The sequence below is a fragment of the Frankia alni ACN14a genome, assembly GCF_000058485.1.
GTDB classification, from domain to species: Bacteria; Actinomycetota; Actinomycetes; order Frankiales; family Frankiaceae; genus Frankia; species Frankia alni.
Window position 1 is genome coordinate 2,991,715 of sequence record NC_008278.1, and the last position, 54,263, is coordinate 3,045,977.

A 54,263-nucleotide genomic window follows, 5' to 3' on the forward strand; every position below is an offset into this window, starting at 1 on the left:
GCGGAAGGACGTACACCATGGCCACCACCTACATCGTCTTTGAGCTGGACACCGACGGCTGGGTCAAGGTCGGCGAGCGGGCCCGCAAGGAGGCCGCCGAGAAGCTGTACGCCCAGGCCCTGACCTCCGACCACCTTCCCGCCGCGGTCCGCCTGGCCACTGGCACCGGCAAGGTCCTGCAGGAGCGGGCCATCGAGAACGCGGCGGACCTGAGCGACGCCCAGTGCATCGAGCTGGCCCGGATGGCCGGCGACCACGACCTGGTCGCCGAGCTGGAGGAGCAGGCCCGCCTGGAGGCGGAGAAGGCCCAGGCCCAGCAGCGCAAGCCCAGCACCCGGGCCAAGGGCACCGGGGAGCCGCGGTCGCAGGCAACCTTCGTCCCGCAGGACGGCCCGTGCAAGGGGATCAAGTGCTACCCGGGCGGGTTCTACATCCTGGCCCAGCGGGTGCTGCTCACCCCGCAGGGGGACTCGGAATGGCAGTTGGTCGGGTGGACGAACGACAAGAAGGTGGCGCACCGGATGCTGCAGAGGGCCGCTCAGGTCGTGGGCATCCGCCGTGTGCTGGACCAGTCGTTTACGCAGTCCGGTAGCGGGATCGAGATTTTCCGAGCCACCTTCGCGGACGGGGAGCGCACGGTGGTCCTGGACACCAGCGTGAAGGCGGTCAGGGAGAGCCGGAAGGCATCGCAGGACGCCTGATCTGTAGTTCCAAGACGGGGGTGTCGGTTTGCGCCGACACCCCCGATCGTATAGAGTTGCCAATGTCAGCAAAGAACGGTCGCGAAAGGACCTGAAGATGGCACACGAATTTGAGACCGGATTCTTCTACCGTGAGCCGGCCTGGCACGGACTGGGTAACGTGCTCACCGAGCGGCCGAAGACCTGGGATGAGGCCCGACAGGCCGGTGGCTTCGCCTGGGACCCGATCCTGGTGCCGTCCTTCGGATACCGCGGTGTCCACGTCCCGACCGGCAAGACGGTGTGGGAGCCGGGCCCGGACGTCGACGGAGAGATCACGCGGAGCCCCGACTACCTGCGGTGCATCCGGTCCGACACTGGCCTGGAGCTGTCCCACCCGCGGGATACCTGGACGCTCATCGACCATGCAGAGATGGGCGAGATCGTGGAGGCCTTCCTCGGCATGGAAAACGTCCAGTATGAGACCGGCGGTGTCCTGGAGAAAGGCCGTGCGGTCTGGGCCCTGATCAAGCTTGACGAGCCCATCGCGCTGCCCGGCGACAACAGCCTCACGCTGCCGTACTTCCTGCTCCGGAACAGGCACGACGGGAACGGCTCCTGCTCGGTGTCCCACACCCCGGTACGCGTGGTATGCGCGAACACCTGGAAGGTCTCAGAAATGACCGATGAGGCCAACGGGACAGTGTTCTCCTTCCGTCACAACGAGAAGTGGCGGGACCGCCTGGAGGAAGCTAAGCAGGCGATCAAGGGCGTGCGGAAGCAGTTCACCCTCTACCAGGAGATCGCCGAGAGGCTGCTGGATATGACTGTCACTGAGAAGCAGCAACAGATGTTCGTGAACGACTTCATCCCCACCCCGACCGGCGCAACCAGCGACCGGCAGATGCGCAACATCGAAAGGACGCGCGCCGAGGTCCGGAACATCCTGGCCTCCCCGACCACGGCACCAGTCGCACACACCGCCTACGGCCTGGTACAGGCCGCCAGCGAGTGGGATGAGCACGTCCGCCGCTCCAACACGCCGGAAAGCCGCTTCGCGCGGTCCGTCGTCAGGACCAACGAGAGCCGGCAGCGGGCCATCCGGATCGCCGAGTACGTGGCCGCCGCGTAGCGCGCGGCGGTTCCCCGTGGGGTCGGTCGTCGTCGGACGGCCGGCCCCACGGCCGTCCTTGAGCTAGACGGTTCCTGCTCCCGTCGGGTGGCCGGGCGGGGAGGCCGCCCGGGTGTGGTCATCGCTTGCCCACGCCTCCAATATTCGTATAATATAACCAATGTCAACAAAGAACATCGAGAGGAGCTGCAATGCCGAACAAGCCCATCCACGTCGCCCTCGCCGCCGACATCCCGATCACCCTGGGCGAGATCGCCCCGGTCGTCCTGCCGACCGGACAGACCATCGCCGTCCGCATCCTTGCCCGGACCGGCGGGTCCACGCGGGACGTCGCTGGGGAGCCCTCGGTCTGGGGGAGCCTGCTTGACGCCGAGGAGGATGTGATTCTCTTCAAGATCCACCCGTACGGCTGGGCGCCGCGCGCCGTGGAGGACCTGCTGCCGGCGGTTCGTGCGGTGCGCCAGGGGGGTCTTGCCTTCGCCGTGGTGGATGCGAATCGGCTGCGCTGTCTGGACACGTTGGACCCCGCACAGGTCACGGTTGTCCGGCGCACCCTGCAGCGTTTCGGCTTCGCTGTCGCCGAGGTCCAGGGGGTGGACGGAACCTTCACGTTCCACCTGGAGGCGTAGTCGCGGCGTCCGCCGGCCGGTACCCCATGTAAGGGGGCCGGCCGGCGGACGGTTGGGGTAGGGGACGGTCCCGCGTCGGTTGAGGTTTGTCCGCTCACCATAAAACGTGTAGAGTAACCAATGTCAACGAAGAACACGAAGGGAGCGGTCATGTACGACGCAATCTTTCAGGACACCCACGTCGCGCTCACGAAGGAGGCGCCCAGCGGGATCATGCGGGTCGCCGAGGTGGTGGTGCCCGATGGGCCGACCATCGCCATCAACATCGGGGACCCCGTCATCCAGCCGAAGGACAGCCGGGGGACCTTCCCGTTCTGGGGATACCTCCTCGACGCCGAGGGCTTCGACATGCACTTCATCGTCCACCCGCGTGGCTGGACGCCCAATGACGTGAGGCATCTCAACGAGGGTGTGGAAGCCCTTCGTTGCCGGGACCTGTCCATCTCGGTGTTGGACGCGCACACGCTACGCGTCCAGGAGATACCGGCCGGCTACGGGGTCGGGGACATCCAGGCGGCCCTGTGGCCCCACGGCCTTGTGGTCGCTGAGGTGGCCGAGCTGACGTGGTTCACCGTGATCCGTTTGGAAGGGTAGCCGCACGGTCCGATGGCCGGTACCCGGGATGGGTGCCGGCCATCGGCATATCCGAGGCGGCAGCATCGGCCTACCGGTTTGCCTCGTTCGTAAATGTTGTATAGACTTGCCAATGTCAACAAAGAACGAGGAAGGGGAACCATGAACCTCAAAAAGATCATTAAGTCGGCCGGTGACCCCCGCTGCCCGGTGTGCTTTGCGCAGGCACCGCGCGGCCGCGCGGGACGCTTCCGCCCCCACCAGATCCACGGGGAGACCTGCGGCGGCCAGGGATTCACCCCCCGCCGGTTGGCGGCGATGGAGCGAGTCCTGACGCCGGAGGCGGCGTCTTGGAACACGGCCCGCAGGGTCCGGAAGGTCGTCACCCGCCGGACGTTCGTGATCGGCTACAACGTCCGGCAGGACTGGATCGCCTGGCACCCGTCCCGCCCGGAGTGGGCGGTGGTGGTCCGAGAGAACCACAAGCTGTGCGCCGCTGCGCATCTGCCCGACATCGAGGCGGCGAAGGCGCTGGCGAACGCCTGGGCTGGCCGCGCCGACGGTAGCTGAGGGTTGGCCTGCCCCGCGGAAGCGGGGCAGGCGCTCCCCGCCGCACGGTGGGGGGCGTTGCCTCCCGGCTCATATCGTGTATACTTACCAATGTCAGCAAAGAATGGAGGGGAGGCGCCATGACCATCGACACCGAGCAGATCGCACGCACCCTGGAAGAGAACGGCTTCACGGTGAGCACCACCCCTGACGCGCTTCACATCCACGACGTCGGGCTGGTGGAAAGCGACAGGACTGTGATCCACGAAGTGGTCGCCGAGGCTGGCCGCCAGATCGCCTCCGAGCAGCTGGCCGGGGACTGCCTGATCGTCACGCTCGCGTAGGCACCCGGCGTCGCTGGCCCGCGCATCCCCCTGGCGCGCGGGCCAGCCGCCGGCAAGGGCGATCAAGGTACGGGGTGCGGATTATGAGCGGTCGTTCCGCTCATAATCCGCGTTGATCTTCAGGTGGTGATCAGGTGGAGGTGGACGGGGGTCCCACCGTCGAGTGCGCGGGCGAGCGCGACGCTGTGAAGGATGTCCTGGGCCAGCTGCTCGGCCTGCTCGGCGGGCAGGTGCACGGTGCGCTGGCCCTGGGCGTCGCGCACTTCCAGGTCGACGCCGTCCCCTGCGGCATAGGGAGTGATGGGGCAGTCCATGCGGCCTCCAGGGCGGGTATCCTGCGGGCGACCGGCCGTGTGCTCCTCGGCCGGTCATGGAAAGGGCTGAGGTGCCGGCGGGTTACGCCTCCACCTGTCGTGGAGTCCGCCGGCACCTCGTGATCATTTTAGATGATCTGGTTGACGTCCTTCAATCCCGCCAGCTCCCGCAGGTCCTCAGCAACGGGCTTCCCGGTGTACGGCGTCAGGGCGTCGAGGGCCTGAATCAGCTGTGCGAAGGCGACGGGGTCGGCGGCGCGGTACTCCCGCAGCGGCATGTCTTTGCCGCCATTCGCCGCCTGCAGGCGGCCCTGGGCCGCCTTGGCCTGCTGCAGCCAGGCCTCGAAGGTCTTCACGATCGCGAACAGGCGTTCCTCTCGGGGCTCAGAAGGCGTTTACCTATGGGCTCATGCGGCGGGGGTGACCCCGCCCCCGGCAGTGCCGGGGGCGGGACGGGGTGCTAGCCGGCGCGCCTCTCCTTCCGGTGCGCGCGCTCCAGGCGGCCGCACTCCGCGGCGGCGTGCCGCAGGGCCTGTACCGCGGCGGTGATCTTCGGGTCGCGGGCGTTCATCGCCAGCTTGCGGGCCTGGGTGCGGGCCTGCTCGGGGGTGAGGTAGCGGATCCGGCCGCGGTAGGCGACCAGTACCTCCCAGCGGGGGAAGGGGGCCAGCTTGTCGGCCTTGATGATCAGGTCGTCTGGCAACCGCGGGGTCTCAGGGGTTTCCATGGCGCTCCTTGGTGAGATGGGAAAGGGCTGGTCAGCAGGGGTTACGCTCCCCGTTGACATTGGTAACTATATACGAACTAGCACGGGTGGGCAACGGACCCCGATCGGTTCGGACGGCCTGGAAGGCTCCGCGGACAGCAGTTCCGCCGTGGCGGTGTCGAGTTCGGCGCGCGCTTCCTCCACCCGCCGTTGCGCACGATCCAGCTCGGTGGTGCTTCTCTCTACGTGGGCACGCAAGTCCTCCAGATGCGTTGACCACCTGGCCACGGCGGCGAGGTAGTCGAGCAGCCCGGGGTGGTCCGCGAAGAAGCTGCGGGTGTCGGTGCGGACCTGGTTCACCACGGCGTTGACCGTCGTCGGCGGGATGCGGCGCCGGCCTTGCCATCGCTGGACCCGAGAGTCGTAGGTTGCCTGCCACGCGTGTTCGGGATCGAAGTACAGGCGGTACTGCAGGTGGATCCCGTTCAGGGTCACAGTGAGGGCGGGGGTGAGCGTCGGGGACGCCGTCACCTCGACCTCCCCGTCGGCGGTGACGCGGAACATCGCATCGCCGAACCGGGTCGGGATGGCCCTGTACTCCACGGTCACTGGTCGGCCTCGGGACTCGTGGGCCGCTGCTCGGGCCCGGGCAGCGGCCGGTCCACGCGGGCCTCATAGGCGCCCCGAGCCGTGTCGACGGCACGCTGCAGCGCACTGTCCAGGTCGGCAAGGAGCTCCAGGGGGTCTCTTACCCGTCGCTGGATCGCTGCCCGCAGGGCCTGCCGTTCCCACAGCAGCTCCAGCACGTGGGTATCGCGGAAGTAGAACTCGGCGGCGTCCCGCAGGGTTCGGATGACTTCGTTGGTCGCCTCGGGTGACGCGTGCTGGTCGCTGTCCCACGGGCGGATGCGACAGTGGCGGACCCTCCACCCGCGGTGTTCGTTGTCCAGTGTCGCCTCGAACTGGAGGCGTTGGCCGTCCACGTTCACGATCAGATCCGGGGTGAGCGTGGGTGACACCGTCAGCTTGACGGTCGCCCCGGGGGAGGCAGTCAGGGGCACCTCACCCCATGGGGTGGGCAGCAGGAGGACGTAGTCAGGGATCATCAAGGCTCCGCGTGAGATCACAAGGGCCGTGCCTGGCACGGCCATGCGCGGGCTGCGCGCGATCGGCAGGACGAGGTTGGCAGGCGGTTTCCGGGTACAGCTCCGGGTCACCGTGAGAGAGGCCGGCGCGGCGGCGTTGGCGTCGCGGGACACCGGCCCGCCGCACGCGACGGGGCGGCGGGCCGATCGCTCCGGTAGGGGTGACCTACTTCCCCTACCGGGTGTGTCACCGCTTGCGGAATCGGCGTCCCGAGAGCAAGCCTCCAGCTCTCGGGCGCCCGCGTTCGATTTGAATCCAGATGGCGTCGGTCACCTCGAAGGTGGCCTCGATAATGGACAGCGCCTCGGTGATCGTGCCGGCGGGGTTGAGGGTGGTCTGACCGGCGGTGAGCTCACGGTGCACCGTGGCCAGCCGGGGCTCCAGCTCGGCCAGGGCAACGGCCTGCACGGTCCGGATGTCGGGCGCGAACCCGCGCAGTAGGCGCCGCCAGCGCGTGGTCAGGGCCTGGTCCACCGGGCGGGCCGTGATCGGTCCAGTGAGACCCAGTCCGGTCGGGGGCGCGGTCACCCCTGCATCGGAGGCAGCCTCTAGCAAGGCGGTGAGTGGGTGGCGGATAGTCACCGGCTCGTCGGGCCACGCGACATCGGCCCAGTTCCCGGCGTTGTCCTGGACGAGTGCTGTGACCACCCCGCGGGCGTCGGGGTGCTTTGACAGGTAGACGGTGCTACCGAGGCTGATGGTCATGGCGTCCTCTCGCACATGTTCTTTGTTGACGTTGCTAAGTTTACACGTTCATTCACCTCTAGGCATGCGGTAGCCTCACGGCGACGGGTTGCTTGAGGGGTGAAAAAAGTTTTACTATTGACAATGTCAACAAAGAATCCGAGGGGAGCGCACGATGCCCGACACGACCACCCTGGAAGAGCTGACCCCCCGACAGCACACAGCCGCCCTGAAGATCGCGGCCGACGCTGTGCGCGAGACGCCGACGGCGCCCACCCGCTTCCACGCCACGACCGTGACCAGCCTGGTGCACCGCGGCCTGGCGGAGTACAGCCGCACCGGGCAGGTCCTGCCGACCCAGCAGTTGCTGGACCTGATCGCAGCCAGTTTCGCGCAGCAGCTCACCGTTGCTCGCCTGGCCCCAGCCCGCCGAGCCGCGGACGACGCGTGCACGCCGGTGAGTGTGGGGGTCGTCGCCGATCCTGGCGCGCTGGAGGTCCTCCATGCCGAGGCAGCCGTCTGGCAGCAGGTCCACGGCCGCGACGTGTTCGGACCGTACGTGACCGTCCTGCCGGCCACCTGGTACATGCAGGCCAAGGACTAGCCACCGCCGTCGGGGTGCCCAACGCGCAGGTGGGCACCCCGACAGCCACGCTGAGGCCCCCGGGCGGTCTACCGGGCCGGGCCCCTCTGGCCGTTCGGGGCTTCAGGGTCGACGTGGTCGACGACCAGGTCGGCAAGCTGGCGCACGACCTCATCGAACGCGCCGTCCTCCAACCCGAGCGTGACGTCGATCTTGTCGGACCAGCGGGCCGGGAACCGGTGGCTGAGCATCCACGCGCCGGCGCGCCAATCTCCGGCCGCCGCGGCGGTCTGAATCTGGCCGGCCCATCGCACCTCGGCGGTGGCCTCCGCTCGCGCGGTGTCCTGGGCCAAGGTGGCCCACTTCGTCGCGCGTCCGGCAGCCAGGTCCTCCCGGCCGCGCTGTAGCCACCGGCGCAGGGTGGCGTCCCCGACACCGGCCAGCGCGGCAGCGGTGGCGTGGAACAGTCCCGCCCGCAGCGCGTCGCAGATCGTTTTCTGCCGGTCGGGGGTAAGGGTGTCCCGTCGCGCCATCGCGTCCCTGTCTGTGGTCGGAGGCCCGTCACCCCATCATGCGGGCAGCCGGCGGCCGCGCGGGGGTGTAGCAGCAGATGGCGCCACCTCTACCGCTTGCCTCACCCCTCTAATTGAGTAGGGTAACCACTGTCAACAGAGAACGGAAAGGAGATCGAATGTCTCTACATCCCGCGCATGACCTGCCCTTGCGCGACTTCCTGGTCCTGGTGTCGCACCAGACCGTTGTCTTCCACCCCTGGGCGGAGGAGGGGGTCGCCGCCGGCCGGTGGGAGGTGGATCGGCGGCGGGTCGACCCCGGCCTGCCGCGGAGGGCACACCGCACCGGGTTGGTGTGGGCACCGCCCGGCGCTAGGCCGCTGGATCCGCGGCGGGTGACGCTCACCCCCACCGGCTTGGCGGTACTCCACAGCGCGCTGCCGATGGCCGCGTGATGGCCACCATCACCATCACCCACACCCGGGAAGAAGGCACCCTGGTAGACGGCTCGGTGAAGGGGGACGGCACCTACGAAATCCTGGTGGCGAACGGGTTCCGCTGGTTCCGCTCCCTGGACTGCTGCAGCATCGTCTACTCCCGCGGTCGAGCCGCGAAGATGCACATCATCCAGCCGGCGGCGCAGGCGCTGCGTGCCGCCGGGCATACCGTCATCATCACGATCGACGAGACGCCGCCGGACTTCGCCGCTGCCGAGCGGGGACGGACTCTCGACGCTCAGGACCGCGCCCAGCGGTACGACGGGTACGCGCGGTCCGCCACCAGCCGTGCCGACAGCCGGGAGGCCGCCGCCGACCGGGTGCTGGGGGGCATCCCACCCGGCCAGCCGATGCTCGTTGACCACTACAGCTACGCGGCGGACAAGCGGCGCCGTGAACGCGCGTGGTCTAACCAGGACAGGGCCGCGGAAGAACGGGACAAGGCCCAGTACTGGCAGGCCCGGCAGCGGGCAGCGGAACGGTGGCCGACGAGCCGCACCAACCTGGACGCGATGCTGCGACGGGTCCAGTGGATCGAGGCCGACATGCGCCGGACCCGTCGGCGGCTGGCGGAGAACGAGATCAGGAGGCCTTTCGGTCCCATCCGCCAGACCCTTGCCTGGTGGGTGGCAGCCCGCCACGGGGACCTTGAGCAGTGGGCCGGGGAGCTGGACTACCTGCGGGAGCAGATCGCCCTCAAGGAACAGGCCGGGGAGAAGGCCTGGGGGCCGGGGGACTTCAAGGTCGGTGACCTGGTGGTCTACCGAGGTGAAGCCCTGCCCGTGCGCAGGGTGAACCAAAAGACGCTGACCGTCACTCGCTCCCTCGCCAATCGGGAGACCACGGGAACCATCCCCTACGACGGTGGCATCACCGGCCGCCGCCCCGCCTCCCCAGCCGACGACGACACGAACGAGGCATCATGACCGACCAGATCGCCGACGGCGCGCAGGGGATACGGCAGCGGCTCGAAAACGCACGCCAGTACGGCGCGCTCGCCCTGGACTACCTGGCCTCCCTGGAGACACAGGGGGAGCAGGAAGCGGGGTTCCTGAGCGTCGAGCTGCACGCGGCGATCTCCAAGATGATCCTGGGGGCCGGCGACGCGCGGCGGATCCTGCTCGGTGTGCCGCAGGACCGTCCACTGACGGACCCGCCGCGGCCTCGGGTGGTTGATCCGCGTGACGTGGAGCGGCTCACTCCCCTGGCCTGTGCCGCGCTGGCAGCCACCGACGGTTCGATGCGCGACGCGGCGCAGGCAGCCGTGGCGGCGGTGCTGGGGGAGTACGGGAGGCTGCTGGAGCAGCGGTCCGCGGCCGACGTGCTGTTCGGCGATGCGGACCTTGATCGTGCCGTCGAGGCCGCGCGTGCCAGCCGTGCCGCGACTGCCGACGACCAGGACGATCACCAGCGGGAACGGGCAGCGATCCAGGCGGCCATCGAGTCCCTGCTCGGGCAGCTGCGGGCCGCAGGGATGGTGATGCCCGCCCGCGCCAAGCCCACCTATGTGGTGATCTGCGACGGGGGTCCGGACGTGGGCTGGCTGGCCCTGACGGCGGCCAGCCATGTGGAGGCGCTGCAACTTGGACGTGACAGCCCCCTGTCGGTCGTGATGGTCGCGGTGGTGACCGCTCGCGGACCGCAGTCACCCTTCATGCGCCGAGCCTTCCCCCTGTCCCCGGAATCGGAGGGCGAGTTCGGCACGGCCGCGATCGCAACCGCCATCCGGTATGCCGTCGCCGGGCGCGGCATTGCGCTCGACGAGGAGACCGGGAAGGCGGCCGCGGTGGCCGCCGCGCACGTCACGGTGCCCGCCCTGCTGGCCGAGTGCCTGCGGCGCGGACCGGCGCCCGAGACACCGGAGAACGACCAATGACTGGCGGCGCACCCGACACCCCTCTCACGCATGACGAGCTTCGTGCTCTGATCGGCCACGCCGTGATGTATCAGGGCAGCCTGCAAGACGAGCACGGTGTGTGGATGCTGGACGGCCGCTGCGTGTGCAGGCGGTGCGTTTACCGCCTGGGCAAGGATTCTCGCTGGGGCCTCAGGGATATGTTCGGCGGTCTGCGCTGCGTCCGGGCTCAGTCGCTTGCCCGGGTACCGGAAGGGAAGCCGATCAGGATCGAAGTGCGCGCGCTGGTCTCTGCACGACTGGCACGGCAGGAGCGGGAACGCCGGTTGCCGCCCCCCAATCTCAAGAACCTCGGGCCGCCCCCAACCCCAGGTAGCATCGGTTCTCCGGATCGGTGATGAACGAGGTGGGCCCGCCAACGATGTCAGCGGGCCCACCGTCATGTCGAGCGACCGAGGGCTGCCCTGTAGGGCTGTGACCAGCGTGGATGGCAGGATGGGGGACCGGCCATCCACGCAGGAGTTCTAGGCCGGGACCAGCAGAAACCGCACTCCGGCGGCTTCCATCCCACGGATCTCCTGGAGGGCCCGTTCCACCAGCCGGGTTTCGGAGGGGGTAGGAGTGCAGGGGTCTTCCAGCTTCGTGCGCAGCGTCCAGAAGGCCGTCAGGGGCATCCGGATCCGGGTCGGGAGAGCGGCCAGGTGCGACAGGCAGAACAGGGCGGTGTAGGACGGCCCGTTCACGCCCTCGACGTGCACGCCGCTGGAGCAGGCCGGTACCCGGCATACCGCATTCTCCATAGATCAACGGTACCACCGGCCTGCAGGGTCACGATGTCGGCCGCCCTTTGAGGAGGCCTCGAACCTCGCTTTCCCGATAGCGTCGGTGCCCGCCTAGAGTGCGGATCGAGGTCAGCTTCCCAGCCTTCGCCCAGCGCGTCACGGTCTTCGGGTCCACCCGGAACATCGTGGCCACCTCTGCCGGGGTGAGCAGAGGCTCGGACTCCTGCGCCGCCTTGCTCCCGCCCATCGCCATGCGTCCGGCCCTCCTCCGTGTACGGACTTACCTATCGGTCACCGTACACGGAGATAAGGGGTACATACAGCTATCAGCCCAGGTCAGGTGCGGTCAGGCATGCCTGACAATGGTGCTGCTGGACGATGTGATCGCGCGCCGGTCGAGGTGGCGTGTGGGCTGCTCGAACAGCGCGGTAAATAGGGTGAGCCACCCGGCTCGGGGGGTGCCGGGTGGCTCACGTCTACTATACACCGGTAATGCGTGATTTCCGCGATGTGGTCCAGGTCTTATCCCGTGCTCATCGGGCCGGGGCTACGCACATCAGCTTGGTTCGTGCACCTTGTCCTTGGCACACCGATCGCACAGCGCATCTCCGTAGCAGTTCTTCCACATGGTCATGCCGGTCCGGATGCGACAACAGTAGTGGCAGTAGCTGCCGATGGTCTCGCTGGCTTCGTACTCGAGCGAGCCGATCACTTGGGTGACCAGGAGCAGAGGGTTTGCCGCGAAAGCCTGCCCGGCAGGAGTGATCGTCCAACCCGGGTACTGGAAAACGAGGAGCCCCGCATCGTCGAGCAGCTCGACCGCCCCGTTGCGCAGATGGTCCCGCAGCCCGGACTCGGCGATCCGGTGCGACTCACCCGGGCGCGCGGCGTACCAGCGGAGCAGCTCCACCTCGGTCGGGTGTGCCCGGTAGGGGCCGGTCATGCCCGTCGCCGCCGGCCATCTCCGGCAGTCGGCGGGAGGCTGATCGACGCCTGCGGGGAGGCAAGGTGTTCCGCTGCAGCCGCTTTGAGCTGGACCAGGACGGCACCCGCGGGAGTGAGCCGGTAGCGGCGCCGGCCGCGGGACGGGCTCACCTCGACCTGCACGGCGCCGAGGGCGGCGGCGTTCTGCACCTCAGCCGCCACCGGTCCTCGCTGCCGTCCGGTCCTGGGTGTCAGCTGGTCCAGCGTCCACCAGCCGTCCGTGGTGCAGTCGGCGACCCGCTGGAGCCGGACCAACGGGACGGCCAACCAGGCGGGGAACATCACGATATCCTGGTGTGCAGCAGGAGGCTCACGGGCGGGGGAGACGTCCGCATCCCGGGCTCGGCGAACGGAAAGACCGCGCGCCGTGGTTCGTCGATGATTTCCACGCATCCGCTCAGCAGGACGGGTCCGGCCGCCTTCCACAGACAACCGCCGGCCTGGAACAAGCGGACTTGCTCAGACAGCGGCAGTGCGTTGCCGATGCATTCGGCGGCGGCCCGCGCTGCCCCGTCCCTGCGGCCGAATTCCTGCCACATGCGGCCGGTGGAAACGCGTCCGCAGCCGACGCAGATGTACCGCCAGTCCATCGGGTCGCGGCCGAACAGCGCACGGCCCGTATTCCGCCAGACCTTTCCTGTCAGCTTCTGCATTGCTCCCTGCTTTTCGTGCAGTCATGTGGGGGGCCTGCCATCTCCCGGGTGTGATGCCGATCAGCTCTTGCTGATGGGCCGGGAGATGGCAGGCGGTCAACGGACGGTCAGGAGCTGCCCGGGACTGCCAGGGAACTGGTGGCGTGCAGCACCCCCCATTCCCGGAACATGCTCATCACCGTGACCTCGGCCCGGTTGAGGCTCATGGCCAGCAGGGACAGGTCGCTGCCGCGCAGGCTGAGGACCCGGCCGGCGTAGTCCCCGCGCCATTGCTGGACGGTCTGCACCCATCGCTTCAACAGGACCTGGTCGGGACTCTCGCCCTCCAGGGAGTTGACGGCAGGGAGATCCAGCACCAGGTGCCCGGCCCGCTCGACGCGAGGACGCCCCTCGTCGGACAGCAGCGCGCGGACGGGCACGTCGTAGAAGCCGGCCAGTTCGGCCAGCACCGCCATGCTGATGTTCCGGTCGCCGCGTTCGTAGCTGCCGACCGCGGCGGTGCGCCACCGCCCGTTCGAGCGCACCTCGACTGCCTGCAAGGATTGGCCTGCCTGCTGCCGTACTCGACGCAGGCGCTGCCCGACCTGAACCGCGTAGGTTGCGGTGTTCTCCACCAGACCTCCCACCGTGTAGCTACCCCATTACCTGCCTTACCTACCCTAGGGGGTAATGAATCAGGCGTAAAGGGGTAGATGTGGTTGATTGCAGGCGGGGGGTAGCTGCTCGGCGTAGGCGCGAATGCGGCCCAGGTCGTAGCCGAATTCCTCGTACACCGGCGCTACCAGCAGCTGCATGAGGTACCTCGGAGTACGGCCTGTCCACCGCCGCCCTGTGGTGGCTACCTGGGCACGCTGCCGGCCGGCCAAGAGCCGCCCGTACAGATCCGGCCCCAATGCCGCCGTGATCTGCTCCACGCGTCTCGCGGATCCGGACGGTACTGGGGGGCAGTGCGGTGGAGGGGTGGGACGGGGACGCGGCCGGCGGGCACGGGGCGGGGGCAGGTCGGCCAGGATCGCCCGCAGCAGCCCGACCGGGCTGGCCACCGGGGCCCCCTGCGCTACCCGTGTCGTGCGATCGGCCACCAGGCGAGCGAGCTCGCCGGGGGTGTAGCCGTCGCCGAGCAGCCCGACGACCAGGGGCCGGGCGGCCAGGGCCGTGCGCGCGCCGCCGCGCACCAGGCCCGCGAGCTGATCCACCAGACCCGCGACGTCTGTCGAAGGCGGGGTGACCCCTCCACCTCCGACTACCCCTACCGGTAGACCAGGAAGCTGCGGCTGTTCGCCGGGGAAGGGGTGAGGGTTTCTGGGGGGCATAGAAAGGTGCACCGGCTGATCACCCGACGCCGGTGTCGGGTGATCAGCCGTTTTACCGGACATCGGTGCCGTCTGGTCGGGCGCGGGCCGGCCGATCTGCGGTGCCGGCCGATCGGCCGGGCAGACCGCGCGAGGCCGGCGCGGGGGGTTCGCCGGCGACGGGGCCGCGTCCGGCTCTGGGGGCATGGTCGCTTCCCACTCGGCAAACGGCGAAGGGCGCCGGCGAGGGGCGTGGGGGCGGGTGCAGCGGATCAGGCCCGCGCTCTCGGCCTCCCGCAGATAGCGGCCCACCTGCCGTGCCTCCAGATGACAGTCGCGGGCCAGCTGGTCGTTTCCCGGGTCCGCGCCGTGGCCGGCCGTGAAGGAGCGCCACCGCATGTACCAGGCCAGACGCAGTACGACCGCGATACCAGTGGCCGTGGACATACTGGCGCACACGGCGGATTCCCAGCGTGGTCGGCTATGCCACGGCCCGCGAGCGGAGTTCAACCCTGGATCGTGATTGCCGTCTCGCCCCACGATGGCCGCGGGGCAGCTTTGTATGCTAATGTTGACCTGCCTTCTTTCTCGGCCTAGGCCGAGTCGCTTCCCGGTGTATGAAGGCATCGCGCGTCCAGCTCCACACTGGTGCGTGCCGCGTTACCCGGGCCCGGTTGCCTCAAGGTGTTCCACCACCTCGACGCAACCGGGCCCTAATCGTCTTTCGACATTCACACATCCTTCGCGTTGTCCCAGGAATGAGCCAGCAGACCCAACCTTTCGGCGTCGATGAGATGGGCTCCCACCCAGTCGTGGTGGGCTCGACACAGCAGCACGATGTTGCGTTCGTCGGTGATTGATCCGCCACGTGCGCGGGTCAGCCTCTCGTGGCCGTCCACGGCCCGTCCCCCGCACATGACGTGAGGGACCAGGTGCATGGCCTGGCACCACGGCATCTCACCGGCCATCTCGGCCAGCACCTGGCGCCGCTGTCGGTTCTGCGCCGAGCGCCGCGCCGAGACCGGCCGCAGCGGGGCGCGGCGCGCGGCGCCGGCCCGGCCCGATGGTTGGCCGGCACGCAGCGGGGCGCGCCGTCGAGGCGGCGTGCCCCGCTTCACCGCCCGCTCCAACCCCAGCGGTAGGCGAGCCGGCAGCGCCGCCCGGATCACCACCGCCCACTCATGCGCAGCGGACGCCCGCTGCGCATCCACTGCCTCCCAGCGCGCGTTGTGGGCGGCAACCCGAGCGGCCACGCGACGTGCCCGAGCGCGGGACGGCGGCACCTCAATGATCTCCCCGGTGGCAAGGTTCACCTGGGTGGAGGCGCCGTCCGGGACCGTCGCAGGGTTGAACACCCGCCGGCCCGGAAGCCGACGCCTGCGCGCGTACGGGCCGGGCGGTTCCAGCTCCGCCGGAAGTTCTCGCATCTACCCCTCCCCATGGTCTCGCGTGATGTCAGGTGCCCCGAGGCAGGCCGCGGGTGGCCGGACCCGTCCGCCGTAGCCCCCGCCCCTGGGGGTGGCGGTGCCCGCCTCGGGGCGTCCGGGCAGCCGGCCCTCTTCCGGCCGCCCGGAGCCCAGCGGCTACCCCGTCGGGGTGGCTGTCACCGTGTCCTCGTGTACGGCTCCCGCGGCTCGCGCGCCGCTGCCGGGCCAGAGCCAGCCGCCGGTCGGAAGCGGTGCCCCCTGGCGGCCCAAGGCCCGATGCCGCTGGCGGGCGATCAGTATCTGGGTCCACAACTGGCGTCGGCCGCCCCACCAGCCCAGCGCGAACACTGCGACCGCCGCCGGAATCCCGACCGTGAGCGCAGCAGCCAGCTCAGACATCAGCTATCGCTCTCTCCGCCAGCAGCAGGGTGATCTCCTCGTCGGACAGGCCGATCGCCTGCAGCCCGGGGATCACCTTGTCGTCCGAAACGGGGAGGGCCAGCAGCTCCACGACGATCCGCGGCCGGTCGACCCGCATCGCGGTCAGCGACGTGGCCACCTGGATCGGTGCACATCGCTGGGCCGGGGTCAGCCCACCGGCCACTCCGAACCGGCTGTAGTAAGACCTCCCACGCTCAAAGACCAGAGTGGACAGCAGACAATCTCGCGTGACGGGGCAGTCAGCGCAGATCGCCTGCGCGACTTTCATCTGCCGGACGCTGTCGCCGTAGAACTGATCCGCCGCCTTCTTCGCGCACGCGGCCTGCATCCGCCAACCGGCGCGCTCCGCCACGACCGGAGGTATCCGGTGGACGGCGGTACCGGCCCCACCCGCGCTCACGTGCCACCCTCCTCGAACAAGGTGTCGCTGCTCACGGGCTTCGCCGCCCGCTGCGCTGACCCACCGGGGGATTCGGCTTCACGGCAGTCGGCCCCGTGGCGCGTGTAGCGAGGGCCGGACACGTCTGGGCCGGGGTTGACTATGGCGACGACCCGCTGGTCAGTGGTTCGGACCAGCGCCACGTTCCCGGCCTGGTTCGGCTTCCAGTTCAGCGGCATTCGTTTACCCGCGGCGGTGGTCACCCACCGTAGACGAGCCTGACAGCGTCGGCACCGGCGCTGACTCCGCTGCGATCTCTCGCCCTGGCCGCTCATGATCTTCCGCCTGGGCGCGGTGATCCGTGTGCGGTCGGGATGGCCATCCGCCCTACCGCGGTGGCCAGCAGGTCGACGAGCGGTGGACGTTCTCCGCAGCGGACCGCGGAGTCCGCGCGGACGGGCACGGTCGCCGACCCCTGCTGTGGGGAGGGCGCTGCCGTCTGCTGCTGGCTTTCGACTCCCGCCGCGAAGCTGAGGGCTATCAGCCCGGTCACCCCGATCAGGATCAGCAGGGTCGGGCGGCGACGCTGGCCTTGGGCGGGCCGCTGGCGATGGCGGTGCCGGGGGCGGCTCACCAGGCCACCGTCCATCCGGGCGGCAGGTCGACGGGCGGCACGGGTTTCTGCCCGCCTCGGACGATGCCCTCGGGCCCGGTGACGGCGATCGGCCAGGTCCGCGCGACCATCGCGAGCACAACCACCGGGGTGCCGTCCTCGAAGACGGCGATACGACACGCCCCGATCAGCCTCGTGGTCGAACGCGACACGGGGGTCCGCGGCGTGATGCGTCTGATCGTCCGCCAGGTGCGGGCCGTGGGATCCCACAGACGGTCGTCGGGCTCCAGGGCAGCGCCCGCGACGAAGGTGATGCTGCCGGCCGTGCCGGTCATCGTCCTGCCAGATTTCTTGCTACGGTCATGACATCTCCCAAGGGTGCGTTGCCGCGCACCCGGTTGAGCTGGTCTGCTGGTTCTGGCCGGCCGGTGTTTACCGGCCGGCCAGTTTTGCTCTGCCGAAACCTACCCCTTTAGCTACCCCTACCGGTACCCCTTGCCCCTCTACGGTCGAACTACCGCAGGGGTAGTGGTGTCGAGGGTCGTCGGTGCGCTACCGGCGAGCAGGGGCGAACGTGCGTAGCCGGTCGGCTGCCAGTTCCTGGAGGGAAACGGGTGGCCCACCTCCGGCGGGAGTGACCAGGCTGTTCATCCACCCGGCACGCCGGGCATGATCCACCGCGAGCCGGGCCTGCCCCCACCCTCGGGCGGCACAGATCGCCTCGGCGCACTCCTGCGCCGAGGCCCACCGCCGGCCGGTCGCTTCGGCCGAGCCAGCCACCACCGCCCGCCGCTGCCGTGCCGCCGCCTCGACTCCAGGGGGCAAAGGCCGGTCCTCGGCCAGTTCCAAGCGGGGGACCGCGATAACCGCAGCCTCTTCCTGGCCCAGCTCCACCGTCGTCAGCTCCACGGCCAGCACGGCCGGGGTGTGCCCTCCTTGCACGGCCGTGTGGCGGATGCGCCACGCCACCGTGGCCAGATGCCGGGCCCCGTACCGGCCGGTGCAGGTCAGCATCCATGAGCCAGGTAGACCCTCCACCAGCACCGTCACCCGGCTGTAGAGGGCACAGGCCGTTGGGCGGGGCTGGTGGGCGCCAACCTGGCGGACCGCCTCGTCGTCCGGGCAGGCACAGGTCGATCCCGAGCTCTGGGTCACCCCATCGCAGGACCGCACGGGATGCCCGCGTCGCCACAGCTGCCAGATCTGGGTGATGGCTTCCCCCGGGGGTAGCACGACCGGGACCCAGCGCGCCGCGGTGTCCACCCGCCACCGGGGGCTGCGCGCACCGAGCGGGGTCCATCGCTCGAGCGACGCCCCGGGCCGCAGCCCCAACGTGGCGGCCACCGTCTGCGCGATCTGGCGTGACTGCGTCGAGAACCGCAGTGTCTCCAGCGGGACCGCCCGCGCATGCCCGTCCTCGGGGATCGCTTCCCCGACGTGGATGGCGCCGGCCCGGCGGTATGCCTGTTGCAGACGGAAGGTCTCAGTGATGTCCCTGGTCACGCTGCGGCCTCCGCTGCCGGGGCGTTCCACCGTTCCCGCTCGGCCACGCTCATGTGCTGCTCCAACTTCTCCAAGGTGACCTTCCCGATCCCGGTGATGTCGGAGGCCTCCAGCCAGTGCCGCCCCTTCATCGCGAGCTCCGTCACCGTCGCCACCCCTTCGGCAAGCAGGGCGGCGACCACCGCCTTCCGAATACGGGGGATCTCCGTCAGGTAGATGTGTCCCTCGGGGTGGAGCCGCCCTCCGATGGCCTTCGCGGTGTGCTGGCGGTCCCACCGGTACGACTGCATCCGGCGGGCGAACTCCGTCAGGTGCGCGGGGTCGCGCGGGACCAGCCGCATGTCGTAGCTGCGGTCTCCCCGCAGGTGGAGCAGCGCCAGCGTGTCGACCCGCGGCATGGGGATCTTGCTGCCAAGGTGGTCCAGCCAGATTTCCCGCGCCGACTCGTAGACCGTCAGCTGCACGGCGTGATCGGGCCACAGACTGTTTCCGGTCTTGATGTCGACCAGGATCAGCCCGTAGACCGGATGCCAGATCATCAGGTCCGCGGTCCCCGCCCACCCGGCCTCCGGGTCCGCAACCACTGCTTCGGCGAAGACGGCCACCGGTGCCCACTCGGCCCAGAAGGCGTTGAAGGCATCCACGTAGCCGGCGGCGTTCTCCTCGACGTCGACGCGGCCCCGCTCCAGGACGATGGCCTGGGCGGCACGGTGCACGGCCTTTCCCCGCTCGGCCGCCGCGTCGCGCTGCCGATCGGGCTCCGCAGCCAACATGGCCACCACACGGTCACGGGCCTGCTCGTCGACCGTGGCACGCTGCCGTTCCCCAGCGGCGATCACTGCGGCAAGCACCGTCACCGCGCGGTCGATCGCCTGCACTCGCCGGCGAGCCGGCAACTGCTGGATCAGCACATAGTCGGCCAGGAACTGCATGTAGGCGGCGGGCACGGCCCGGCCAGCGGGGTGGAGCATGTCCTCGATCTGCTCGGCGTGGTCGGTCGCGCAGCGGGCCACGGTGGAGGCGATCCACCGCTTCACCGCGAAGCCCGCTCCGATCACCCCCAGCACCTCGGTGACGGCCAGATAGGTCCGGCCTGTGGCCGGGTCGGTGTAGGTGCCGTTCACCCTCTCCACGGGGTGGCCGAAGACCAAGGGTGGCGGCGGTTCGGCTGTCACCGTTCGTGCACCGGAGTTGTCCGTGTTACTGTCCATCTATCACCCCTTGTTGTTCTGTGGGGTTGGTGCCATGCCGGGCACCAACCCCACCCCTAAAGACCGGTAGACCTCTGCCGATCAAGCAGCCCGTGACTGATCAAGGCTGTCCGGTGCTCCTCGGTCAGCCGCCGGGTGCCGGCCTCCAGATGGCCGTAGTGCTGCTGGGTCACCCCCAGCAGTTCGGCCACCCCCGCCTGGGAGTAGCCCAGCGCCGCACGCCTGGTGCTCAGCGTTTCGCTGTCGTTTGCCTGTGCGTACGGACCCGGCTGCGTGGACATGCGCGGCCGGCCGGGCCGGCCCGCTGATCGCTGCCCCTCCACAGTGCGCTGCATCTACCTTCACCCCTACCCCTTTCGACTAGGGGTAGGTTACACCGTTTATTGGGGTAGGGGGTAGTTGGGTAACTAGCCGCCTGGTGGCCCGCCAGGCAACCCCCGCGCATGTAGCCAGGCAGATCCACAACCCTCGGCCACCTGACGGAGTTACACGGTTTATTCCGGTAGCCTGCCGCTATGAAGGACGAGGTCACCGGTGGTAAGGACGGTCAGGGGCAGCCACTGTACGAGTGGTCCCGCTATATGCAGAAGGTCCGAGATGAGCGGTACGACGGCAACGCCTCGGCGATGTCGCGCGCGCTGAAGGAGCGTCTTCCCGGCCATCCAGTCGGTCAGCAGCGGATTTCCGCATGGATCAAGGGCGCGCAGATGCCGGGCCTCGGGCGGCGGCAGGAGATCGTTGCCGCACTGGGCGACCCCTGGCACGATCGCTTGGCCGACGGCATCGCTGCGAACCGCCCTCGGGGTAGGCAGGCGGTGGCGGCGCCACCCCCCGCTTCGTCTCCTACCGTTCCCGATGAGGTACCCGCAGTTAACTTGGACGTTGGGGGAGAGTTGCCGACGGTAACGAGACGGCCAGGGTTTTCCCCTACGGAATCGCGCCCCCGACACTCCGGTCCCACGAGATTCGTGCAGATCGACGGGCCGGACGGAATCAAGGTCCTGGTGCCCGATGGCCTGGTCGGCGGGGACCCGGAGCGTCTCGGCGAGCTCATCCAGGCGGCTGTGACAGCCGTCCTAGCGACAGTCACCGTCAAGTAACAACGTGTAACAACATCCGGGCACTGAACAACCATCCGCATTACAGGATCAATGCTTGGCAGCTAGAAACGTGGTCATCCACAACGTTGGGGGGACCACATGGTCTACGTAACGTCGTCTCCGAAGCTGCCGGCACCCGGAGTCGCCGCGGTCAGCCCGGCCGGCCAGCGCGTGGTGATCCTCCGCGAGGGGGAAGTTGTCACACCAGCGTTCGCCGCGTACCTGGAGGATCTGCTGCGCTCCACCTGCACAGCCGGCCTGCCCAGCCAACCTGGGCGCCCACCAGCCCACCGACTACGCCTGCCCATGAGATGCCTGGGCAGGCCCTTGGTGGTGATACTGCTCGCCGTCATCACCGCGGCCCACCTGGCACTGACGGCCACAAACCCGGCACGGCTGCTACCGGACGCCGCGGACGGCCTCCACCGCTCCGGTGCGCGCGCCGCGGTCACCATCACTGCGCCGCCCACGACGTAAGCGAGAGGCGGCAGCCTCGCTCACCCCCTCCCGCGGGAGCGGAGGTGAGCGGACCGCTACCCCATGGCCGGCGTCAGGCGGCCTCAGCCGCCTTCCGCCGGATCCACGCCGCGAACGACTCCGGGGTGCACGCGAGGCGCCTGCCATCGATCTTGACCATCGGCGGCGGTTCCGCGCTGGTCAACCCCTGCCGCCACCGGTGAAGCCACTGATGCATCGCATCGGGGCTCTTGCCCAATTGTGCCCCAACGTCCTCGATGTAGAGCAACGCCCTGGGTTGTACCGTTTGAGGGGTAGCGACCCCTACCTCACCCTGCATGCGCCTCACCCGCCCTATCCATCCACCCCGTAACCCGTCATAGGGGTAGATGTTCCCAGGGGAGGGCGGTAGTGGGGTAGAGGGTCGTCATCCATAACCTCAGGGACGGACCATGCGACCCCTCTTCATCAGCCCACTCCCATCACCGGACACCCCGCCGCAGTGCCCCGCTCCCCGCGACACCGGGCGCGCGCGGCACGTCGAAGCCGATTCCGTACCGCCCGGCGGAGATCGCCGCGACCGTCGATCCGTCCTCGGCGGACGGGTCACGATCGAGGACCGGTGGTCGACGACCAGTAGCGATCCGGCTGGTGGCACGCGAAAGATCAAAAGTGGGCGCCACGGCCAGGGGCTGCGTTGGCGTGTCGTCCGCCGGGATCCCAGCGGCCAACGCCGTAGCAGCTCCTTCGCGGACCACACGGACGCATGGATCTTTGCGCACCAGGCCCTGATGGAGGTTGGCACGTCGGCGGGGGACCGATGACGATCGAGGACCGCTGGTACAAGATCGAGGTGGAGCCTGGCACCGGCAAGAGGACGAAGGTCAAGACTGAACGGTATGGCCACGGCAAGCGTTGGCGCGTCCCCTACCTCGATCCGAGAGGCCAGCGTCGCAGCAAGTCGTTCGCACTCCAGGGAGAGGCGAAAGACTTCGAGAAGCACAACATCGTCGATCTTGCCCGTGGCATGTGGGTGGATCCCGCAGGGCCGAAAACTCTCTACAAGACTGCCGCGGACAACTGGCTGGCAAGTCGGGACGATCTTTCGCCCGGGTCGATGACCGCCTACGCATACCGGCTGCGGCGGGTCATTCTCCCGCGGTGGGGGGACCTCAGCCTGGCCCAGATCACCACCCCGGCGATCCGTGAATGGCTGACTGAACTGGCCAAGCAGTACATGCCGTCCTCAATCACCCACCTCTATATCGTTTTCAAATCGATCCTCGCGCAGGCCGTCGCCGACAAGCTCATACCTGTATCGCCCTGCAGCACGATCAAGCGTGGCGGCCTGGTCATGGCAGCCATAGCCATGCCGATGCCCGTACTGGCCGCACAGGCGCTTGTCGACGCGGCCCCCGAACCGGTACGCCTCATGGTCGGCCTGGGCGTTTGGGCCGGCACCCGGCAGGGCGAAGCCTTGGGGCTCACTGCGGATCGGGTCGATCTTCTACACCGGAGATTGCGGGTCGAGCGGCAGCGACGTGATCGTCTTGGATCTCCACCTGCTCTCGCCCCAACCAAGAGCAAACCCAGCGACAGAACACTACCGATATCGAACCAACTTGTGGATCTTTGTGACTGGCACCTATCAACCTTTCCGCCGGCGCCCATGGAAGTCGTGGTGTTCCGAGAAAGGGGCCGCGAAGCGCAAGGAAAACCTGAGATCGTCCGCCCTATCTTCGTGCATCATCACAAGGATGGCGATCGCCTAATGAGCGGCGGAATATGGTCCGACCAATGGCAGCTCACCTACCGCAAGGCGATCGAGAACCTGCGGGCCGCCGGCGAACCGGAGGCGGATATCGCGGCCGACTACCTGGCGGTAGATCATAAATATCATGATCTTCGCCACCTGTTCGCCAGCTCCCTTATCGCTGGAGGAGCCAACGTGCCCGATGTACAAAAAGCGCTCGGGCACGCCACACCCACCATCACGATGCAGACCTATGTCCACCTCTGGCCACGATCAGATGATCGTGTCCTCAACGCGCTTCACTCTGTGTGGTCGCCGACGGAGAACTCGGCGCCGGCGGTCGCGCAGATGTCCACGCTCCGAACGTCGCGCCGGTGACGATCACGCCCAGCGGACGCCCAGGCCCGGCAGGGGCCTGGCTTCTGCAGAGCCCCTCCATGTTGCGCGTCGGCGTGTCTCGGGAGCCAGACCGGCATGTTTGTCCAGGTGGCGGTATCGAGTGCCTGCTGTGATCAGCCTCGGGCGAGGTGGCGGCTGATCACCAGGCGCTGGATCTGGTTGGTTCCTTCGAAGATTTGCATAATTTTGGCTTCGCGCATGTAGCGCTCGACGGGGTAGTCCTTGGTGTAGCCGGCGCCACCGAAGACCTGGACGGCGTCCTCGGTGACCTTCATGACGGCGTCGGTGGCGACGAGCTTGGCGATGCTCGCGGCCTTGCCGGCGGGCAGGCCGGCGTCGCGGCGGCGCGCCGCGGCCAGGGTCGTCGCCCGGGCCGACTCGACGGCGGCGGCCATGTCGGCGAGCAGGAAGCCGAGGCCCTGGTGGTCGATGATCGCCTTGCCGAACGCCTGGCGCTCCTTGGCGTAGGCGACCGCGTCGTCGAGGGCGCGCTGCGCCAGGCCGACCGCGGCGGCGGCGATGCCGAGCCGGCCGGCGTCCAGGGCCGCCAGGGCGATCCGCAGGCCGTTGCCCTCCGTGCCGATCAGGCGGTCGGCGGGCACGGGCGCGGCGTCGAAGCCGATCTGGGTCGTGGGCGAGGCGGTCAGGCCCATCTTGCGCTCGGGCGGGTGGACGTCCATGCCGGCGGTGCCGGCGTCGACGAGGAAGCAGGAGATGCCGCCGGAGCGGTCCTCCGACGTACGGGCGAACACGGTGTAGAAGTCGGCGGCGCCGCCGTGCGTCACCCAGGCCTTCGTCCCGGACAGCCGGTAGCCGCCGTCGGGGTCGGGGCGGGCGGCCGTCGTCATCGCGGCCGGGTCGGAGCCGGCGTGCGGCTCGGACAGGCAGTAGGCGCCGAGGAGCGTGCCCGACAGCAGCCGGGGCAGCAGGGCGGCGCGCTGGTCGTCGGTGCCGTGGTAGGCCAGCGGGAAGCAGCTCAGGCTGTGCACGCTCACCCCGACGGCGACCGACGCCGAGCGGTAGGCGATCTCCTCCAGGGCCTGTAGGTAGACCTCGTAGGGCTGGCCGCCGCCGCCGAACTCCTCCGGGTAGGGCAGCGCGAGCAGGCCGGCCTCGCCCAGGATCGCGAAGACCTCGCGGGGGAAACGGGCCTTCGCCTCGTCGTCGACGACGCGGGGCTCGATCTCCTTCTCGCCGATGGTGCGGACGAGATCGATCAGCTCGCCGGCCTCGGGGGAGGGAAGTAGGCGGTCGGCCGGCATGGCGTGCCTCCAGGGATGTCACCGAGGAACCGGGGCGTCGCCGACGCGTGCCGTGCGACGGAGCCTACAGTACCGCACGGGGTACCCGGGTACTGTTCAGAGCTGAGGTAGATTGATCGATCATGACGGTGAACTGGGACGTCGACACCTGGTCGGCCGCGGCGGCCGGCGGACCGAGGACCAGTCGTCAGTCGGACCTGTTCGACGCCCTCGTCGAGATCTTCCTGGCGGAGGGGTTCGCCCGGTTCACCCTCGCGGACCTCGCCGGCCGGCTGCGCTGCTCGAAGTCGACGCTCTACACCCTCGCCCACAGCAAGGAGCAGCTCGCGGTCGCCGTCGTCGTGCACTTCTTCCGCAGCGCCGCCGAGCGGATCGACGACAGCCTGCGCAGCGCGCCCGACCCGGCCGACCGGCTGCGTCGCTACCTCGACGGGGTCGCCGCCGAGCTGCGCCCCGCCTCCGCGGCCTTCCGCGCCGACCTCGCCGCGTTCCCGCCCGCCCGCGCCATCTACGAGCGCAACACCAGCATCGCCGCGGCGAAACTGCGCACCCTGGTCGCCGAGGGAGTGGCCGTCGGCGTCTTCCGGGAGGTCGACGCGCGGTTCGTCGGACAGGTCGCCACGCTCGCGATGGTCGGTATCCAGCAGGGCACCATCGAACGCCAGACGGGCCTCGCCGACGCCGACGCCTACGCCCAGCTCGCCGGCCTGCTGCTGCACGGCCTGGCCCGCCGCGACGGCGACGCGACAGCCGGATAGCAGCTCCGCCCGGCGCCGGCGCCCGGCGCCCGGGGTTCGGGGCGGGTGTGTGGGAGAGCCGCGACCGTGGTTCTTCTGTACGGTTCGGCGTCCGATTTATCCACACGGAGCAGGCAACACACGCGGCTCCGTTTCCGCGCACGCTATTCGCGGGGCGCGGTGCCGGGGACCCGGTCTGCCTTCGGACGCCAGGCCGACCGGCCCCCGCCCGCGGACCGCGGTCGCGGGGGAGGATCCGGTCGGCTCCGGGCTCCGGGCTCCGGGTTGCGGGTGGGCGGGCGCGGTCAGCTCGCCCGGTCCCCCTTGGCCAGGTGGTTCCAGGTGGTGGGGCCGACCTCGCCGTCGACGAGAGCGTGGACCGCCCCCTGGTAGTGCCGCACCCAGGCGGCGGTGCGCGGCCCGAACTCGCCGTCGAGCGCCAGCTTCGGCTGGTAGTGGGGGTCGAGCGTGTGGGAGGCGTCCTGCACGGCGTGGACGGCCTGGCCGCGCGAACCGGAGCGCACCGGCACGATCAGCACCGGCCAGGTGCGCTGGCCGACCTGCCCGTCGGGCGTCAGCCCGTGCCGGGTCTGGAATTCGCGCACGGCGGTCACGGTCCGCGGGCCGTAGGCGCCGTCAACCGGGACGCGCAGGTCGTGCGCGCCGAGAAGGTACTGCACGAGCTGCACGGTGAGTCCGGCGTCACCGGACTTCTGAAGGGGCCAGGAAAGTGCCATGAGGAGGTCTCCCGTATCGCGTGAGTGCAGGCGGATGGGGGGTTTGGAACACTTACGAGACTGCGCTCGAAACCCGATTTCCGCCGCATTTCGTCGTGCTCGCGACACGCGGGAATTAGTCCGTACTTCTCCTTTCTCGCGGCCGTTCCGGACGCGCGGAATGGAGCAACATTGTCGTTCGCTCGGCAACGATTTCTCGCCGGCCGGCTGGAGCCGCCGGCCGGCTGAAGACGCCCGGCTGAGGCCGTGGGGTGGGGCGGTTCAGGTGGGTTCGTAGGCGGTCAGCGGCGGAGCGGGATAGGGGTCGAAGCCCGGGCGCCAGCCGGCGGCGAGTTTCCGCGTGGCGATGCCGTCGGGCGCCCAGATATGGCAGGTCCCGGTGAGGGCCGCGGCCTGCCGTCCGCTCACCACAGGACCCGAGCCCCCGGCCCGATCCGCCGTCTGTGCCTCCGGCGGTTGGGCAACCGTCGTCTGCGCGTCCGTCGTCTGCGCGTCCGCCGTCTGGGTGTCCGCCGTTTGGGCTTCCGTCGATGCGGGCGCGTCCGGGGGCTCGGCGCCGGGGGTGAGACCGCGGCGGCGGGCGTCGGAGGCGCTCAGCGTCGCCTGGATGATGGCGGGGCCGGCGGCGCGGGCAAGCTCGTGCAGATGGGAGCAGCCGTGGACGCCGGACACGGTCTCCCGCAGCGCGCGGGTGAACCCGCGGCGCACCGACAGCCCGACGAGGCGGTCGAAGCTCGGCCTGATCAGCGGGCACTCGGTGTGCGGGAAGGCGTTCATCCCCGACTCGACGGCGACGATCGTCAGGTCCGCCGCCCGCACGTGCAGGGCGAGCTGCATGTCGTGCAGCAGCACCCGGGCCGGGTCCGGATGCCAGGGCCGGGTGTCGCGCAGCCTCGCCCGGGCGATCAGCAGGTCGTCGGCCTGGTGGACCTCGATCTCGATCGTCCTGCGGTGCACCGGCGGCACGGCTGCTGGCATCGCGACTCCCCTCGTGCTCGCCCGGCGGCCGGCGGGCGGCCCCGGGCTGGTCCGGCGGTCGGACCGGAGCCCGCTCACGGTGACCGCGGCCCGCCGGTCCTTCGCGGCCTACCCGGCGGCGGCCGGGGTGGCGCCGCGGGGGCCGTGCGGGGACAGGTCGGCGAGCTGGGCCCGCACCCAGGCTGTCACGTCGCCGGCCGTGGGGTCGGCGGTCAGCGACGTGAACAGCACCGGGCGGGGGCCGCGGGCCGCCGCCGCGTCGCGGGCCATGACGCCGAGATCCGCGCCGACGAGAGGCGCGAGGTCCGTCTTGTTGATGACCAGCAGGTCGCTGAGGGTGACCCCGGGACCGCCCTTGCGCGGCACCTTGTCGCCGCCGGCCACGTCGACGACGAAGATCTGCCGGTCGATCAGTCCGTAACTGAACGTGGCGGTGAGGTTGTCGCCGCCGGACTCGACGAGGACGAGGTCGAGGGGGCCGGTGTCGGCCTCCAGATCCTCGACCGTGTCCAGGTTGGCGGTGATGTCGTCGCGGATCGCCGTGTGCGGGCAGCAGCCCGTCTCCACCGCACGGATGCGCTGTGGGTCCAACACCCCGGCGCGGCGCAGGAAGTCGGCGTCCTCGGTCGTGTAGATGTCGTTGGTGACGACGCCGAGACGCAGGCTCGGCGCCAGCGAGCGGCACAGCGCGGCGACGAGCGCGGTCTTGCCGCTGCCCACCGGGCCGCCGACGCCGATGCGCGGCGCCCGCCCGAGCGGCACCGGCCCGCCGCCACCGCCGTGCGCGTGCGGGGGCTGCAGTTCGTCATGACCGAGATGCATCGTCGAAGGTCTCCCGGGTGCGTGCGTGCGTGTGGCGGGGCGGGGCGGTGGGCGTGGCTTCAGGCGGCGCGCTGCGTCGGCTGTACCACGCCGAGCTGGGCCTGGTCGAGGAAGGCGCCGGGCATCGCCGCGAGGTCCGGGCGGGACGGGGCGGCCCCCGAGCGGACCAGCAGGTCCCCGAGGGCGGCGATCATCACCCCGTTGTCGGTGCAGCGCTTGCGGGCCGGGATCCGCAGCCGCAGGCCGGCCGCCTCGCACCGCTGCGCCGCCAGGGCCCGCAGCCGGCTGTTCGCCGCGACCCCGCCGACGATGAGCAGGTCGCCGATCTCGTGGTCGCGGCAGGCGCGGATCGCCTTGGCGGTGAGCACGTCGACCACCGCCTCCTGGAACGACGCGATCACGTCCCCGGCGGGGACGGTGGAGTCGGGGTGCGCCTCCACCCAGCGGGCGACGGCGGTCTTCAGCCCGGAGAAGGAGAAGGTGTACGGCGAGTCGGTGCGGCCGGTCAGGGGGCGGGGGAACGCCAGCGCCGCCGGGTCGTTGCCGACCGCCTCGCGGTCGACCGCCGGACCGCCCGGGTAGGGCAGGCCGAGCACCCGGGCGACCTTGTCGAAGCATTCGCCGGCGGCGTCGTCGAGGGTGTCGCCGAGGTGGACGATCGGATCCCGGGCCAGGTCACCGACGCGCAGCAGCGACGTGTGCCCGCCGGAGACGATCAGTGCGATGAGCGGGTCGGGCAACGGCTCGCCGTCGACGAGATCCGCGGCGAGATGGCCGGCGAGGTGGTGCACCCCATAAAACGGCACGTCGAGGGCGGTGGCGTAGGCCTTCGCCGCGGACACCCCGACGTGCAGCGCCGTGGCGAGGCCGGGGCCCGCGGTGACCGCGACGGCACCGATGTCGGCCGCGGTCAGCCCGGCCGACGCCAGCGCCGCGCGCACGCACGGGACCAGCGCCTGCACGTGGGCCCGCGCCGCGATCTCCGGCACCACGCCGCCGTAGCGGGCGTGCTGGTCCATGCTCGTCGACAGCGCGTCGCCGAGCAGGACGCCGTCGCGGACGAGCGCGACCCCGGTCTCGTCACAGGACGTCTCGATGCCCATCACCACCGGGCTGGGCTGCACCGGCATCGTTCGTGGCCTCCCTCGGACGGCGGACCGCCACCGTCCCTACCAGCGCTGTCTCCTACGAGGGACGAACTACGCCCTCGGGTGAGCCTACGCCGGCCCCGGGATCGCGAGTCGGCCCAGGTCAGCGTGGGTGGTCCGGCGGATCGGCCGCGGCGGCGCAGGGCCGGCACAGGCCGGTCAGCGCGGCATGGTCGGGTTGGAGCCGGAACCCGATCTGACGGGCGAGCCGATCGGCGACGCCGTCGAGCAGGTCGGCGGGCACATCGCTGATCTGGCCGCAGCGGCGGCAGCGCACGTGCAGGTGGCCGCTGCCGGTCAGCGACGAGGCGAGGTGGTAGACGGCGGGCCCGTGGTCGGGATGGACGTGGGTGACCAGGCCGAGCTCGCCGAGGGTCTCCAGCGCCCGGTAGACGGTGGTGCGGTGCAACCCCGGGACGATCTCGTCGGCGCGGGTGAGGACGTCGTCGACGGAGAGGTGTTCGCTGGTTCCGGCGAGGACACGCAGCACCGCCCGGCGGGCCGGGGTGACCCGCTCGCCGAGCGCGCGCAGCTCGGCGATCCCGGCCGCGGCGAGATCGTCCCGCCGCCCGGGGAGCGCATCGTGACCGGCGGCGGCCGTCGCCGCAGCGGCTCCGACGGGCCGGCGGTCCTCCACGACGTCCACCTCCGGACAACGATCGGCCGGCTGGCGGTGCTCCCGGGCGATGACCCGCAGACTGTACCGATCATCCCCGCCCGTTCCAGATCCGGTCGCCCCGCGGCCCGGCGGCCATTGTTGCGGGCAGGTGACCGACGTCTGACCGGCGTCCGGCGGCGGGCTCCCGGTGGTGGGCCGGCTTGTGACACAGTGTCCGCCATGGCCGTGCTCCCCATCCGGACCGTCGGTGACCCCGTGCTGCGCACCCCGACGGCCCTCGTGACGACGTTCGACGCCGCCCTGGCGCGGCTCGTCCACGACATGATCGACACCATGTACGACGCGCCCGGCGTGGGGTTGGCCGCCCCGCAGATCGGCGTCGGCCTGCGGGTGTTCGTGTTCGACGTCGGCTACGACCCGCGTGACGTCACGGTGCCCCGCGTGCCCCGCGTCGTGGTCAATCCGGTGCTGGAGCTGGCCGCCGACGGCGAGCAGCAGGAGGGCCAGGAGGGCTGTCTGTCCGTGCCGGGCCTGCACTTCTCGACGACGCGGGCGCTGCGGGCGAGCGTTCGCGGAGTGGACGTCACGGGCGCGGCCGTGGAGTACGCCGGCGAGGGCCTGCTGGCCCGCTGCTTCCAGCACGAGGTCGACCATCTCGACGGCACCCTGTACCTCGACCGGCTGACCGGTGAGGAGCGCCGCGCGGCCGTGCAGGCGTTGCGCGAGCCGCCGCCGAGCCCGGAGCAGGTGCGCGCGGCCGGCGAGGAGCTGCGCGCCCTGCGCCGCGCGGACCAGTGACGTGTGCGGCCGCCTGACATGTACGGCCGCCTGACGTGTGTGGCCCTCTGACATGTGTGGCCGGTGACGCGGGTGGCCGGTGAGGGCGTGATGATGTCGGCGGGGGCCGGATCGGTGGAGTGAGGAGTGGCAGCGGTGACGGAGATCTCTGGCGGGCCGTACAAACGGCCGTTCCGGTTCAACATCCAGTGTTCCTCACCCGAGCAGGTCGACGCCCGGTCGTGGGCGAATCTCGCCCGGCAGGTCGAGGATCTGGGGTACACGACGCTGACCGTCTCCGACCACCTCGACGAGCAGGTCGCCCCGATCGCGGCGCTGATGGCGGCGGCGGACGCCACAACCACGTTGCGCATCGGCGCGATGGTGTTCAGCAACGACTACCGGCATCCGGTCGTCCTCGCGAAGGAGGCGGCCACCCTCGACGCGCTGTCCGGGGGCCGGTTCGAACTCGGCCTCGGCGCCGGGTGGATGACCTCGGACTATGAGCGCGCCGGCCTGCCGCTGGACCCGCCGGGGGTGCGGATCAGCCGTCTCGCCGAGTCCCTCGCGGTCATCAAGGGCATGTTCGCCGACGGTCCGCTGACCTTCCACGGCGCGCACTACCAGGTCGCGGGGCTCAGCGGCACGCCGAAGCCGGTGCAGCGCCCCCACCCGCCGATCGTCATCGGCGGTGGCGGGCGGCGGCTGCTGTCCCTGGCCGCGCGGGAGGCCGACATCATCGGGCTGAACATGAACATGGCCGGCGGGGTCATCGACGCCTCCCTCGGCCCGAACGCGACGACGGCCGCCACCGAGGAGAAGATCGGCTGGATCCGCGAGGCCGCCGGCGCCCGGTGGGACGAGCTCACCCTGCAGGTGCGCATCCACCTGGCGATCGTCACCGACAACCGCGGTGAGATCGTCGATCAGCTCGCCGCCGGCTTCGGGCTGACCACCGAGCAGGCGTACGCCACCCCGCACGCGCTGTGCGGCTCGGTCGACCAGATCGTCGACGACCTCGTCGAACGCCGGGAGCGGTTCGGGATCAGCACCATCGGCGTCGCCCTCGACTCGCTCACCGCGCTGGCACCCGTCGTCGCGCGGCTCGCGGGAACCTGACCCGCCCGGCGGGCGGCGCCGCCGCGCTTCCGCCGCTGCCGGTCCACGCCGCCGCCCGCCGCCGTCCCCGGCTGCATCCGTCGTGAGTACCGAATCCGTCCGAACGCCCGTCGTCGTCGAGGAGCCAGCGTTGGTCGAGCACATGAAGTGGTGGGGTTGGGGCCGGGAGAGCGTCTCCTTCAGCCACAGCGACAAGCCCGACCTGGCGCCGTTCGTGCGCACGAACATCGGGCTGGACATCACCCGCCCGCCCGCGCAGCCGCCGGCCTTCGCGGACCTGACGATCCCCGACCCGACGCTGCCGGAGCCGCTGCGCGCGGCGCTCACCGCCGCCGTCGGCGCCGAACACGTCCACACCGACGCCCACATGCGGGTGGTGCACGCCTACGGCAAGAGCCTGCGGGACCTGGTCCGGATCCGCAACGCCGACCTCGGCCGGCTGCCCGACGCCGTCGTCTACCCGGACGGCGAGGAGGCGGTGCGGGCCGTGCTCGCCGCGGCGCTCGACGCCGACGCGGTGGTCATCCCGTTCGGCGGCGGCAGCAACATCTCCGGCAGCCTGGAGGCGCCGCGCGGGGAGACTCGACCGGTGATCTCCGTGGACCTGGGGCGCCTCGACCGCGTCCTGGAGATCGACGCCGACGCCCGGCTCGCCCGCATTCAGGCCGGCGCGCTCGGCCCGCACCTGGAGGAGCAGCTCAACGCCCAGGGCTGGACGCTGGGCCACTTCCCGGACAGCTTCTCCCACTCCACTCTGGGTGGCTGGATCGCCACCCGTTCGTCGGGCATGCAGTCCGACAAGTACGGTGACATCGCCGAGATCACCCGGGCGGTCCGCGTCGTCACCCCCGCCGGCGTCCTCGCGACCCGGCCCGTGCCCAGCCAGTCGACCGGGCCGAGCGTGCGGGAGATGATCCTCGGCAGCGAGGGCCGGCTCGGCATCATCACCGAGGCGACGGTGCAGGTCCACCGGGTGCCCGAGGAACGCGTCATCCTCGGCTACTTCTTCCCCACCTGGGACGACGCCCTGGTGGCCATGCGGGAGATCGCCGAGAGCGAGGCCAGCCCGACCGTCACCCGGGTGTCCGACGCGAACGAGACCCGGTTCTCCTTCGCGACCCGCAGGAAGGGCTCGCTCGCCTCGGGCCTGGTCTCCGCCGGGCTGAAGCAGTACCTGCGCCGGGTCCGCAACTACGACCTGGAGCAGATGTGCCTGTCGTTCATCGGCTTCGAGGGGACGCCGGCGCACGTCAAGGCCCAGCGCAAGCTCGTGGGCGAGATCGTCGGTCGCCACGGCGGCCTCTGCGTGGGCACCGGTCCCGGGCAGCTCTACGACCAGAAGAAGTTCGACACCCCCTACATCCGCGACTTCCTGCTCGGTCAGGGCGCGGTCGCGGACGTGTCGGAGACGTCGGCCTCCTGGTCCCAGCTCGGCCCGCTGTACCGCGGCGTGGTCGCCCGGGCCAACAAGGCGTTCGCGGAGATCGGCGTCGACGGCTGGATCATGTGCCACCTGTCGCACTCGTACCATTCCGGCGCCTGCCTGTACTTCACGTTCGCCTACTCCTCGCCGGTGACCCTCGAGGCGATCGAGGGCTATGACACGGTGAAGTCCGCGATCCAGCAGGGTTTCCTCGACCTCGCGGGCACCCTGTCCCACCACCACGCGGTCGGCGTCGAGCACGCCCCGTGGCTCGGCGACGACATCTCCCCGGCCGGCGTGCGCCTGCTCACGGCGCTGTTCGACGGCATCGACCCCGGCCACAACCTCAACCCCGGCAAGATCATCCCGGGTGCGGGTGCGGGTGCGGGTGCGGGTGCGGGTGCGGGTGCGGGTGCGGGTGCGGGTGGCGGGCCGGTGGGGGAGTAGTCCCCGGAAGGGCAGTGGGCATGCGCACGATCCTGGTGGTCGGGATCGGAGCCGGGGATCCCGACCAGCTCACGATCCAGGCGGTCAAGGCACTCGGTCGCGCGGAGGTGTTCTTCGTGCTGGACAAGGGCCCGGCCAAGGACGACCTCGTCCGGCTGCGCCGGGAGATCCTCGACCGGCACCTCGGCGCCGGCGACCACCGGGTCGTCGAGGCCCGCGACCCCCGCCGCGACCGCAACCCCGCGGACGCGGCCGCCTACGCCGCCGCCGTCGAGGACTGGCACGACCGCCGCGCCGAGCTCTACGAGCGGATGATCCTCGACGAGCTGTCCGAGGACGGCTGCGGCGCGTTCCTGGTCTGGGGCGACCCGTCGCTGTACGACAGCACGCTGCGCATCGTCGAGCGGGTCGCCGCGCGCGGGCGGGTGGCGTTCGACTACGAGGTGATCCCCGGGATCACCAGCGTGCAGGCGCTGGCCGCGAGCCACCGGGTGGTGCTCAACCGGATCGGCGGCCCCGTCGAGATCACCACCGGTCGGCGCCTCGCCGAGGGATTCCCGGCCGGGGTCGACGACGTCGTCGTCATGCTCGATGCCGACACCACCTTCCGCAGCCTCGACGACCCCGACCTCGACATCTACTGGGGTGCCTACCTCGGCACGCCGGACGAGATGCTCATGCACGGCCGGGTCGCCGACGTCGGCAGCTCCATCGCCCGCACCCGCGCCGACGCCCGCCGCCGCAAGGGCTGGATCATGGACATCTACCTGCTGCGCCGCCGCCCGCCCGGGCCCGGAGCCGGACCCGGACCCGGCCCCGCCGACCATCGCCCGTCCGCCGCACCGGCCGACGCCGACATTCTCGAATAGTGCGGTGCCCCGCCGGGCGAGGAGCGCGCACCACCGCCTGAGCGGCGATCTACTCGCTGCGTACCGGCGTGGGGCCGACGACGGTGTCGACCAGCCCGGTGGCGACGTCGTAGACGAGTCCTGACACCAGGAAGCCCCTGGCGCGGATCTCCCGCTCGATGATGCCGACGTCGACGCGAACCGAGGCGACCGGGTCGCCGACCGCCTTGGCGTCGAGGTCGCGGGCGGGGATCTCGAAGTAGTCGGCGAGCAGCGCCGGGAAGGCGGCCAGGTCCGTCATGCCGCAGTCGGTGTGGTGCAGGATGACCAGATTCCAGTCGCCGGCGGGACGGCCGTCGCGGTCGGCCTGGCCGACCTCGCCGAGCAACGCCATCGTGCGCAGCGTCGCGGGCGTGATCCGCCCGCCGACGTTGCGGATCACGGCGGCCTCGCCCTGTTCGAGGCCCAGCACGCGAGTCGGATCGACGCGGGGGTCGACACAGCAGACGACCATCAGGTTGCCGCTGGGACTGATGCTCGGGTCGGCGCTGAATCCGGCGGCGGCGAACTTCGCGTTACGTCTGGTCAGATCGTCCGCGCTGGTCACGACGCCTCCTCAACCGGCGATGAAGTCGAGCAGCTCCTGGTTGAAGTCCTGCTCGAACCGACCGGTCAGGCCGTGCGGAGCGCCGGGGTGGACCTTCAACGTGGCGTGGGGAATCAGCTTCACCGAGCGGTACGACGAGGCCTCGATCGGCACGATCTGGTCATCGTCGCCGTGCGAGAGGAGGACCGGGACGTCGATCTTCTTCAGATCCTCGGTCAGGTCCGTCTCGGAGAACGCGGCGATGCAGTCGAAGGCACCCTTGACCCCGACCGTCATGCACATCTGCCAGAAGGCGTCGCGGGTTCCCCGGGACACGTTCGCGCCGTCGCGGGTTCCCCGGGACACGTTCGCGCCGTCGCGGTTGTTGCCGTAGAAGGGTTCGCTGAGGTCCCGGTAGAACTGGGCCCGGTCCGCGGACAGCCCCGCGCGCAGTCCGTCGAAGACCGCCATCGGCGCGCCCCCCGGATCACTGTCGGTGCCGAGCAGATGCGGCGCCACCGCGCCCCGCAGCACGGCCCTGGCCACCCGGGAGGAGCCGTGCCGACCCAGATAGCGGGCCACCTCGCCGCCTCCGGTGGAGTGACCGACCAGGACGGCGTCGGTCAGATCGAGGGCCTCGATCACCTGGGCGAGGTCGTCGGCATAGGTGTCCATGTCGTTGCCATCCCAGGTCTGGCTGGACCGGCCGCCGCCACGGCGATCATGGGCGATCCCGCGGTACCCGTGGTCGGCGACGAGCTTGACCTGACTGTCCCAGACGTCGGCGGTCAGCGGCCAGCCGTGGCTGAACACGACCGGCTGGCCGGCGCCCCAGTCCTTGTAGAAGATCTCGGCGCCGTTCCGCGTGGTGATCGTGGGCACGATGATCGTCCTCCCGTCGGCAGGTCTGCGGCGGCGTCCGCCAGGGCGCGGCCGGGCGCGGTCTCGCCGGGGCTGACAGTAAACGTTCCGTAACCACCTGGGTCGGTAGGGCGACACGGTGCGCCGCCGCCACGGCCGGATAGCACCGCGGCCGTCCGTTCACCCGAACGGCCGGCCGGCGCCGGGTCGGCGGGCGGGCGCCGGGTCAGCGGGCGGGCGCGGCGGCGGACTGGCCGGCGGCGGACTGGGCAGCGGCAGCGGACTGGGCAGCGGCGAGGCCGAGCTCGACGTCGACGGGGGCGAAGAACCGGTCGACCTCGGCCGGGTCGACCTCGTCGAGGCTCGCCGGTGACCATCGGGGGTCGCGGTCCTTGTCGACGACCGCCGCCCGGATGCCCTCGACGAGGTCCGCCGTCGCGAGGCTCGCCCCGGCCAGCCGGTACTCCTGGTCGAGCGCCGCCTCCAGGCTCGTCATGGACCGCGCGGCCCGCAGCGCGCGCAGCGTGACGACCAGCGACGTCGGGCACTTGCCGCCGATCTCCGCCGCATCGGCGGTCGCCGCCGGCACGGGGCTCGCCGTGAGCGCCGCGAGGATCTCGGTGACCTTGTCGCCGCGGTAGAGCTCGTCGATCCACGCGCGGTCGGTGGTGAGATGCCCGGGGGGCGGGGTGTGGGCGGTGAAGTCGAAGGCGGCGAGCGCGTCGGCCGGGTCGGGCGCGCGGCGGAGTGCGTCGAGCAGGTCGGGGAGGCGGGCGGCGGGCAGGTAGTGGTCGGCCAGGCCGGCGGTGATCGCGTCGGCGGCGCCGATGCGGGCGGCGGTGAGGGCCAGATGCGTGCCGAGCTCGCCGGGGGCGTGCGACAGCAGCCACGTGCCGCCGACGTCGGGGATGAAGCCGATGCCGACCTCGGGCATGCTCAGTACCGACCGCTCGGTGACGATGCGGACCCCGCCGTGCGCGGAGACGCCGATGCCGCCGCCCATGACGATCCCGTCCATGATCGCGATGTACGGCTTGGGGAACCGGCGGATGCGGGCGTTGAGCCGGTACTCGCCCGCCCAGAACGCCAGCGCCCGCTCGGGTGCCCCGGCGAGCACCGCCTCGCGGATCGCCCGGATGTCCCCGCCGGCGCACAGCCCGCGCTCGCCCGCGCCGTCGAGGACGACGACGGCGACCGTCGGGTCGTCCGCCCAGTCCCGCAGCGCCGCGTCGAGCAGGCCGACCATGGTCGGCGTCAGCGCGTTGATCGCGCGCGGCCGGTTCAGGGTGAGCCGTCCGAGCCGCCCGCCCGGGCCCTCCCGCCGCACCAGCACCTCCGGCTCCGATGCCGTGCCGGACGACGGACCGGTGGGGTGCCCGGCGTGCGCCGATCCGGGTGCCGATCCGGTGAGGGGCTGGGCATCAGCCGCGTGCGGGGACATGGGTGCGCCACCCTTCGAGTCGAGGAACAGCGGAACCGAGAGGATTCCGCCCATCCTGCCGGCCGAGGGCTGCCCACGGTAGGGATCGCCCGTGCGGGTGCCGAGGCAGTCTGTTCACGCAGACGAACATACGTTCGACATTGGGGGTGTGTCGACCTACCGTTGATCCATGGGCTTCGAGGACGATACGGAAGACGGGCCGGCGCCGCCGGCCCGGTTGGCGGTGATCGGCGGGCAGCTCGACGGGTTGCTGTCGGATGCGACCTGGCGGCTGTCGGACGCCGAGTTGGAGGCGTTGATGGAGGGGGTCTGCCGCCTGGTCGGGCGGGTGGCGGCCGCGCGAGGTCGCCTGCTGGTCGAGGCGCAGGTTCGGGGGTTCGCCCTGCGGCAGGGGGCGGTGGACACCGCCGGCTGGTTACGGGACCGGCTGTCCCTCGCGCCCAGAGAGGCGCGCCGGCAGGTCGCCCTCGCCCGTGATGTCCACGAGGTGTGCCAGGCCACCGGCGCGGCTCTGGCCAGCGGCGAGCTCACGGTCGAGCAGCTCACAGTTCGGTTGAGGCACCACCGTTCGATCATGATGCCCACCGGGGTGGAGGACCGAGCAGCCGCCGCAGGTCTGCTTTCTGCCGGTCGGTCAGCCGCGGGGCGCGTGCGAGGAGCCGCGCCACATGATCCTCAACGCGCGAACGGGCCGGGGGCCGCCCGCCCGCCCACCCGTCCGCCGGTGCCGGTCGCTGCGGGACGTGCGTGACGTCCGGGGCTGGTGTCGAGCAGGGACCTTCGGTGCTCATGTCCTGGCCGGCGTCGCGCCGGTCCGGGTCGTTCTCGCCCGGCACGTCGTCGAACAGGGACGGCTGTACTCCCGGCCCGTTCACCGCTGCACCCCGCGGACGCTTCCCGCCCCGACCACCCGTGGTGGTGGACTGTCCGGGCCGCCGCGCCCGGCGTATTGCCAGGCCCGGACGGTGACCGTCGCCGGATCGCCGTCCGGACGGCCGAAGGCGTCGACGAGAGACCGCCCGGACTGTGCGGCGATCATCGTGCGAGCCCAGACGCGCCGTCCGTCGCGCAGGACCGTGAACGTGGTGGAGTAGCGGCGGGCTTTCGTGAGCCAGTGACCTCCGAAGCCCCACTGATGCGACCAGCGCAGCAGCCCCACCGTCCGCGCGGGTAGCCGTCCGGCCGCCTCATCGAGCGCTGCGGCATACCGTTCGTCCGCGCCGAGCTGCCAGCAGGTCTCGACCAGCCGCCGCCCGTGGGCGTTCAGCGGGAGGCGCTCCAGGTGGGCGAGGCTACGCACCGGCCGGTCGAGCATCCCCCCGGCCTGCACACTCTTCGTCAGATACTTCGCCAGGTAGTTCGCAATCCGCCCGGCATCGGTCGAACGGTCCAGGACGATCGGGGAGATGTCGACCTGCGCACCCCAGCGCACCGCCCGCGTTCCGGCCGGATCATCCGGGTCCGGGGCGGGCACCGTCACGTCCGCGAGGACGCCGCGCAGGCAGTCGCCGATCAGGTCCGTGGTCGCCCACGCGGGGGGCGCCGCGATCTGCTCGGGATCCTCAATCCATCCGTCGAGTCGGATCACGGCGTGCAGGTGGACCAGGCCGCGGGCCTGCATTTCCGCCGCCTTCACGAACGTGATCCGCAGCTGACGGCGCAGCCCCGCCACCGTCAGCCCCGCCGACCGGGCCACCGCGGACTCGACGCCGTCCCGGGTCGCCTTCCACAACCGGGGAACGAGACTGTTCCACACCACCGCACCCGGATAGTCGAAGCAGTCCGCGCACAACGGCGACCCGAGCAGCGGATCCCCGTCACCGTGGCGGGCATGACACCCCGCCGCCCGGCCATGCGGACACGTGCCCCGCCGGGGGCGGCACGCCCGCGCCTGCCCGTCCTTGCCGGGCGAGCGGCGGGAATGCACCGGGCCGAAGCTGGGCGCGGTCAGCGTGACGAACAACGCCGGATGACCCGCCACCGTGTCCGGCACCCCGCCGCCACCGGCCAGCCCGGACAGCACAATCCGCCGGGCATCACGCTTGTAAACCTGCGAGCACGCCGGACACACCGACTCCCGCCGATTGTTACACCGCACATGCACCACACCGCCGGGTTGACCAGCGGACGAGAACACCCGCCGAACCTCACCGGAACCCCGATCAACATGATCGGTATGACCGGTCAGGCGAATCGGAGAAGAACAACCACCAGCAACGACGGGAACACCACGAGAGTCGGGAACACCCTGGGGCATAGGGAGATACCGCTTCCAGGCGGACCCGGTCCAGCCCGGCTAACGCCAGGCGGCACACAGGTCAACGGGCAAGGGCGGTCGTTGACGCCCCGAGCCCGGCCAGCTATTGGCAGCCCGTCTTATTGGCGTGACCCGTTCTAAGTAATGGCGATAGCAGTAGCTCAGCCACCCATATCAACGCATCACGACACGCTTGGGTTCCCGCAATGCAGGAAAGCCCCGGGCAGGATGACGGAAGACGACATCCCACCGGGGCGGACGTGACCAGCCGCCACACAAGACGCGGGGCATGGTGAGAGCGAGGCCGTTAGCGCCGTGACGATGTTCGGGAGAAGGAGAAGACTGGCAGCCAGGCCCACGGCCGCCGGTGCGAATGCCCCCTGCCCCCGGCTAGCACCCGCTCTGCGTGAACACGAGCGTGGTGACGAGCCAGGTGCCGTCCTGCCGGGTGAGGTCGGCGGTAATGCACTGGCGGGGCGTCGAGTTGGGCACCTGCTGGCCGGTGCTGCGGACGACCAGTGGCCACAGTGTCCAGTCCTGCACGTCGGTGACTCGTGCCTGCTGCTTCGATCTGCTGGTGACTCGTTCGTGGAGCGCGAAGCCCGGTTTGATCGAGCGGACCCAGCCGTTGGCCACGTAGGCGCGGACCACTTCCTGGGCCCAGGCGAGGGCCTGACCGGTGGCGCGCCGGGTCATGTCCGGATAGGTCGGATCGCCGAGTGTTTGTGCGTTAAGAAACCCCAGCCAGAACTGCTCGTAGGCGTCGTCGATCGGATCCCCGGTGTTCCCGAAGGTCGAGGAAGGACTTGGTGACGGTGAAGCGGCCGGTGGGGGGGTGGTTGCCGCCGTCGAGCTGCTGGCGGTCGGGGTCGGCTCTGGGGTGCTTTCGCTCGCGGAGCAGCCGGTGGCCAGAAGGGTCGCGGCGGCGAGCAGGGCACCCAGAGCCGTCCAGGTGTGGCTGTTCGCGCGCACCGCTTCCTCCCGACATGGTGACCTTGCCCAGGGTCAGCCCTCACCGAAGTGATCGATATCGGTCAATCTAGGCGTATGTACCCGACGCAGAGGGTAGGGGCATGCGTCGTTCCGTGCCAGCCTTATCACTGAGACGCCAGCGCCGACAGGTCGGGCGACGACTCCGCACCCTCCAAGATCGCGCGTTCGACGAACGCGGTGCTGGCCCAGCCCTCCACCGTGCGCAGCCGAATCGGGTGCTGGTCACGAGGATGGAGGACCCCGCTGGAGGGGCAGGGTCCTCCCGATAGTGGCGACGGTCGAGGGGGAGAGGGGTTCCGCCGCCACCAGGTTCGGTCAGCCGGAGCGACCGGCCGCCTGCCACGCCGCATACCGGCCAGCCGGCATGACCTCCCACACCTGCCGGCGCACCCACGGCGCCGCATCCGGAACACCGACCCCCTGCCCCGGATCGGCGAGAACCTCAACGTCGTGGACGACCAGCCGACGGCCATGGGTAGATATCTCAGGTCCGACCGGTTCCTTTCCTGCGAGGACCAGTCCGAACGGCCGGGCGAACACCCCCAGCCGCAATCCGACCGTGAACGCCAACCGGGTAGCGTCCGCGGCGGTGTCCTGGGAGTGGATCGCGACAATCCCCACGTCCGCCATGGCCACCAGGCCCATGGCGACCTCGATCAGCCGGTCGGCCGACACCGGGATGAATTCCGCTTCCACTGGCGCCCAACCCCGGCCCACGTCGTACGACAGCGGCGCCGCGACCAGCAGCCCGTTGCGGTCGGGAACCTCCATGTCGACCAGCGAGTGATACCCGTCGTCCTGCGTCGGCAGAAGGTCGCTCATGGGCCGGTCACCTCCACCGGGAGCGGCAACAGCACCAGCGGCACAATGCGCCAGTCCCCGTAACGGTGTTCCTGCGCGTAGCCTTCCGCCGCCCCAGGCGTCGGGAACGGGCCCACCATCCCCGTCACCACCCGGGCCGAGCCCTGCAACACGGCAACCGACCACAGCACCGGCGCACCGGCCGCCTCACCCATCGCCGGCCGCCGCCTGCCGCGGTTCCGCAGAACCCTCGCGGTGCGGCGCAGAGGCCAGCGCCGTGCGACGCAGCCGCGCGAACTCCCCGCTACGCAGACCGGCGACGAACGCCGCCCACTCCGACAGCTCGAACAGCAACGCCGCCCCCGCCATCGGACCCCGGCCGTGCCGCACCGCCACCCCAGGCCCGGCAAGCCTCGACACCGGCGACCAGCCCGGCACCGCGGCCACCTCCACCGCCCCCGGCCCGGCCCGCGACGACCGCAACCACAGCAGCCGGTCCCGGCCCCAGACCCCCAACTCACACTCGACCCGCGCGAAATGCTCGTCCTCCCAGGCACCCACGCCAGAACCTCCCCTCTCCCGCCGGACGGTGAACGACGGCCCCGGCCGGGGATACGCGGTCAACCCGACCGGAACCGTCACCACAAGTCCAACCCGCAGACCGACAGCACGACAGCGCACCCGCTAGCAGCATCTTTAACCGTGTGTCATGCATGGCCAGCTCTACGTCATGCACGCTGCGGGGAGATGGCACCGGAGCACTCGACCGCCCGGCTCCAACCCGGGTTAGTCATCCATGAGCCATCCGTACGCCATCGCCCAGATCTAGTCATCGATTGAGCCATTTAGCCATGATCCGAATTCGGATTTCGGGTATCCGCGTGGACACGGGGCGGAACCGTTCGTGATCCGTTAGCGTCCTCACCACACGGCGCAACACGGTCACACGGGCAGGGGGCGACGGTGGTAGAGACCGAGCACCCGCAGTGGAACCCGGCCCTGCTCCGGGAACACCGCCACGCCGTCGGCCTGACCATGGAACAGACCGCCGAGAAGATCCGTAACCTGTCCTTCCCCGACGGCACCACACCGCCCGCCGCGACGTTCCAGATGATCGGCCGGCACGAACGCGGCCAGGTCTACCCCGGGATCGGCTACCAGCGCGCCTACGCCGCTCTGTACCGCACCACCCGATCCGCCCTCGGATTCGCCCCGCCCCAGCTCAGCGGCCCGCACCATCCCGCCATCCGCCAGAGTGACCCGTCGCTCACCGGGGACGGGGTGGAAACCCCCGGCCGGCTGGGTCACCATAGGAGAACCGGCGCCGTGCCAGCCAACATCGGCTTGGAACGGCTCTGGCAGCCCGGCACGCTGCCCGCGGTGTTCGAGGAGGTGACCGCCACCCTGACCGCCTCCCCACTCCCACGCCGCCAGTTCCTCACCGTCTCCGGCGTCGCACTGGCCGCCGCCGCCCATGAATGGCTGGTCGCCGACCCCGCGCGGATCTCCGCCGCCCTGGCAGGCCGCCAAGCCGACGCGAGCGTCATCGCCGACCTGAACAGCGGCGTCGATCTCCTCCGCCGCCTCGACGACAAACTCGGTGGCCAGGCCGTCTACGGCATGACCGTCGAACAGCTACGGCTCGCCGTCGGACTCCTCCGCAACGCCAGCTACAGCCAGGCGGACGGAAAAGCGTTGCACGCCATCGCCGCCGAACTGTCCCGCATGGCCGGCTGGACCGCCCAGGACACCGGCGCCCACGGCACCGCCCAACGGTTCTACCTGCTCGGCCTCCGCGCCGCCCACGAAGCCGACAACCCCGGCATCGGCGCGAACATCCTGCGCTGCATGGCCGAACAGGCATGCGGACGGGGCGACCCCCGCACCGGCGTCGAACTCCTCCGCTCAGCCCGAGCCGGCGCACGCGGACGGCTCACCGCCACCGAAAACGCCATCCTCGCCGGACAACTCGCCGTCGCCCACGGTCGCGCCCAGGATCGGCAGGCAGCCCGGAGCGCCGCCGACGAAGCCCGCGACCACATCGCGCAGGCCCGGCCCGACGAGGACCCACCCCACGTCTACTGGGTATCCGCCCACCACATCACCTACCAAACCGGCGTCTCTATGATCTTCAGTGGTGACCCCGCCGCCGCAATCCCGCACGTCCGCTCCGCCATCGACCATGTCGACCCGGATATGCCCCGTGACCTACTGGAATTTCAGGCAAGCCTTGCCGTGGCCCACGCCAGAGCCGGAGACCCCGACGCCGCGGTCCGTCTCGCGCACGACGCGATCGACGCGACGTCCCTGACGTCCTCCGCCCTCTTCGGCGACAGCTTCGCCGAAGTCTGCCGAGAGGTACACGCCGCCGGCCATCCCGGTGCGAAGGACCTAGCCGAACACCTCCGAGCAGCCACCGGAGCCACAAGCGTCTGACCGGCACAAACAGGAACAGAAGATCCATCGCAGACTTTATATGCGGGTTTCAAGGGCGGCCCTTCGGGCCGCCGCGCCGCACACGCCGCGCTCGACGCACCCGCCGTGCCGGCAGGGTCGCCGCACCACGACGGGGCCCCGCCTCCCTCCGGTCGGCACCCCGCCGGGGCGTCGCCCCCGCAGGCCCGTCGGAGCGTCGGCCCGTCGGAGCGTCGCCATCAGACTTGGCTACGCTACGTCACAACATCGGGGTAACATTCTGTGACCACCGTCGCGATGTGGGGACGCCGCCTACCTAGTAGGAACCGGGTAGGGGTTCATGATCCGTCAGGATCAAGCCTGTAGTACGAGGTACGCCGTCAACATCGGTCTCCCAACCGGTCACTGTCGATGACTGCCGATGCTGTGGTTGAGTCATATACTGACGTTGTCTGTAGCCGCAGACAGCGAAGGAGCCTCCCAGGCACGCGGGTCAAGGCACACCTGAGAGGCCCCGGGGCACCTAGCGCGACCGGTGGGCAAACCAGACACGCGCTACGAGCCCTAGCATGGCTGCCGAGACCTCCGCGATGTTTGCGGAGGTATCTCGGCCCATGGTCCGGAGGGCGATCCCCGAGAAGGTCAGCCAGGACTGTACGTCCAGGACTAGCCTTTCAAGATCGTCTTCCGGTGGAGGTGGGTCGTCCACCTTTCCCCCTGCGTCCGTCGGATATTGATCCTTTTGGGATCTCACCGGCCGTCGGCCGGGCCCGTACCTACGGCCGGCTGGTGACGAACGCGATGGATGAGGCACCTTGCCACGCTCCGTGCGCCATTCTAGCCATTGCGCAGCGTCCTAGATCTGCCACCGCACAACAAACAGTCACAGGCGCGGGACGGCTCGCGGTCGCCGTTTGAACCACGGGGCGCTGCCCCGGACCCCGGCCCTCTCTCTGGAGGAGGGGAGGGGCCGCCGGTTGCGTGGGCAGCGGGGTGGGTGACGTCCGCTGATCGCCTCCGCCGCCCGGTCCCCGGAGGGCTACCCCGGAACCTCCCGCCCGCGCAAGGGACGCACAGCGCCCAGCACGGGATGGGTGTCGTTGGCGCCCTTGCCCGGTCGGGAGAACCCGGGGTAGGGCTGCGCCGCCCGACCGACGGAGGAGATCAGCTCAGCCCGAGGACTGTGCAGGGCAGCAGTTCACCGGACCTCCCATGCCCCCGACCGCCCGCAGGCCCGAGGGTCGGCATGGTCGAGCCGCCGGCATCGGCGAGCACCCCGGCAGCCCCGCGGACGGGTCACCGGGCCCGGACATGACAACGGCCGGTAACCCCAGCAGGGTTACCGGCCGTCCGAAGCGCCGTTGGCGTCTACCTGTTCTGCTGCTTCCCACCGGGCCAGCCGTTGACGTGCGAGGCGTACCACTGGCTTGCCATCGTCGCCGACACGGTCACCGAGTCCCACCACCGCGCCGCCACGTCATACGGCATGTCCGACGCCACACTCACCCGCACCCCCGCCGGAAGGATCAACGTCGGCCGCGACACCGAGAACCGCGGACCCGCCGCCGGAAGATGCACATCCGCCGCCTCTCCCGGATGCGCGTGAAGATCCACACCGACCGTTGACCGGCCACCCCACCGATCCGCACCTCTGGCATCATGCTCACGGGTTCCTCTCCTGTTCACTCAGGATTGGGATCAAGGCCCGGGGCTGGTGCTGGTAACACCGTCCCGGGCCGCCTATTTCTTGCCTCTCCCCGCATGGTCGTTCCTCGCGGGAATGTCGTGGGCGACGCCGCTACGCCGCAGCCGCAGCCGGGAAACGTTCCGGGTGCGGAATCACGTCGATGGACTCTTCCCCCGCATGCCCACCCTTACTGGTAGGTAGAACCGTGACCTTGCACAGGTAGTCGACGATGCTGCGCCGCCGGTCCAACGGCAGACCCGGGAAATTCTCCGCCGTCACCCCGTGCAACGCCGAGGGCAGAGCCGTCAGTTTCTCATCCCGTTCCAGGTCTTCGAGATTCCCGCGCAACCGGGCCAGGTTCCGCTTCAACCCGTCCACGGAAACATCCTTCAGATCATCGGTGGGATCACCGACAAGGGCGTCTTCGACCTGACTGATACGCAGCCGGACCTCATCGGCGCGGGCCCGCAGGTCATGCGTGGGAACCGCGATGTCCGGCACGTCGAATGTCACTCCATCCCGGGCCAGCCAGCCGACCACGAACCGGGTCACCACATCGTCGACGAGATCACCGCGGCGCCGCAGGTGATTCGCCGACGCGCACCGGTACATCCGCGCCCCGGCACGGTTCCCACCCGCACGCATCACCTTCCCGCACCGGCCGCACAGCGCAATCCCGGACACCAACCGGTTCGGCTTGTTTCCCGATGCTGTACGGCGCGCCGGGTCCGTCAGCACCGCCCGGCACAGCTCCCACCGGGGCATGCTCACGATCGCCGGCCACGCCGCCGGGCCCAGGACCCGGCCCTGATGCACCCGCAGCCCGGCGATCCGTCCGCCGATCAGCACCTTCCGTAGCACCGTGACCGACCAGGGGACCCCGGTCGACGTCGCCACCTGGGCATCGTTCAACTCGCCCACCAGCGCCCGCAGCGTACGGCCCGCGATCACTCCGCCCATCGCCCAGCGGATCACTTCCGCCTCATCCGGGCGGACCGTCATCCCGTCAGGCTCATAACCGAACGGACGCCGCATGCCCCCATGCGGCAAACCCGCCTCAGCGTTCTGCAACATCTTCCGCCGGATCCGGTCCGACCGATGTTCCGACTCGTAACGCGCCAACCCCCCGAGAATCCGAGCATGCAACCGGCCCTCACCGGTCGACAGGTCAACCCGACCGCCCTTGACCGTCTCGATACGCAACCCGGTCTGATTCGCCAAATCGACGATCTCTTCGAGTTCCTTCGGGTTACGGGTCAACCGGTCCACATGCCAGATGAGGAGAACGTTCCACCGGCCCGACGCGATCCCGGACAGCACCTCCTCATACCCCGGACGCCGCTTCCGCGAATACGCCGACACATCGTTGTCCGTCACGACCTCCGGACGCGGCATCCCCAGACGATCCGCCACATCGTTCAAGTCCGCAGTCTGACGGGCAACCCCCAGACCCGCGCCCTCCCGATCCAACGAGATACGCACATACCCCACCGGACGCAACAGCCCGATATTTGAACCAGCAGAGACGAAAGGATCAGTAATCGTCATAGGACTATTCTAAAACGAGCTGTGCCTTAATTGAACTATGAGACACGCGGTGGTCATCTGCCAGGCGATACGGTCCCTGCCTGCCGGGGTGACCCGCATCTGCGGCGGACCACGAGACGTTGATCGACGCGTTGCGGGGCCCGCTCGGGCTTGCCGACGGCTGACGCACGTCGCAGGGGTCAGACGACGGCGCGTTTTTCGGGGAAGTGGCAGGCGACCTGGTGGCCGGGGGCGCGTGCGAGCAGGGGCGGGGCCTCGGTGCGGCAGATCTCCTGGGCCTTCCAGCAGCGGGGGTGGAAGCGGCAGGCCACCGGCGGGTTCAGCGGGCTGGGCACCTCGTCGCGCAGGCGGATGCGTTCGCGGCGGCGGACGCTGGCGGGGTCGGGGATCGGCACCGCGGACAGCAGCGCGTGCGTGTAGGGGTGCAGCGCGCCGGAGAACAGGTCGGTGCGGTCGGCAAGCTCGATGATCTGCCCGAGGTACATGACGGCGACGCGGTCGCTGATGTGGCGCACCATCGACAGGTCGTGCGCGATGAACAGGTAGGTCAGGCCGAACTCGGCGCGCAGACCGTCGAGCAGGTTGATGATCTGCGCGCGGATCGACACGTCGAGGGCGGACACCGGCTCGTCGGCGATGATGAGCTTGGGGCGGGTGGCCAGCGCACGGGCGATGCCGATGCGCTGGCGTTGCCCGCCGGAGAACTCGTTGGGGTAGCGGTTGTAGTGCTCCGGGTTGAGGCCGACGAGTTCGAGCAGTTCCCGGACCCGGGCGCGGACGCCGCCGCGGGGCACCTGCTTCTGGATGCGCAGGGGCGCGGCGACGATCGCGCCGATGGTGTGCCGGGGGTTCAGCGACGAGTACGGATCCTGGAAGATCATCTGGATGTCGCGGCGCAGTGGGCGCAGCGCGCGGGTGGACAGGTGGCTGATGTCCCGGCCGTCGAAGACGACCGAGCCGGACGTCGGTTCGAGCAGCCGGGACAGGAGCCGTCCGGTCGTCGACTTGCCGCTGCCGGACTCGCCGACCAGGCCGAGCGTCGTGCCGCGGTCGATGGCGAAGCCGACCCCGTCGACGGCGCGGACCGCACCGGCGCCGCGGCGCACCAGCCTGCCGCGGCGCACCGGGAACAGCTTGGTCAGGTCGGTGACGCGCACCAGCTCGTCCCCGCCGGCCGACCCGGCGTCCGCGGCGGCCGGCGGGGCGGGAAGGTCCTTGGTCAGGTTGTCGGTCATAGCGTGGGAAGCACCTCCTCGCGCAGCAGGCGCCGGCGCTGCGCGACCGGCAGGTGGCAGGCGACCCGGTGGCCGGGGGAGGTCTCGGCCAGGGGCGGGCGCGTCGTGCTCGTCGCGGGACCGGCGAGCTCGCGGTAGGTGCAGCGGGGATGGAACGGGCAGCCCGCCGGCACGTTGATCAGGCTTGGCGGGTTGCCGGGGATGGTGCGCAGCGTGGTCTCGAGCTGGTGGTCGAGCCGCGTGATCGACTGCAGCAGCCCCCAGGTGTAGGGGTGCTCGGCGTGGGCGAAGACCTCCTCGACGCCGCCGTGCTCCATCACCTGCCCCGCGTACATCACCAGGACGTCGTGGCTGATCTCGGCCACGACGCCGAGTTCGTGGGTGATGATAATGATCGCCGAGTTGAACTCCTTCTGGAGCTGGCGCATGAGGTCGAGGATCTGCGCCTGGACGGTGACGTCCAGCGCGGTCGTCGGCTCGTCGGCGATGAGCAGGTCCGGACTGCACGAGACCGCCATCGCGATCATGGCGCGCTGCCGCATCCCGCCGGAGAACTGGTGCGGGTAGTCGTCGAGGCGCCGCGCGGGTTCGGGGATGCCGACGAGGTCGAGCAGCTCGGCGGCGCGCCGGCGGGCCGCGGCCTTGCTCACCCGGTTGTGCACCCGGTACGCCTCGACGATCTGCTCGCCGACGGTGAACTGGGGATGCATCGACGACAGCGGATCCTGGAAGATCATCGCCATCCGTCGGCCGCGTAGCCCGCGGACCCGCTCGGCCGGCGCGGTGACGAGGTCCTCGCCGTCGAGCAGGATCTGCCCGTCGATGGCGACCCGCCGGCCGCGCCGGTGCAGGCCCATGATCGCGAGGCTGGTGACACTCTTGCCGGAGCCGGACTCGCCGACGATGCCGAGCGTGCGGCCGCGTTCGACGGAGAAGCTCAGCTTGTCCACGGCGTGCACGACGCCGTCGTCGGTGCGGAAGCTGACCGTGAGGTCGCGCACCTGGAGGAACGGTGTGCCGCTGGGGGTCGGGTCGGTCATGACGGTCGCACTCTCGGGTCGATGATCGCGTAGGTGACGTCGACCAGGACGTTGGCCAGGATGATGAAGAAGGCCGCGAACAGCGTCACCCCCATCGTCACCGGCAGGTCCTGGGTGTTCACCGCGTCGATGGAGATGGCGCCGAGACCGCGGAAGCCGAACGTGTGCTCGGTGAGGATCGCGCCGCCGAACAGCACTCCGAGGTCGAGGCCGAAGATGGTGACGATCGGCGTCAGCGCGGGGCGCAGCGCGTGCTTCCCGATCACCGTGCGCTCGCGCAGGCCCTTCGCCCGCGCCGTGCGGACGTAGTCCTCACCGAGGGTCTCGATCATGCTGGCCCGGGTCAGCCGCTGGTAGTTGGCGGTGTAGAGCAGCGACAGCACGAGCCAGGCCGGGATCAGGTTCCACGCCCACAGCGCCGGATTGTGGGTGAAGTCCACGTAGTGGACGTTGTCGATGATGTGCCACTTGTAGCTGACGAGCAGCAACAGCAGCAGGCCGGTGAAATACACCGGCAGCGACACACCGGCCAGCGACACCGCGGCCGCGATCCGGTCGAACAGGCCGCCGCGACGCACCGCCGAGAACACCCCGGTGCTCACGCCGACGACGAGGAACAGCACGGCCGCGCCGAAGGACAGCGAGGCCGTCACCGGCAGCGCGTCGACGATCTGAGACCACACCGGCTGGTCGTTGCGGAACGAATAGCCCAGGCACGGCGCCGGGCACCAGCTTCGATCCGCGCCGGAGTCGAAGTGACGGCCGACGAAGACGCCCCGCAGGAAAGCCCAGTACTGGTCGACGTACGAGCGGTCCAGGCCGAGTTTCCTCGTCACCCCGGCGATGGTGGCGGGGTCCGGGCTGCGCCCGGCGAACAGCACCGCCGGATTGTTGCCCAGCGCCTTCGGGACGACGAAGAACAGCACGAAGGCGAGCACGCTGACCAGCCACAGGATGACGATGCCGCCGATCAGCCGGCCCAGGATGAACCTGGCCACGTCACCTCCCTCGAACAGTGGGTGGAGACCGGGCCCGCGTCGGCGACAACCCGCGGTGGAGCACCGCCGACGCGGACCCGGTCAGTCACTTGACGACGCCGAACTGGGCGAAGTCCGCCATGCCGTACGCGGAGGTGAAGTAGATGTTCGTGGTGCGGTCGCTGAACAGGTTCAGCGCCTTGTCGTAGACCAGCGGAACGTAGGCGGCGGACTTCACGATCGCCCTGTCGGTGTCGGTCCAGGCCTGCTGGGCCTTGGCCTCGTCGGTGGTGGCGGTGCCCGCGTCGAGGCCGGCGTTGACCGTCGGGTCGTTGAGCTCGGCGTAGTTGCTGTTGCCGGCGGCGAGGATCTTGCGGCCGTCGACGATGGAGCTCAGCATCGCGTACGGCGTCGGCCAGTCCGGGCCCCAGGCGGCCATCGCCAGGCCGATGCCGTTCTTGTGGACGTTGGCCGGGATGCCGATCGTCGAGGAGAAGTACTGCGACGGGGCGCTCTTGTTGATCGTCACCTTGATGCCGATCTTCGCCAGCGACGCCTGGACCGCCTCGGCCTGCGCGACCTCCTTGCCGTTGCTGCGGCTGGCCAGTGTGGTGGAGAAGCCGTTCGGCTGGCCGCAGGCGGTGAGCTCCTGCTTGGCCCTGGCGACGTCGCCCTTGCTGCCGGGGGTCGGGAACAGGTCGAAGGATGTGTAGTACTTCAGCGGCGGGGTGAGCATCGTCGTGGCGACCGCGCCGCCGCCGACCGGGCCGCCGCGGGCGAGCTGCTGGGCGGTCTTGTCGAGGGCGTAGGCGACGGCGTTGCGGCAGTGGATGTTGTCGAACGGCTTGACCTTCGTCATCACCGACAGGTAGCGGATGAAGCCGGTGACGTCGTTGGTGGTCCGGTCCTTGCGTAGCGACGGATCACCCAGAATCTTGTTCTGGGCGCTGATCTGCACGCCGGTCTGGCCGACGTAGAAGTCGGCGCTGTTGGCCAGCAGGCGGTTGTCGATGTCGTCGAGGTCGAGGCCCATCGTGACCTCGATACGGTCCGGCAGCGCCTTGTTCACCGTGTCCGTCCTCGGGTCCCAGTGCGGGTTGCGGACGAAGGTGATGATCTTGTTCGGGGTGTACTTCTCGATCTGGTAGGGGCCCGAGGAGACCGGCTTGAACGTGTAGTTCGCGCCGGTGTCCTTCGCCCTCGGCACCGGGGTGACGCCCGGCAGCGCCATGACGAAGTTCCAGTCCGCGAACGGCTTGTTCAGGTGGAAGGTGATCGTCTTGTCGTCCGGGGTCTCGACCGACTTCAGGCCCAGCTTGTTCGGGTCGGTGTCCTTGTAGGGGCCCGGGTAGGGGGCCTTGGGGTCGTCGAGGTAGTCGATGAGGTAGGTCGGGCCGCCGTTGATGACGTCGGTGGCGAAGACCCGCTCGACGGCGTACTTGATGTCCTTCGACGTGATCGGCGTGCCGTCGGAGAACTTCAGCCCGTCCTTGAGCGTGTACGTCCAGGTCTTCAGGTCCGACGAGCTCGGCACGGCGGTGGCCAGGTCACCGGTGAGCTTGGGCGTGCCCGGCTGTGGGACGTAGGTGACGAGCTGGCGGGAGATCCACCGCTGCTGGTCCCAGCAGTTCGCGTAGTACGTGCGGGCGGGGTCCCAGTAGTCGCAGTCGGAGTCGTTGAGGGCGCGCAGCGTCCCGCCGGACTTGTCGGAGGTGTGCAGGACCGCGTCGCTGGCCCCCTCCGACGCACCGCTTCCCGACGACGAGGTCGCGCCGCCGCCGGCCGCACCGCCGCTGGAGCCGCCGCCCCCGCTGCTGCCGCCGCAGGCCGCCAGCACCAGCCCGGCGGCGGCGGCGAGCGCCCCCATCCGGATGAGATGTGCACGCCGTTTCATGTATCTCCCTCACACGTGTGCCGGGCCCGCCGTGTCGCGGGCGGGTCGGCCCGGATGTCCCGCGAGATGACCGGCGCGGGAAGCCGGCGAGCAGCGCCGCGGCGGCGCCGTGGGTGGGACGCGATCACCGGCCGCCGCGCGGGTCGAAGGCGTCGCGTAGCCCGTCGCCGAGCAGGTTGAACGTGAGCACGGTGGCGAAGATCGCCAGGCCCGGGGCCAGCATGAAGATCGGCTCGATGCTGTACCAGCCGTGCGAGGCGACGGCCAGGGAGTCACCCCAGGAGGCCGTCGGTGGTCGCACCCCGACCCCGAGATAGGACAGCGCCGCCTCGTTGAGAATGTTCGTGGGAATGAGCAGCGTCGCGTAGACGAGCACCGGCGCCGCGACGTTCGGGAGCAGCTCCCGGAACATCACCGTGAACGTCCCCGCACCGAGCGAGCGGGACGCCTCGATGAACTCCCTTTCCCGTAGTGACAGCACCTGCCCGCGGACGATGCGCCCGATGTACGGCCAGGCGAATATCCCGATGACGAAGACCAGCACCGCGATACGCAGCCCCGAGCCCGACAAGCCGAACGCCTTGTTCGGAATCACCGCCACGATCGCGATCGCGAACAGCACCGACGGCACCGACAGCAGCAGGTCCATCAGCCGGGCGATGATCGTGTCCCACAGCCCGCCGAGATAGCCGGCGAGCATCCCGAGAACGGTGCCGATGATGACCGCCGTCGCGGTCGCCAGCAGCGCCACCAGCAGCGACACCCGCGCGCCGTAGACGGTCCGGCTGAAGATGTCCCGGCCGTTGACCGGCTCCACCCCGAGCAGATAATGCCAGCTCATCCCGCCGAACCGCCCCCGCGGCGCGGCGGTGTTCGGATCAAGAAGGTCGTAGTGCGGCTCGTTCGGCGGATGCCCCAGCAGCGCGACGATGACCGGCGCGAATATGGCGATCAGCGCGAGGAGGATCAGGAAGATTCCGCTGGTCACCGCCGGTTTGTCGCGCCTCAGTCTGATCCATCCGGATCGCCACAGCGAGCGACCCTCCGTCGGAACGACGGCCGGGGCGGCAACGGAATCGACCATCATCTCGCCCGGCGGAGCCGTCATCGTCCCACCACCACCCATCCTGGCCGCGAATTCGTCTGCCCGATGCGGTCGCGGGAACGCTAACCAGCCGCGGTGGTGATGAATAGCCGTGGACGGTAGTTGACCCGGAAACTTTTCGCATTCGCTACATGGCGCGCGCCGCCGACATCATCGGATTCTCTCCGGACATGCTTCGAAGACACCGATGTAACCGCGGCGTGTCGATCACCCGCGCAGCCCCGGTGCCACATCCACCCGTATCGGTCACAAAGGGCAGACCGGACGCCCGTCGTGGCGCGGCGGGTCACCTCCGTGTGTCCTCCGCGCCCCGCGGTCGAGGGCGACCAGCTCGGGTCGTGGGTGGGAGCATGTCCAGGTCCGGTGATCCACGACACCCACGGCCCGACGGAGGAGACCTGATGGATCTCGGCTGCTTCTTCGAGCAGGACGGCCGACCCGCGGTGCGGTTCGAACGCGTCTACCCACGGCCGCCGCAGCGGGTCTGGCGGGCGGTGAGCGACCCGGCCGAGCTCGCCTTCTGGTTCCCCTCGCGGGTGACGGTCGAGCCGCAGGCTGGTGGCGTCGTCACCTTCTTCGGTGACCCCCGTCTCGCGGACATGTCCGGGCGGGTGCTGGCCTTCGAACCGCCGCGCCGGCTGGCGTTCACCTGGGGCGGCGACGAGCTGCACCTGACACTCGAACCGGTCGGCGAGGCGGCCACCCGGCTCGTGCTCGTCAACGTGCTCGACGACCGATCCGCCGCCGCGCGCAATGCCGCCGGCTGGGCGGTCTGCCTCGGCGAGCTCGACCGGGCCGTCGCGGACCGGCCCGGCGACGGCCCGCACGGACTCGCCGCGGCGGCGGCCTGGCGGCCGTCCTACGAGGCCCATCTGGCGGCCGGCCTGCCCGGCGGCGCCCCGGTGCCCGCCGCTCCCTGACGGCACCGGCCCGGGTCCGCTGGGCGGGCGTCAAGCCCGCTGGGCGGGCGTCGGGCCCGCCGGGCGGGCGTCAAGCCCGGCCGTGCCCGCTGAGGTGGCCGAGGTCATCGGGAGATGCGGAGGCGCCGCCTGCGGCGGCTGGGTTCGGCCGTCCGGTTGCGTGCGTCGGCGCGGCCGGCCTTCTCCGTTCGGGCGCCTGCCCGCGAGCGCGTGCGGATGTCCCCCCGGGTGCGGGCGCGGGCACCTCGGCGGGCCGCGGTTCGTGCGCCGGGGGCCGGCGCGCGTTCGAGCTGCGGGGTGGGCGCCGGCTCGCCCGGGACGGCGGTGCCGTGGGACTCGCCCAGGGTGGGGGTGCCCGGGGATGCGACCAGGGTGGGGGTGCCCGGGGT

64 protein-coding genes (1 of these 64 running past the window's edge) are annotated in these 54,263 nt (G+C 70.2%); 21 read left to right on the plus strand and 43 right to left on the minus strand.

The window, feature by feature from the left end; all coding sequences use genetic code 11:
- Positions 1-17: 17 nt before the first annotated feature.
- The 6 genes from FRAAL_RS11990 (at position 18) to FRAAL_RS12015 (ending at position 3,907) form a co-directional block, all read left to right on the plus strand.
- On the plus strand, positions 18-701 hold the full coding sequence (locus FRAAL_RS11990) for a hypothetical protein (protein WP_011603905.1): 684 nt from the start codon (positions 18-20) through the stop codon (positions 699-701).
- A gap of 97 nt (positions 702-798) precedes the next feature.
- Positions 799-1,812 carry a DUF932 domain-containing protein gene (locus FRAAL_RS11995; protein ID WP_041939203.1) on the plus strand — a complete coding sequence of 338 codons (1,014 nt, stop codon included), beginning with the start codon at positions 799-801 and terminating at the stop codon, positions 1,810-1,812.
- Positions 1,813-2,003: 191 nt separating this feature from the next.
- Positions 2,004-2,441, plus strand: a complete 438-nt coding sequence (locus FRAAL_RS12000) for a hypothetical protein (RefSeq protein ID WP_011603907.1) — start codon at positions 2,004-2,006, stop codon at positions 2,439-2,441.
- A 150-nt stretch (positions 2,442-2,591) separates the two neighbouring features.
- Entirely contained in the window at positions 2,592-3,035 is a 444-nt protein-coding gene (locus FRAAL_RS12005; protein WP_011603908.1) for a hypothetical protein, read from the plus strand.
- Positions 3,036-3,176: 141 nt separating this feature from the next.
- The gene (locus FRAAL_RS32960) at positions 3,177-3,584 is read left to right on the plus strand and encodes a hypothetical protein (RefSeq protein ID WP_157892075.1); all 408 of its coding nucleotides are present in this window, start codon (positions 3,177-3,179) and stop codon (positions 3,582-3,584) included.
- A 119-nt stretch (positions 3,585-3,703) separates the two neighbouring features.
- Complete coding sequence (locus FRAAL_RS12015; RefSeq protein WP_041939206.1) at positions 3,704-3,907, plus strand: hypothetical protein; 204 nt, start codon at positions 3,704-3,706, stop codon at positions 3,905-3,907.
- A gap of 119 nt (positions 3,908-4,026) precedes the next feature.
- Here the strand turns inward: FRAAL_RS12015 and FRAAL_RS12020 are convergent, their stop codons facing one another.
- The 6 genes from FRAAL_RS12020 to FRAAL_RS12045 form a co-directional block, all read right to left on the minus strand.
- A complete protein-coding gene (locus tag FRAAL_RS12020; RefSeq protein ID WP_011603911.1) occupies positions 4,027-4,221 on the minus strand; it encodes a hypothetical protein in 195 nt (64 codons plus the stop codon).
- Positions 4,222-4,349: 128 nt separating this feature from the next.
- The gene (locus FRAAL_RS12025; RefSeq protein ID WP_011603912.1) at positions 4,350-4,577 is read right to left on the minus strand and encodes a hypothetical protein; all 228 of its coding nucleotides are present in this window, start codon (positions 4,575-4,577) and stop codon (positions 4,350-4,352) included.
- A gap of 104 nt (positions 4,578-4,681) precedes the next feature.
- Positions 4,682-4,948 carry a hypothetical protein gene (locus FRAAL_RS12030; RefSeq protein ID WP_011603913.1) on the minus strand — a complete coding sequence of 89 codons (267 nt, stop codon included), beginning with the start codon at positions 4,946-4,948 and terminating at the stop codon, positions 4,682-4,684.
- Between the two features lie 66 nt (positions 4,949-5,014).
- Positions 5,015-5,536 carry a hypothetical protein gene (locus tag FRAAL_RS12035; protein WP_011603914.1) on the minus strand — a complete coding sequence of 174 codons (522 nt, stop codon included), beginning with the start codon at positions 5,534-5,536 and terminating at the stop codon, positions 5,015-5,017.
- Complete coding sequence (locus FRAAL_RS12040) at positions 5,533-6,033, minus strand: hypothetical protein (protein WP_157734065.1); 501 nt, start codon at positions 6,031-6,033, stop codon at positions 5,533-5,535. Before FRAAL_RS12040 ends, FRAAL_RS12035 begins: the two co-directional genes overlap by 4 nt.
- A 226-nt stretch (positions 6,034-6,259) precedes the next feature.
- Positions 6,260-6,778, minus strand: coding sequence for a hypothetical protein (locus FRAAL_RS12045; RefSeq protein ID WP_041939208.1), 519 nt, complete (start codon positions 6,776-6,778; stop codon positions 6,260-6,262).
- 154 nt (positions 6,779-6,932) lie between these two features.
- Here FRAAL_RS12045 and FRAAL_RS12050 point away from each other — a divergent pair, with 154 nt between their 5' ends.
- Positions 6,933-7,361, plus strand: coding sequence for a hypothetical protein (locus FRAAL_RS12050; protein WP_011603917.1), 429 nt, complete (start codon positions 6,933-6,935; stop codon positions 7,359-7,361).
- A 68-nt stretch (positions 7,362-7,429) separates the two neighbouring features.
- Here the strand turns inward: FRAAL_RS12050 and FRAAL_RS12055 are convergent, their stop codons facing one another.
- Positions 7,430-7,873: a hypothetical protein gene (locus FRAAL_RS12055; RefSeq protein ID WP_011603918.1), complete on the minus strand. Its 444-nt coding sequence runs from the start codon at positions 7,871-7,873 to the stop codon at positions 7,430-7,432.
- 158 nt (positions 7,874-8,031) lie between these two features.
- Here FRAAL_RS12055 and FRAAL_RS12060 point away from each other — a divergent pair, with 158 nt between their 5' ends.
- Genes FRAAL_RS12060 through FRAAL_RS12070 form a run of 3 tightly spaced genes read left to right on the plus strand, consistent with a single transcriptional unit; the run spans position 8,032 to position 10,225 of the window.
- Positions 8,032-8,307 carry a hypothetical protein gene (locus tag FRAAL_RS12060; protein ID WP_041939209.1) on the plus strand — a complete coding sequence of 92 codons (276 nt, stop codon included), beginning with the start codon at positions 8,032-8,034 and terminating at the stop codon, positions 8,305-8,307.
- On the plus strand, positions 8,307-9,275 hold the full coding sequence (locus tag FRAAL_RS12065; protein WP_050997103.1) for a DUF3560 domain-containing protein: 969 nt from the start codon (positions 8,307-8,309) through the stop codon (positions 9,273-9,275). Before FRAAL_RS12060 ends, FRAAL_RS12065 begins: the two co-directional genes overlap by 1 nt.
- Positions 9,272-10,225, plus strand: coding sequence for a hypothetical protein (locus FRAAL_RS12070; protein WP_011603921.1), 954 nt, complete (start codon positions 9,272-9,274; stop codon positions 10,223-10,225). The genes FRAAL_RS12065 and FRAAL_RS12070 overlap by 4 nt, the downstream gene beginning before the upstream one ends.
- Positions 10,226-10,728: 503 nt before the next feature.
- Here the strand turns inward: FRAAL_RS12070 and FRAAL_RS12075 are convergent.
- From FRAAL_RS12075 to FRAAL_RS12145, 13 genes are all read right to left on the minus strand, one after another.
- A complete protein-coding gene (locus tag FRAAL_RS12075; RefSeq protein WP_041939210.1) occupies positions 10,729-11,004 on the minus strand; it encodes a hypothetical protein in 276 nt (91 codons plus the stop codon).
- A 28-nt stretch (positions 11,005-11,032) separates the two neighbouring features.
- Positions 11,033-11,239: a BldC family transcriptional regulator gene (locus tag FRAAL_RS12080; RefSeq protein WP_011603924.1), complete on the minus strand. Its 207-nt coding sequence runs from the start codon at positions 11,237-11,239 to the stop codon at positions 11,033-11,035.
- Between the two features lie 303 nt (positions 11,240-11,542).
- On the minus strand, positions 11,543-11,929 hold the full coding sequence (locus tag FRAAL_RS12085) for a hypothetical protein (RefSeq protein ID WP_011603925.1): 387 nt from the start codon (positions 11,927-11,929) through the stop codon (positions 11,543-11,545).
- A complete protein-coding gene (locus FRAAL_RS12090; RefSeq protein WP_041939211.1) occupies positions 11,926-12,252 on the minus strand; it encodes a hypothetical protein in 327 nt (108 codons plus the stop codon). The genes FRAAL_RS12085 and FRAAL_RS12090 overlap by 4 nt, the downstream gene beginning before the upstream one ends.
- Entirely contained in the window at positions 12,252-12,623 is a 372-nt protein-coding gene (locus FRAAL_RS12095) for a VVA0879 family protein (RefSeq protein ID WP_011603927.1), read from the minus strand. Before FRAAL_RS12095 ends, FRAAL_RS12090 begins: the two co-directional genes overlap by 1 nt.
- Positions 12,624-12,730: 107 nt before the next feature.
- Positions 12,731-13,237, minus strand: a complete 507-nt coding sequence (locus FRAAL_RS12100) for a transcriptional regulator (RefSeq protein ID WP_041939212.1) — start codon at positions 13,235-13,237, stop codon at positions 12,731-12,733.
- Between the two features lie 60 nt (positions 13,238-13,297).
- Positions 13,298-13,819 (minus strand): hypothetical protein, encoded by a 522-nt coding sequence (locus tag FRAAL_RS32965; protein WP_157892077.1) that lies wholly within the window; start codon positions 13,817-13,819, stop codon positions 13,298-13,300.
- Positions 13,820-14,646: 827 nt separating this feature from the next.
- Positions 14,647-15,342, minus strand: coding sequence for an HNH endonuclease (locus FRAAL_RS32970; RefSeq protein WP_011603930.1), 696 nt, complete (start codon positions 15,340-15,342; stop codon positions 14,647-14,649).
- A gap of 391 nt (positions 15,343-15,733) precedes the next feature.
- On the minus strand, positions 15,734-16,135 hold the full coding sequence (locus tag FRAAL_RS12125; protein ID WP_041939217.1) for a WhiB family transcriptional regulator: 402 nt from the start codon (positions 16,133-16,135) through the stop codon (positions 15,734-15,736).
- A gap of 657 nt (positions 16,136-16,792) precedes the next feature.
- Positions 16,793-17,110, minus strand: coding sequence for a hypothetical protein (locus FRAAL_RS12130; protein WP_011603935.1), 318 nt, complete (start codon positions 17,108-17,110; stop codon positions 16,793-16,795).
- 217 nt (positions 17,111-17,327) lie between these two features.
- Positions 17,328-18,278: a recombination directionality factor gene (locus FRAAL_RS32390; RefSeq protein WP_011603936.1), complete on the minus strand. Its 951-nt coding sequence runs from the start codon at positions 18,276-18,278 to the stop codon at positions 17,328-17,330.
- A complete protein-coding gene (locus FRAAL_RS12140) occupies positions 18,275-19,489 on the minus strand; it encodes a helix-hairpin-helix domain-containing protein (RefSeq protein ID WP_011603937.1) in 1,215 nt (404 codons plus the stop codon). The genes FRAAL_RS32390 and FRAAL_RS12140 overlap by 4 nt, the downstream gene beginning before the upstream one ends.
- 56 nt (positions 19,490-19,545) lie before the next feature.
- Positions 19,546-19,824, minus strand: coding sequence for a helix-turn-helix transcriptional regulator (locus tag FRAAL_RS12145; protein WP_083866775.1), 279 nt, complete (start codon positions 19,822-19,824; stop codon positions 19,546-19,548).
- A 180-nt stretch (positions 19,825-20,004) separates the two neighbouring features.
- Between FRAAL_RS12145 and FRAAL_RS32975 the strand changes: the two genes are divergently transcribed.
- Positions 20,005-20,589 (plus strand): hypothetical protein, encoded by a 585-nt coding sequence (locus tag FRAAL_RS32975; RefSeq protein WP_011603939.1) that lies wholly within the window; start codon positions 20,005-20,007, stop codon positions 20,587-20,589.
- A 99-nt stretch (positions 20,590-20,688) separates the two neighbouring features.
- Positions 20,689-21,066 carry a hypothetical protein gene (locus FRAAL_RS32980; protein ID WP_011603940.1) on the plus strand — a complete coding sequence of 126 codons (378 nt, stop codon included), beginning with the start codon at positions 20,689-20,691 and terminating at the stop codon, positions 21,064-21,066.
- 73 nt (positions 21,067-21,139) lie between these two features.
- Here FRAAL_RS32980 and FRAAL_RS33540 read toward each other — a convergent pair whose 3' ends face one another.
- Entirely contained in the window at positions 21,140-21,334 is a 195-nt protein-coding gene (locus FRAAL_RS33540) for a hypothetical protein (RefSeq protein WP_055748448.1), read from the minus strand.
- 531 nt (positions 21,335-21,865) lie between these two features.
- On the opposite strand from FRAAL_RS33540, the gene FRAAL_RS12155 reads away from it, so the two are divergent.
- Positions 21,866-23,176 (plus strand): tyrosine-type recombinase/integrase, encoded by a 1,311-nt coding sequence (locus FRAAL_RS12155; protein WP_041939220.1) that lies wholly within the window; start codon positions 21,866-21,868, stop codon positions 23,174-23,176.
- Positions 23,177-23,310: 134 nt separating this feature from the next.
- On the opposite strand, the gene FRAAL_RS12160 is transcribed toward FRAAL_RS12155, so the two are convergent.
- Positions 23,311-24,459 (minus strand): acyl-CoA dehydrogenase family protein, encoded by a 1,149-nt coding sequence (locus FRAAL_RS12160; RefSeq protein WP_011603944.1) that lies wholly within the window; start codon positions 24,457-24,459, stop codon positions 23,311-23,313.
- 122 nt (positions 24,460-24,581) lie between these two features.
- Between FRAAL_RS12160 and FRAAL_RS12165 the strand changes: the two genes are divergently transcribed.
- Positions 24,582-25,217, plus strand: coding sequence for a TetR/AcrR family transcriptional regulator (locus FRAAL_RS12165; protein ID WP_011603945.1), 636 nt, complete (start codon positions 24,582-24,584; stop codon positions 25,215-25,217).
- Positions 25,218-25,501: 284 nt separating this feature from the next.
- Here the strand turns inward: FRAAL_RS12165 and FRAAL_RS12170 are convergent, their stop codons facing one another.
- From FRAAL_RS12170 to FRAAL_RS12190, 5 genes are all read right to left on the minus strand, one after another.
- Complete coding sequence (locus FRAAL_RS12170) at positions 25,502-25,933, minus strand: peptidoglycan-binding domain-containing protein (RefSeq protein ID WP_041939221.1); 432 nt, start codon at positions 25,931-25,933, stop codon at positions 25,502-25,504.
- 261 nt (positions 25,934-26,194) lie between these two features.
- On the minus strand, positions 26,195-26,911 hold the full coding sequence (locus FRAAL_RS12175; RefSeq protein ID WP_041939222.1) for a DUF2889 domain-containing protein: 717 nt from the start codon (positions 26,909-26,911) through the stop codon (positions 26,195-26,197).
- A gap of 108 nt (positions 26,912-27,019) precedes the next feature.
- A complete protein-coding gene (gene ureG / locus FRAAL_RS12180; RefSeq protein ID WP_041939223.1) occupies positions 27,020-27,733 on the minus strand; it encodes an urease accessory protein UreG in 714 nt (237 codons plus the stop codon).
- A gap of 59 nt (positions 27,734-27,792) precedes the next feature.
- Positions 27,793-28,863: a tRNA (adenosine(37)-N6)-threonylcarbamoyltransferase complex transferase subunit TsaD gene (tsaD, locus tag FRAAL_RS12185; RefSeq protein WP_011603949.1), complete on the minus strand. Its 1,071-nt coding sequence runs from the start codon at positions 28,861-28,863 to the stop codon at positions 27,793-27,795.
- 121 nt (positions 28,864-28,984) lie between these two features.
- Positions 28,985-29,527, minus strand: a complete 543-nt coding sequence (locus FRAAL_RS12190) for a Fur family transcriptional regulator (protein WP_231861616.1) — start codon at positions 29,525-29,527, stop codon at positions 28,985-28,987.
- A gap of 192 nt (positions 29,528-29,719) precedes the next feature.
- Between FRAAL_RS12190 and def the strand changes: the two genes are divergently transcribed.
- The 4 genes from def to cobF all read left to right on the plus strand — a co-directional run bounded on the left by def (position 29,720) and on the right by cobF (position 34,135).
- Complete coding sequence (gene def / locus FRAAL_RS12195) at positions 29,720-30,298, plus strand: peptide deformylase (protein WP_041939224.1); 579 nt, start codon at positions 29,720-29,722, stop codon at positions 30,296-30,298.
- A gap of 135 nt (positions 30,299-30,433) precedes the next feature.
- Positions 30,434-31,396 carry an LLM class F420-dependent oxidoreductase gene (locus FRAAL_RS12200; protein WP_041939225.1) on the plus strand — a complete coding sequence of 321 codons (963 nt, stop codon included), beginning with the start codon at positions 30,434-30,436 and terminating at the stop codon, positions 31,394-31,396.
- An 82-nt stretch (positions 31,397-31,478) separates the two neighbouring features.
- Entirely contained in the window at positions 31,479-33,266 is a 1,788-nt protein-coding gene (locus FRAAL_RS12205; RefSeq protein ID WP_011603953.1) for an FAD-binding oxidoreductase, read from the plus strand.
- Between the two features lie 20 nt (positions 33,267-33,286).
- Positions 33,287-34,135 carry a precorrin-6A synthase (deacetylating) gene (gene cobF, locus FRAAL_RS12210; RefSeq protein ID WP_041940454.1) on the plus strand — a complete coding sequence of 283 codons (849 nt, stop codon included), beginning with the start codon at positions 33,287-33,289 and terminating at the stop codon, positions 34,133-34,135.
- Between the two features lie 49 nt (positions 34,136-34,184).
- On the opposite strand, the gene FRAAL_RS12215 is transcribed toward cobF, so the two are convergent.
- From FRAAL_RS12215 to FRAAL_RS12225, 3 genes are all read right to left on the minus strand, one after another.
- On the minus strand, positions 34,185-34,721 hold the full coding sequence (locus tag FRAAL_RS12215; protein WP_011603955.1) for a carbonic anhydrase: 537 nt from the start codon (positions 34,719-34,721) through the stop codon (positions 34,185-34,187).
- Between the two features lie 9 nt (positions 34,722-34,730).
- Entirely contained in the window at positions 34,731-35,582 is an 852-nt protein-coding gene (locus tag FRAAL_RS12220) for an alpha/beta fold hydrolase (RefSeq protein ID WP_011603956.1), read from the minus strand.
- Positions 35,583-35,787: 205 nt separating this feature from the next.
- A complete protein-coding gene (locus FRAAL_RS12225; RefSeq protein ID WP_083866996.1) occupies positions 35,788-37,002 on the minus strand; it encodes an enoyl-CoA hydratase/isomerase family protein in 1,215 nt (404 codons plus the stop codon).
- A 169-nt stretch (positions 37,003-37,171) separates the two neighbouring features.
- Between FRAAL_RS12225 and FRAAL_RS34840 the strand changes: the two genes are divergently transcribed.
- Positions 37,172-37,753 (plus strand): DUF222 domain-containing protein, encoded by a 582-nt coding sequence (locus FRAAL_RS34840; protein WP_011603958.1) that lies wholly within the window; start codon positions 37,172-37,174, stop codon positions 37,751-37,753.
- 120 nt (positions 37,754-37,873) lie between these two features.
- On the opposite strand, the gene FRAAL_RS12235 is transcribed toward FRAAL_RS34840, so the two are convergent.
- The 5 genes from FRAAL_RS12235 to FRAAL_RS12255 form a co-directional block, all read right to left on the minus strand.
- Positions 37,874-39,259: a replication initiator gene (locus FRAAL_RS12235; protein ID WP_306281143.1), complete on the minus strand. Its 1,386-nt coding sequence runs from the start codon at positions 39,257-39,259 to the stop codon at positions 37,874-37,876.
- A gap of 390 nt (positions 39,260-39,649) precedes the next feature.
- The gene (locus FRAAL_RS12240; RefSeq protein WP_011603960.1) at positions 39,650-40,231 is read right to left on the minus strand and encodes a hypothetical protein; all 582 of its coding nucleotides are present in this window, start codon (positions 40,229-40,231) and stop codon (positions 39,650-39,652) included.
- 336 nt (positions 40,232-40,567) lie between these two features.
- Positions 40,568-41,074, minus strand: a complete 507-nt coding sequence (locus tag FRAAL_RS12245) for a hypothetical protein (protein ID WP_011603961.1) — start codon at positions 41,072-41,074, stop codon at positions 40,568-40,570.
- Positions 41,071-41,268 (minus strand): hypothetical protein, encoded by a 198-nt coding sequence (locus tag FRAAL_RS12250; protein WP_041939227.1) that lies wholly within the window; start codon positions 41,266-41,268, stop codon positions 41,071-41,073. Before FRAAL_RS12250 ends, FRAAL_RS12245 begins: the two co-directional genes overlap by 4 nt.
- Positions 41,261-41,614 carry a DUF397 domain-containing protein gene (locus FRAAL_RS12255; protein WP_157734230.1) on the minus strand — a complete coding sequence of 118 codons (354 nt, stop codon included), beginning with the start codon at positions 41,612-41,614 and terminating at the stop codon, positions 41,261-41,263. The genes FRAAL_RS12250 and FRAAL_RS12255 overlap by 8 nt, the downstream gene beginning before the upstream one ends.
- A gap of 402 nt (positions 41,615-42,016) precedes the next feature.
- On the opposite strand from FRAAL_RS12255, the gene FRAAL_RS12260 reads away from it, so the two are divergent.
- A complete protein-coding gene (locus FRAAL_RS12260) occupies positions 42,017-43,489 on the plus strand; it encodes an NsdA family TPR-like regulatory protein (RefSeq protein WP_011603964.1) in 1,473 nt (490 codons plus the stop codon).
- Between the two features lie 1,347 nt (positions 43,490-44,836).
- Here the strand turns inward: FRAAL_RS12260 and FRAAL_RS34845 are convergent.
- The 7 genes from FRAAL_RS34845 to FRAAL_RS12295 all read right to left on the minus strand — a co-directional run bounded on the left by FRAAL_RS34845 (position 44,837) and on the right by FRAAL_RS12295 (position 52,957).
- On the minus strand, positions 44,837-44,974 hold the full coding sequence (locus FRAAL_RS34845; RefSeq protein ID WP_231861617.1) for a hypothetical protein: 138 nt from the start codon (positions 44,972-44,974) through the stop codon (positions 44,837-44,839).
- Positions 44,975-45,266: 292 nt separating this feature from the next.
- The gene (locus tag FRAAL_RS30430; RefSeq protein WP_011603967.1) at positions 45,267-46,703 is read right to left on the minus strand and encodes a recombinase family protein; all 1,437 of its coding nucleotides are present in this window, start codon (positions 46,701-46,703) and stop codon (positions 45,267-45,269) included.
- 179 nt (positions 46,704-46,882) lie between these two features.
- Positions 46,883-47,938: an ABC transporter ATP-binding protein gene (locus FRAAL_RS12275; RefSeq protein ID WP_011603969.1), complete on the minus strand. Its 1,056-nt coding sequence runs from the start codon at positions 47,936-47,938 to the stop codon at positions 46,883-46,885.
- Entirely contained in the window at positions 47,935-48,978 is a 1,044-nt protein-coding gene (locus FRAAL_RS12280; protein ID WP_011603970.1) for an ABC transporter ATP-binding protein, read from the minus strand. The genes FRAAL_RS12275 and FRAAL_RS12280 overlap by 4 nt, the downstream gene beginning before the upstream one ends.
- Positions 48,975-49,976: an ABC transporter permease gene (locus tag FRAAL_RS12285; RefSeq protein WP_011603971.1), complete on the minus strand. Its 1,002-nt coding sequence runs from the start codon at positions 49,974-49,976 to the stop codon at positions 48,975-48,977. The genes FRAAL_RS12280 and FRAAL_RS12285 overlap by 4 nt, the downstream gene beginning before the upstream one ends.
- Before the next feature lie 85 nt (positions 49,977-50,061).
- Positions 50,062-51,849, minus strand: a complete 1,788-nt coding sequence (locus FRAAL_RS12290) for an ABC transporter substrate-binding protein (RefSeq protein WP_011603972.1) — start codon at positions 51,847-51,849, stop codon at positions 50,062-50,064.
- Positions 51,850-51,973: 124 nt separating this feature from the next.
- Positions 51,974-52,957 (minus strand): ABC transporter permease, encoded by a 984-nt coding sequence (locus FRAAL_RS12295; protein ID WP_041939229.1) that lies wholly within the window; start codon positions 52,955-52,957, stop codon positions 51,974-51,976.
- A gap of 398 nt (positions 52,958-53,355) precedes the next feature.
- On the opposite strand from FRAAL_RS12295, the gene FRAAL_RS12300 reads away from it, so the two are divergent.
- Positions 53,356-53,874, plus strand: a complete 519-nt coding sequence (locus tag FRAAL_RS12300) for an SRPBCC family protein (protein WP_011603974.1) — start codon at positions 53,356-53,358, stop codon at positions 53,872-53,874.
- A 104-nt stretch (positions 53,875-53,978) separates the two neighbouring features.
- Here the strand turns inward: FRAAL_RS12300 and FRAAL_RS12305 are convergent, their stop codons facing one another.
- Positions 53,979-54,263, minus strand: partial view of a hypothetical protein gene (locus FRAAL_RS12305; protein ID WP_011603975.1) — the 3' portion only. The gene runs 195 nt beyond the window's last position; the window shows 285 of its 480 coding nt (coding positions 196-480); its start codon lies off the right edge, out of view — the gene reads right to left on this strand; it ends in the stop codon at positions 53,979-53,981.

Coding starts and splice junctions, on each gene's coding strand:
- FRAAL_RS12070 (WP_011603921.1), top strand. CDS start 9,272: ATGACCGACCAGATCGCCGACGGCGCGCAGGGGATACGGCAGCGGCTC.
- FRAAL_RS12290 (WP_011603972.1), bottom strand. CDS start 51,849: ATGAAACGGCGTGCACATCTCATCCGGATGGGGGCGCTCGCCGCCGCC.
- FRAAL_RS12085 (WP_011603925.1), bottom strand. CDS start 11,929: ATGACCGGCCCCTACCGGGCACACCCGACCGAGGTGGAGCTGCTCCGC.
- FRAAL_RS11990 (WP_011603905.1), top strand. CDS start 18: ATGGCCACCACCTACATCGTCTTTGAGCTGGACACCGACGGCTGGGTC.
- FRAAL_RS12170 (WP_041939221.1), bottom strand. CDS start 25,933: ATGGCACTTTCCTGGCCCCTTCAGAAGTCCGGTGACGCCGGACTCACC.
- FRAAL_RS12045 (WP_041939208.1), bottom strand. CDS start 6,778: ATGACCATCAGCCTCGGTAGCACCGTCTACCTGTCAAAGCACCCCGAC.
- FRAAL_RS12275 (WP_011603969.1), bottom strand. CDS start 47,938: ATGACCGACAACCTGACCAAGGACCTTCCCGCCCCGCCGGCCGCCGCG.
- FRAAL_RS12095 (WP_011603927.1), bottom strand. CDS start 12,623: ATGCAGAAGCTGACAGGAAAGGTCTGGCGGAATACGGGCCGTGCGCTG.
- FRAAL_RS12155 (WP_041939220.1), top strand. CDS start 21,866: ATGACGATCGAGGACCGCTGGTACAAGATCGAGGTGGAGCCTGGCACC.
- FRAAL_RS30430 (WP_011603967.1), bottom strand. CDS start 46,703: ATGACGATTACTGATCCTTTCGTCTCTGCTGGTTCAAATATCGGGCTG.
- FRAAL_RS12225 (WP_083866996.1), bottom strand. CDS start 37,002: ATGTCCCCGCACGCGGCTGATGCCCAGCCCCTCACCGGATCGGCACCC.
- FRAAL_RS12030 (WP_011603913.1), bottom strand. CDS start 4,948: ATGGAAACCCCTGAGACCCCGCGGTTGCCAGACGACCTGATCATCAAG.
- FRAAL_RS12280 (WP_011603970.1), bottom strand. CDS start 48,978: ATGACCGACCCGACCCCCAGCGGCACACCGTTCCTCCAGGTGCGCGAC.
- FRAAL_RS12065 (WP_050997103.1), top strand. CDS start 8,307: ATGGCCACCATCACCATCACCCACACCCGGGAAGAAGGCACCCTGGTA.
- cobF (WP_041940454.1), top strand. CDS start 33,287: ATGCGCACGATCCTGGTGGTCGGGATCGGAGCCGGGGATCCCGACCAG.
- FRAAL_RS12250 (WP_041939227.1), bottom strand. CDS start 41,268: ATGGGTGAGGCGGCCGGTGCGCCGGTGCTGTGGTCGGTTGCCGTGTTG.
- FRAAL_RS12235 (WP_306281143.1), bottom strand. CDS start 39,259: ATGCCCCAGGGTGTTCCCGACTCTCGTGGTGTTCCCGTCGTTGCTGGT.
- FRAAL_RS32980 (WP_011603940.1), top strand. CDS start 20,689: ATGGTCTACGTAACGTCGTCTCCGAAGCTGCCGGCACCCGGAGTCGCC.
- ureG (WP_041939223.1), bottom strand. CDS start 27,733: ATGCATCTCGGTCATGACGAACTGCAGCCCCCGCACGCGCACGGCGGT.
- FRAAL_RS12175 (WP_041939222.1), bottom strand. CDS start 26,911: ATGCCAGCAGCCGTGCCGCCGGTGCACCGCAGGACGATCGAGATCGAG.
- FRAAL_RS12055 (WP_011603918.1), bottom strand. CDS start 7,873: ATGGCGCGACGGGACACCCTTACCCCCGACCGGCAGAAAACGATCTGC.
- FRAAL_RS12015 (WP_041939206.1), top strand. CDS start 3,704: ATGACCATCGACACCGAGCAGATCGCACGCACCCTGGAAGAGAACGGC.
- FRAAL_RS32970 (WP_011603930.1), bottom strand. CDS start 15,342: ATGCGAGAACTTCCGGCGGAGCTGGAACCGCCCGGCCCGTACGCGCGC.
- FRAAL_RS12040 (WP_157734065.1), bottom strand. CDS start 6,033: ATGATCCCTGACTACGTCCTCCTGCTGCCCACCCCATGGGGTGAGGTG.
- FRAAL_RS12075 (WP_041939210.1), bottom strand. CDS start 11,004: ATGGAGAATGCGGTATGCCGGGTACCGGCCTGCTCCAGCGGCGTGCAC.
- FRAAL_RS12160 (WP_011603944.1), bottom strand. CDS start 24,459: ATGCCGGCCGACCGCCTACTTCCCTCCCCCGAGGCCGGCGAGCTGATC.
- FRAAL_RS12145 (WP_083866775.1), bottom strand. CDS start 19,824: ATGCAGCGCACTGTGGAGGGGCAGCGATCAGCGGGCCGGCCCGGCCGG.
- FRAAL_RS12060 (WP_041939209.1), top strand. CDS start 8,032: ATGTCTCTACATCCCGCGCATGACCTGCCCTTGCGCGACTTCCTGGTC.
- def (WP_041939224.1), top strand. CDS start 29,720: ATGGCCGTGCTCCCCATCCGGACCGTCGGTGACCCCGTGCTGCGCACC.
- FRAAL_RS12245 (WP_011603961.1), bottom strand. CDS start 41,074: ATGAGCGACCTTCTGCCGACGCAGGACGACGGGTATCACTCGCTGGTC.
- FRAAL_RS12295 (WP_041939229.1), bottom strand. CDS start 52,957: ATGACGGCTCCGCCGGGCGAGATGATGGTCGATTCCGTTGCCGCCCCG.
- FRAAL_RS12000 (WP_011603907.1), top strand. CDS start 2,004: ATGCCGAACAAGCCCATCCACGTCGCCCTCGCCGCCGACATCCCGATC.
- FRAAL_RS12050 (WP_011603917.1), top strand. CDS start 6,933: ATGCCCGACACGACCACCCTGGAAGAGCTGACCCCCCGACAGCACACA.
- FRAAL_RS12005 (WP_011603908.1), top strand. CDS start 2,592: ATGTACGACGCAATCTTTCAGGACACCCACGTCGCGCTCACGAAGGAG.
- FRAAL_RS12020 (WP_011603911.1), bottom strand. CDS start 4,221: ATGGACTGCCCCATCACTCCCTATGCCGCAGGGGACGGCGTCGACCTG.
- FRAAL_RS34840 (WP_011603958.1), top strand. CDS start 37,172: ATGGGCTTCGAGGACGATACGGAAGACGGGCCGGCGCCGCCGGCCCGG.
- FRAAL_RS12300 (WP_011603974.1), top strand. CDS start 53,356: ATGGATCTCGGCTGCTTCTTCGAGCAGGACGGCCGACCCGCGGTGCGG.
- FRAAL_RS12090 (WP_041939211.1), bottom strand. CDS start 12,252: ATGTTCCCCGCCTGGTTGGCCGTCCCGTTGGTCCGGCTCCAGCGGGTC.
- tsaD (WP_011603949.1), bottom strand. CDS start 28,863: ATGCCGGTGCAGCCCAGCCCGGTGGTGATGGGCATCGAGACGTCCTGT.
- FRAAL_RS12080 (WP_011603924.1), bottom strand. CDS start 11,239: ATGGCGATGGGCGGGAGCAAGGCGGCGCAGGAGTCCGAGCCTCTGCTC.
- FRAAL_RS12140 (WP_011603937.1), bottom strand. CDS start 19,489: ATGGACAGTAACACGGACAACTCCGGTGCACGAACGGTGACAGCCGAA.
- FRAAL_RS12165 (WP_011603945.1), top strand. CDS start 24,582: ATGACGGTGAACTGGGACGTCGACACCTGGTCGGCCGCGGCGGCCGGC.
- FRAAL_RS32960 (WP_157892075.1), top strand. CDS start 3,177: ATGAACCTCAAAAAGATCATTAAGTCGGCCGGTGACCCCCGCTGCCCG.
- FRAAL_RS12130 (WP_011603935.1), bottom strand. CDS start 17,110: ATGACCGGCACGGCCGGCAGCATCACCTTCGTCGCGGGCGCTGCCCTG.
- FRAAL_RS32975 (WP_011603939.1), top strand. CDS start 20,005: ATGAAGGACGAGGTCACCGGTGGTAAGGACGGTCAGGGGCAGCCACTG.
- FRAAL_RS11995 (WP_041939203.1), top strand. CDS start 799: ATGGCACACGAATTTGAGACCGGATTCTTCTACCGTGAGCCGGCCTGG.